The 55,628-nt window shown below is 66.3% G+C and carries 54 protein-coding genes and 1 pseudogene (1 of these 55 running past the window's edge); 25 read left to right on the top strand and 30 right to left on the bottom strand.

Translation table 11 applies throughout. The annotated features are described in order from the left end of the window. Positions 1-146: 146 nt before the first annotated feature. The 3 genes from AC13C7_RS07985 to AC13C7_RS07995 all read right to left on the bottom strand — a co-directional run bounded on the left by AC13C7_RS07985 (position 147) and on the right by AC13C7_RS07995 (position 4,739). Positions 147-1,028 carry a dimethyl sulfoxide reductase anchor subunit family protein gene (locus AC13C7_RS07985; protein WP_482867152.1) on the bottom strand — a complete coding sequence of 294 codons (882 nt, stop codon included), beginning with the start codon at positions 1,026-1,028 and terminating at the stop codon, positions 147-149. Next, on the bottom strand, positions 1,028-1,834 hold the full coding sequence (locus AC13C7_RS07990; protein ID WP_482867153.1) for a 4Fe-4S dicluster domain-containing protein: 807 nt from the start codon (positions 1,832-1,834) through the stop codon (positions 1,028-1,030). Before AC13C7_RS07990 ends, AC13C7_RS07985 begins: the two co-directional genes overlap by 1 nt. A gap of 79 nt (positions 1,835-1,913) precedes the next feature. Continuing rightward, positions 1,914-4,739, bottom strand: coding sequence for a molybdopterin oxidoreductase family protein (locus AC13C7_RS07995; RefSeq protein ID WP_482867154.1), 2,826 nt, complete (start codon positions 4,737-4,739; stop codon positions 1,914-1,916). A gap of 174 nt (positions 4,740-4,913) precedes the next feature. On the opposite strand from AC13C7_RS07995, the gene AC13C7_RS08000 reads away from it, so the two are divergent. The 8 genes from AC13C7_RS08000 to AC13C7_RS08035 all read left to right on the top strand — a co-directional run bounded on the left by AC13C7_RS08000 (position 4,914) and on the right by AC13C7_RS08035 (position 12,870). Continuing rightward, positions 4,914-6,116, top strand: a complete 1,203-nt coding sequence (locus tag AC13C7_RS08000) for a CapA family protein (RefSeq protein ID WP_482867155.1) — start codon at positions 4,914-4,916, stop codon at positions 6,114-6,116. Between the two features lie 51 nt (positions 6,117-6,167). Next, complete coding sequence (locus AC13C7_RS08005) at positions 6,168-6,503, top strand: hypothetical protein (RefSeq protein WP_474887211.1); 336 nt, start codon at positions 6,168-6,170, stop codon at positions 6,501-6,503. Between the two features lie 106 nt (positions 6,504-6,609). Beyond that, positions 6,610-7,587, top strand: coding sequence for a deoxyribose-phosphate aldolase (deoC, locus tag AC13C7_RS08010; RefSeq protein WP_172320853.1), 978 nt, complete (start codon positions 6,610-6,612; stop codon positions 7,585-7,587). A gap of 5 nt (positions 7,588-7,592) precedes the next feature. Further along, positions 7,593-7,820 (top strand): hypothetical protein, encoded by a 228-nt coding sequence (locus tag AC13C7_RS08015; protein WP_172320802.1) that lies wholly within the window; start codon positions 7,593-7,595, stop codon positions 7,818-7,820. Positions 7,821-7,825: 5 nt separating this feature from the next. After that, positions 7,826-10,177 (top strand): aldehyde dehydrogenase family protein, encoded by a 2,352-nt coding sequence (locus AC13C7_RS08020; RefSeq protein ID WP_482867156.1) that lies wholly within the window; start codon positions 7,826-7,828, stop codon positions 10,175-10,177. Positions 10,178-10,448: 271 nt separating this feature from the next. Beyond that, complete coding sequence (locus AC13C7_RS08025) at positions 10,449-11,378, top strand: bifunctional riboflavin kinase/FAD synthetase (protein ID WP_482867157.1); 930 nt, start codon at positions 10,449-10,451, stop codon at positions 11,376-11,378. Next, on the top strand, positions 11,375-11,821 hold the full coding sequence (locus AC13C7_RS08030) for a YcgN family cysteine cluster protein (RefSeq protein ID WP_474887205.1): 447 nt from the start codon (positions 11,375-11,377) through the stop codon (positions 11,819-11,821). Before AC13C7_RS08025 ends, AC13C7_RS08030 begins: the two co-directional genes overlap by 4 nt. Then, positions 11,818-12,870, top strand: coding sequence for a threonine aldolase family protein (locus AC13C7_RS08035; RefSeq protein ID WP_482867158.1), 1,053 nt, complete (start codon positions 11,818-11,820; stop codon positions 12,868-12,870). The genes AC13C7_RS08030 and AC13C7_RS08035 overlap by 4 nt, the downstream gene beginning before the upstream one ends. 25 nt (positions 12,871-12,895) lie before the next feature. On the opposite strand, the gene AC13C7_RS08040 is transcribed toward AC13C7_RS08035, so the two are convergent. Both AC13C7_RS08040 and AC13C7_RS08045 read right to left on the bottom strand, forming a co-directional pair. Then, complete coding sequence (locus tag AC13C7_RS08040; protein WP_482867159.1) at positions 12,896-13,669, bottom strand: alpha/beta fold hydrolase; 774 nt, start codon at positions 13,667-13,669, stop codon at positions 12,896-12,898. After that, positions 13,666-14,265 carry a DsbA family protein gene (locus AC13C7_RS08045; protein WP_482867160.1) on the bottom strand — a complete coding sequence of 200 codons (600 nt, stop codon included), beginning with the start codon at positions 14,263-14,265 and terminating at the stop codon, positions 13,666-13,668. The genes AC13C7_RS08040 and AC13C7_RS08045 overlap by 4 nt, the downstream gene beginning before the upstream one ends. 89 nt (positions 14,266-14,354) lie before the next feature. Between AC13C7_RS08045 and AC13C7_RS08050 the strand changes: the two genes are divergently transcribed. Then, entirely contained in the window at positions 14,355-15,368 is a 1,014-nt protein-coding gene (locus tag AC13C7_RS08050) for a ribose-phosphate pyrophosphokinase (protein WP_172320809.1), read from the top strand. Positions 15,369-15,379: 11 nt separating this feature from the next. Here AC13C7_RS08050 and AC13C7_RS08055 read toward each other — a convergent pair whose 3' ends face one another. The 8 genes from AC13C7_RS08055 to AC13C7_RS08090 all read right to left on the bottom strand — a co-directional run bounded on the left by AC13C7_RS08055 (position 15,380) and on the right by AC13C7_RS08090 (position 23,107). Further along, on the bottom strand, positions 15,380-16,624 hold the full coding sequence (locus AC13C7_RS08055) for a cation:proton antiporter (protein ID WP_172320810.1): 1,245 nt from the start codon (positions 16,622-16,624) through the stop codon (positions 15,380-15,382). Positions 16,625-16,766: 142 nt separating this feature from the next. Beyond that, positions 16,767-17,117 carry an H-type lectin domain-containing protein gene (locus tag AC13C7_RS08060; protein WP_172320811.1) on the bottom strand — a complete coding sequence of 117 codons (351 nt, stop codon included), beginning with the start codon at positions 17,115-17,117 and terminating at the stop codon, positions 16,767-16,769. A gap of 148 nt (positions 17,118-17,265) precedes the next feature. Then, complete coding sequence (locus tag AC13C7_RS08065; RefSeq protein WP_172320812.1) at positions 17,266-17,661, bottom strand: F0F1 ATP synthase subunit epsilon; 396 nt, start codon at positions 17,659-17,661, stop codon at positions 17,266-17,268. Positions 17,662-17,671: 10 nt separating this feature from the next. After that, on the bottom strand, positions 17,672-19,096 hold the full coding sequence (gene atpD / locus AC13C7_RS08070) for a F0F1 ATP synthase subunit beta (protein ID WP_172320813.1): 1,425 nt from the start codon (positions 19,094-19,096) through the stop codon (positions 17,672-17,674). Positions 19,097-19,115: 19 nt separating this feature from the next. After that, the gene (locus AC13C7_RS08075; RefSeq protein WP_474887196.1) at positions 19,116-19,988 is read right to left on the bottom strand and encodes a F0F1 ATP synthase subunit gamma; all 873 of its coding nucleotides are present in this window, start codon (positions 19,986-19,988) and stop codon (positions 19,116-19,118) included. Positions 19,989-20,000: 12 nt separating this feature from the next. Beyond that, the gene (gene atpA, locus AC13C7_RS08080; protein ID WP_172320815.1) at positions 20,001-21,539 is read right to left on the bottom strand and encodes a F0F1 ATP synthase subunit alpha; all 1,539 of its coding nucleotides are present in this window, start codon (positions 21,537-21,539) and stop codon (positions 20,001-20,003) included. Next, complete coding sequence (locus AC13C7_RS08085; protein WP_172320816.1) at positions 21,540-22,106, bottom strand: F0F1 ATP synthase subunit delta; 567 nt, start codon at positions 22,104-22,106, stop codon at positions 21,540-21,542. A 251-nt stretch (positions 22,107-22,357) separates the two neighbouring features. Next, positions 22,358-23,107 carry a class I SAM-dependent methyltransferase gene (locus AC13C7_RS08090; protein WP_172320817.1) on the bottom strand — a complete coding sequence of 250 codons (750 nt, stop codon included), beginning with the start codon at positions 23,105-23,107 and terminating at the stop codon, positions 22,358-22,360. A gap of 64 nt (positions 23,108-23,171) precedes the next feature. On the opposite strand from AC13C7_RS08090, the gene gloB reads away from it, so the two are divergent. From gloB to AC13C7_RS08105, 3 genes are all read left to right on the top strand, one after another. Further along, positions 23,172-23,939 carry a hydroxyacylglutathione hydrolase gene (gene gloB / locus AC13C7_RS08095; RefSeq protein ID WP_482867161.1) on the top strand — a complete coding sequence of 256 codons (768 nt, stop codon included), beginning with the start codon at positions 23,172-23,174 and terminating at the stop codon, positions 23,937-23,939. A gap of 198 nt (positions 23,940-24,137) precedes the next feature. Next, complete coding sequence (gene clpA, locus AC13C7_RS08100) at positions 24,138-26,468, top strand: ATP-dependent Clp protease ATP-binding subunit ClpA (protein WP_482867162.1); 2,331 nt, start codon at positions 24,138-24,140, stop codon at positions 26,466-26,468. Next, positions 26,465-27,430, top strand: a complete 966-nt coding sequence (locus tag AC13C7_RS08105) for a M23 family metallopeptidase (RefSeq protein WP_482867163.1) — start codon at positions 26,465-26,467, stop codon at positions 27,428-27,430. The genes clpA and AC13C7_RS08105 overlap by 4 nt, the downstream gene beginning before the upstream one ends. On the opposite strand, the gene AC13C7_RS08110 is transcribed toward AC13C7_RS08105, so the two are convergent. The 3 genes from AC13C7_RS08110 to AC13C7_RS08120 form a co-directional block, all read right to left on the bottom strand. Next, complete coding sequence (locus AC13C7_RS08110) at positions 27,427-30,168, bottom strand: peptidoglycan -binding protein (RefSeq protein WP_482867164.1); 2,742 nt, start codon at positions 30,166-30,168, stop codon at positions 27,427-27,429. The two genes, AC13C7_RS08105 and AC13C7_RS08110, sit on opposite strands and share 4 nt — an antisense overlap. 3 nt (positions 30,169-30,171) lie before the next feature. Then, positions 30,172-31,320: a biopolymer transporter ExbB gene (locus tag AC13C7_RS08115; protein WP_482867165.1), complete on the bottom strand. Its 1,149-nt coding sequence runs from the start codon at positions 31,318-31,320 to the stop codon at positions 30,172-30,174. Between the two features lie 130 nt (positions 31,321-31,450). Continuing rightward, positions 31,451-31,984: a gamma-glutamylcyclotransferase gene (locus tag AC13C7_RS08120; protein ID WP_482867166.1), complete on the bottom strand. Its 534-nt coding sequence runs from the start codon at positions 31,982-31,984 to the stop codon at positions 31,451-31,453. 83 nt (positions 31,985-32,067) lie between these two features. Between AC13C7_RS08120 and AC13C7_RS08125 the strand changes: the two genes are divergently transcribed. Next, positions 32,068-33,063 (top strand): DUF2125 domain-containing protein, encoded by a 996-nt coding sequence (locus AC13C7_RS08125; protein WP_482867167.1) that lies wholly within the window; start codon positions 32,068-32,070, stop codon positions 33,061-33,063. Positions 33,064-33,073: 10 nt separating this feature from the next. Here the strand turns inward: AC13C7_RS08125 and AC13C7_RS08130 are convergent, their stop codons facing one another. The 4 genes from AC13C7_RS08130 to AC13C7_RS08145 form a co-directional block, all read right to left on the bottom strand. Further along, positions 33,074-33,958, bottom strand: a complete 885-nt coding sequence (locus AC13C7_RS08130; protein ID WP_482867168.1) for an extensin-like domain-containing protein — start codon at positions 33,956-33,958, stop codon at positions 33,074-33,076. After that, positions 33,955-34,890: a prephenate/arogenate dehydrogenase family protein gene (locus AC13C7_RS08135; RefSeq protein ID WP_172320826.1), complete on the bottom strand. Its 936-nt coding sequence runs from the start codon at positions 34,888-34,890 to the stop codon at positions 33,955-33,957. Before AC13C7_RS08135 ends, AC13C7_RS08130 begins: the two co-directional genes overlap by 4 nt. Continuing rightward, positions 34,887-35,969 (bottom strand): histidinol-phosphate transaminase, encoded by a 1,083-nt coding sequence (gene hisC / locus AC13C7_RS08140; protein ID WP_172320827.1) that lies wholly within the window; start codon positions 35,967-35,969, stop codon positions 34,887-34,889. The genes AC13C7_RS08135 and hisC overlap by 4 nt, the downstream gene beginning before the upstream one ends. Positions 35,970-36,132: 163 nt before the next feature. Then, complete coding sequence (locus AC13C7_RS08145; RefSeq protein WP_482867169.1) at positions 36,133-38,322, bottom strand: primosomal protein N'; 2,190 nt, start codon at positions 38,320-38,322, stop codon at positions 36,133-36,135. A gap of 98 nt (positions 38,323-38,420) precedes the next feature. Here AC13C7_RS08145 and fsa point away from each other — a divergent pair, with 98 nt between their 5' ends. The 4 genes from fsa to AC13C7_RS08165 are packed head-to-tail and all read left to right on the top strand — an operon-like array spanning position 38,421 to position 41,509. Then, positions 38,421-39,074, top strand: a complete 654-nt coding sequence (gene fsa, locus AC13C7_RS08150) for a fructose-6-phosphate aldolase (protein WP_446119451.1) — start codon at positions 38,421-38,423, stop codon at positions 39,072-39,074. Between the two features lie 51 nt (positions 39,075-39,125). Further along, entirely contained in the window at positions 39,126-39,839 is a 714-nt protein-coding gene (locus AC13C7_RS08155; protein WP_482867170.1) for a DUF484 family protein, read from the top strand. 5 nt (positions 39,840-39,844) lie between these two features. Continuing rightward, positions 39,845-40,768, top strand: coding sequence for a tyrosine recombinase XerC (locus AC13C7_RS08160; RefSeq protein ID WP_482867171.1), 924 nt, complete (start codon positions 39,845-39,847; stop codon positions 40,766-40,768). A gap of 39 nt (positions 40,769-40,807) precedes the next feature. Continuing rightward, positions 40,808-41,509 carry a CDP-alcohol phosphatidyltransferase family protein gene (locus AC13C7_RS08165; protein ID WP_482867172.1) on the top strand — a complete coding sequence of 234 codons (702 nt, stop codon included), beginning with the start codon at positions 40,808-40,810 and terminating at the stop codon, positions 41,507-41,509. A gap of 414 nt (positions 41,510-41,923) precedes the next feature. On the opposite strand, the gene AC13C7_RS08170 is transcribed toward AC13C7_RS08165, so the two are convergent. The 4 genes from AC13C7_RS08170 to AC13C7_RS08185 all read right to left on the bottom strand — a co-directional run bounded on the left by AC13C7_RS08170 (position 41,924) and on the right by AC13C7_RS08185 (position 44,265). After that, a complete protein-coding gene (locus AC13C7_RS08170) occupies positions 41,924-42,148 on the bottom strand; it encodes a Flp family type IVb pilin (protein ID WP_172320832.1) in 225 nt (74 codons plus the stop codon). Continuing rightward, positions 42,145-42,306 (bottom strand): hypothetical protein, encoded by a 162-nt coding sequence (locus tag AC13C7_RS08175; protein WP_172320833.1) that lies wholly within the window; start codon positions 42,304-42,306, stop codon positions 42,145-42,147. Before AC13C7_RS08175 ends, AC13C7_RS08170 begins: the two co-directional genes overlap by 4 nt. Positions 42,307-42,443: 137 nt before the next feature. Beyond that, on the bottom strand, positions 42,444-43,244 hold the full coding sequence (locus AC13C7_RS08180) for an inositol monophosphatase family protein (RefSeq protein ID WP_172320834.1): 801 nt from the start codon (positions 43,242-43,244) through the stop codon (positions 42,444-42,446). A gap of 115 nt (positions 43,245-43,359) precedes the next feature. Further along, entirely contained in the window at positions 43,360-44,265 is a 906-nt protein-coding gene (locus AC13C7_RS08185) for a LysR family transcriptional regulator (protein WP_172320835.1), read from the bottom strand. Positions 44,266-44,359: 94 nt separating this feature from the next. Here AC13C7_RS08185 and metF point away from each other — a divergent pair, with 94 nt between their 5' ends. From metF to AC13C7_RS08210, 5 genes are all read left to right on the top strand, one after another. Then, positions 44,360-45,232 (top strand): methylenetetrahydrofolate reductase [NAD(P)H], encoded by an 873-nt coding sequence (gene metF / locus AC13C7_RS08190; protein WP_482867173.1) that lies wholly within the window; start codon positions 44,360-44,362, stop codon positions 45,230-45,232. 91 nt (positions 45,233-45,323) lie between these two features. Further along, on the top strand, positions 45,324-45,812 hold the full coding sequence (locus AC13C7_RS08195) for a PaaI family thioesterase (protein ID WP_482867174.1): 489 nt from the start codon (positions 45,324-45,326) through the stop codon (positions 45,810-45,812). Positions 45,813-45,889: 77 nt separating this feature from the next. Continuing rightward, positions 45,890-47,083, top strand: coding sequence for an aspartate aminotransferase family protein (locus AC13C7_RS08200; protein WP_172320838.1), 1,194 nt, complete (start codon positions 45,890-45,892; stop codon positions 47,081-47,083). Between the two features lie 96 nt (positions 47,084-47,179). Beyond that, positions 47,180-48,085: an ornithine carbamoyltransferase gene (gene argF / locus AC13C7_RS08205; protein WP_172320839.1), complete on the top strand. Its 906-nt coding sequence runs from the start codon at positions 47,180-47,182 to the stop codon at positions 48,083-48,085. Positions 48,086-48,352: 267 nt separating this feature from the next. Beyond that, positions 48,353-48,943: a GcrA family cell cycle regulator gene (locus AC13C7_RS08210; protein ID WP_172320840.1), complete on the top strand. Its 591-nt coding sequence runs from the start codon at positions 48,353-48,355 to the stop codon at positions 48,941-48,943. Between the two features lie 76 nt (positions 48,944-49,019). Here AC13C7_RS08210 and AC13C7_RS08215 read toward each other — a convergent pair whose 3' ends face one another. Then, entirely contained in the window at positions 49,020-49,505 is a 486-nt protein-coding gene (locus AC13C7_RS08215; RefSeq protein WP_214647496.1) for a transglycosylase SLT domain-containing protein, read from the bottom strand. After that, positions 49,502-51,472 (bottom strand): AsmA family protein, encoded by a 1,971-nt coding sequence (locus AC13C7_RS08220; protein ID WP_482867175.1) that lies wholly within the window; start codon positions 51,470-51,472, stop codon positions 49,502-49,504. Before AC13C7_RS08220 ends, AC13C7_RS08215 begins: the two co-directional genes overlap by 4 nt. Positions 51,473-51,643: 171 nt before the next feature. Between AC13C7_RS08220 and AC13C7_RS08225 the strand changes: the two genes are divergently transcribed. Continuing rightward, positions 51,644-52,429, top strand: coding sequence for an SDR family NAD(P)-dependent oxidoreductase (locus AC13C7_RS08225; protein ID WP_482867176.1), 786 nt, complete (start codon positions 51,644-51,646; stop codon positions 52,427-52,429). A gap of 19 nt (positions 52,430-52,448) precedes the next feature. On the opposite strand, the pseudogene AC13C7_RS08230 reads toward AC13C7_RS08225, so the two are convergent. Together AC13C7_RS08230 and AC13C7_RS08235 are read right to left on the bottom strand one after the other, a co-directional pair. Further along, positions 52,449-52,715, bottom strand: a pseudogene (locus tag AC13C7_RS08230) (transposase); the annotation flags it as partial. A 118-nt stretch (positions 52,716-52,833) separates the two neighbouring features. Next, complete coding sequence (locus AC13C7_RS08235; RefSeq protein WP_482867177.1) at positions 52,834-53,181, bottom strand: RidA family protein; 348 nt, start codon at positions 53,179-53,181, stop codon at positions 52,834-52,836. Here AC13C7_RS08235 and AC13C7_RS08240 point away from each other — a divergent pair. Both AC13C7_RS08240 and AC13C7_RS08245 read left to right on the top strand, forming a co-directional pair. Next, positions 53,180-53,800 (top strand): 2OG-Fe(II) oxygenase family protein, encoded by a 621-nt coding sequence (locus AC13C7_RS08240; RefSeq protein ID WP_446120335.1) that lies wholly within the window; start codon positions 53,180-53,182, stop codon positions 53,798-53,800. The genes AC13C7_RS08235 and AC13C7_RS08240 overlap by 2 nt on opposite strands. Before the next feature lie 132 nt (positions 53,801-53,932). Beyond that, positions 53,933-54,718 (top strand): TIGR00266 family protein, encoded by a 786-nt coding sequence (locus tag AC13C7_RS08245; protein ID WP_172320127.1) that lies wholly within the window; start codon positions 53,933-53,935, stop codon positions 54,716-54,718. 250 nt (positions 54,719-54,968) lie between these two features. Here AC13C7_RS08245 and rplP read toward each other — a convergent pair whose 3' ends face one another. Continuing rightward, entirely contained in the window at positions 54,969-55,382 is a 414-nt protein-coding gene (gene rplP / locus AC13C7_RS08250; RefSeq protein ID WP_172320128.1) for a 50S ribosomal protein L16, read from the bottom strand. 12 nt (positions 55,383-55,394) lie between these two features. Further along, a protein-coding gene (gene rpsC, locus AC13C7_RS08255; protein ID WP_172320129.1) for a 30S ribosomal protein S3 crosses the window boundary here: on the bottom strand, positions 55,395-55,628 show its 3' portion. It continues 486 nt past the right edge of the window; the window shows 234 of its 720 coding nt (coding positions 487-720); its start codon lies off the right edge, out of view; it ends in the stop codon at positions 55,395-55,397.

Raw genomic sequence — 55,628 nt, forward strand, 5'->3', positions numbered from 1 at the left:
GCAGGACAAACCAATGCGGGCGGGGCTCAAGCCCGGAGACGATGTCTTTGAAAGCTCAAAGCATCTGGATATTTACGAGCTCCCGCCCGCAACCATCATCGCATAATCCAAACGGACTGGATATTTTCGGAACAAAGAAGGCGGGATCAGGCGGCGCGTTTGCCGTAATAGAGGCCCACGACATGCTCGGCCTGCGCGAAGAACAGCCAACGCGCGGCGAGGATGCCGATGATATGAGAGGGCACGGCGATGAGGCTCGGCCAAACCCCGGGTATGGGCAGGAGCAGCAGCACGCCCGGAATGCCGTAGCCCAAGACAAGCGCGATCAGGCGGAGCTTGGCGGCATGGCCGCGGCCGACCGTGTAGACCATTTCCTTGAGCAGGTAGTTGCTGCCGGTATGGGGCGGCTCGAAGGCGGTGACGCGGCCGCGATTGCCGAGCCCCGTGGCACTGGCCAGCGTCGTGCCGGAACGGGCAAGGGCCCGGTCGCCGACCTGCCAATGCGCGACCTGGAGGGCGGCGGCGAGGACAATCAGGAGACCGGCGAGGCTGGTATGGCCCATCAGCGCCGCGCCACCGCCGAACGACAGCGTGATCAGGTGCAGGGGCGTCAGCCAGGTGTTCCAGCGCGGCACGGTCTTGAGCTGCGCGTAGATCATCGAGGTGCAATAGACCGCGAAAACGCTCAGGCCCGCGCCGAGCCAGCCGATGGGGGCCAGGATCGCCCCGAAGAACACGGCGGCGAAGGCGTGGATGCCCATGACCGCAAGGGCCGCGACCGACACCCAGGCCTCGCGGCTGAGCCAGCTTGTGCGCCATTGGGTAAAGGCCTTGAGCGCGCGCTGCGGATTGCCGAGGTGGAAGGCCGAGGCCATCAGGCCGCCGACGGCCATGGCATAGGCCGCGAGGTAGAAAAAGAAGGCTGTCCAACCGGTTACGGGCGGCAGGCCGAGGCCCAGGAAGACCAGCATTCCGAAGCCGAGGCCGGAGAAGACGGTGAAGATGATGACGGAGGGGGCCGGGTGCATCAGAGTTTCCCGCTTTTCTGCCGCGCATCGGGATCCGGGAACCGGGGTCCGCTTCCCGGGATGTGCTCCAGCGCCTTGTCGAGCCAGCCGAGGAAGCCCGAGGGGGTATCGGCGACGGGCTCAAGGTAGGGGGCGAGGATGTCGAACTCCTGCGCCTCGTCCTGTTTCGGGCGGGGGGGGAGGTATTTGTTGACAGGTTTGGTGCCCTGTTCGGGCATCAGGTCCATGCCACCGCGCTCGGCCACGAGGCGGCTCACGTCGCTCTCGGGGTCGCCCAGATCGCCGAAATGACGGGCCTTGGCGGGGCAGGTCCGCACGCAGGCGGGCACCCGGTCTTCCTCGGGTAAGCTGTTGTTATATATACGATCTACGCACAAGGTGCATTTCTTCATCACGCCTTCCAGCGCGTCCATTTCGCGTGCGCCATAGGGGCAGGCCCAGGCGCAGAGGCCGCAGCCGATGCAGTCGCTCTCATTGACCAGCACGATGCCGTCCTCGACGCGCTTGTAACTGGCCCCGGTGGGGCAGACGGTGACGCAGGGCGCATCCTCGCAATGCAGGCAGGATTTGGGGAAATGGACCAGCTGCGCGGGGGCATTTTCCTGTGTGATTTCATAGGAATGGATGCGGTTGAGGAAGGTGCCGGAGGGGTCGGCGCCATAGGCATCCGTATCCGATAGCGGCGCGCCGTAATTCTCGGTGTTCCAGCCCTTGCAGGAGATCACGCAGGCGTGGCAGCCGACGCAGGTATCGAGGTCGATGACGAGGCCGAGTTTCTTCTCGGTGGATGTGGGCAACTGGGTCATTTTACCTGTGCACCCCCTGTACACCCCCCGATGCGCCCCCCGTACAGACGCGGGCGCGGCGCGCTCATCGAAATCTTCCTCATTTCCCCACCTTCCAGGCCAGATCCTTCGGCCCCTTGCCCACCGGCGATGTGATCGGCGGATAGGCCGGTTGGGCCTCGGCGGGCGCCGGCACCTTCTCGATCTTCACGCGCAGGTCGAACCAGGCGGCCTGCCCCGTCACCGGGTCGGAATTGGCATAGCGCAGCCCGTCGCCGCGTGGCGGCAGAAGCTCGTGGATGATGTGGTTGAGCAGGAACCCCCTGGTGGCCTCGGGCGCGTCTTCGTCCAGCGCCCAGGCGCCCTTGCGCTTGCCGATGGCGTTCCAGGTCCAGACGGTGTTCGCGTTCAGCGCGGCCATGTGCATGACGGGCACCGTGATCTCGCCATGCACCGAGGTCACGCGGACCCAGTCGCCATCGGACAGGCGATGTTCCTCGAAAAGACCTGTCGGCACGTAGAGCGGATTGCGCCCGTGGATCTGGCGCAGCCAGGCGTTCTGCGTGCCCCAGGAATGATACATTGCCATCGGGCGCTGCGTCAGCGCGTGGATCGGGTATTCGACCGGGTCGGCATGGCCATCCTCCAGCGGCGGATACCAGATCGGCAGCGGGTCCATGGTGCGCTTGATGCGACCGCGCAGATGTTCGGGCGGCTGGCGGTCGCCGTGGCCCTCGGCGGCAAGCTGGAAGCGGCGCATCGGCTCCACGTAGAGGTTGAAGAGATAGGGCTGCGGCGCGTCAAAGAGGCCCATGCCCACGGCCCAGTCCTGGTAGGCGGTATTCCACGGCTTGTAGAACTGCGCCTCCTCGGGGATGTGACTGACGAAGAAGCCGCCATTCTCGATGTAGCGGTCGAGCTGGTCGAGGTTGACCTCACCCCGGCCCGTCTTGTCGCCCTCTGGCCCCCGGAACCCCGCCAGCGGGCCGATGCCTGGGCGGCGTTCGTGGTTGGTGATGTAATCGGCGTAATCGGCCCATTTCTGGCTTCCGTCTTCGTTGATGAAATTGGGCAGGCCCAGCCGCGCGCCAAGCTCACACAGCGCCGATTGAAAGCCGCGCACGTCGCGGTCGGGCTCCACCACCGGCCAGCGGATCGCATCCGCCGCCGCGTCGGCCTCGCAGATCGGGCGGTCGAGCAGGCTGATGCAATCGTGACGTTCCAGGTAGGTCGTGTCGGGCAGGATCAGGTCGGCATAGGCCACCATCTCGGAGCTATAGGCGTCGGAGTAGATGATATGCGGGATGACGTAGTCGCCGCTGTCGTCCCTGTCGGTCAGCATCTGCATCACGCCGCCGGTATTCATCGACGAATTCCACGCCATGTTGGCCATGTACATGAACAGCGTGTCAATCTTGTAGGGATCGCCCGCATGGGCGTTCGAGATCACCATGTGCATCAACCCATGCGCCGACATCGGGTTTTCCCAGGTGAAAGCCTTGTCGATGCGGGCGGGGCTGCCATCGGGTTTCAGGGCCAGATCGTCCGGGCCGTGGACAAAGCCCAGATGCGGGCCGTTGAGGGCCTGGCCGGGATTGGTGCCGACATGGGGCTTCGGATGCGCCTCGGGCGGTTTCGGATAGGGCGGCTTGAAACGGAAGCCGCCGGGCACCTCGACCGTGCCGAGGATGATCTGGAGGACATGCAGGGCGCGGGCCGTCTGGAAGCCGTTGGAATGGGCCGAGATGCCGCGCATGGCGTGGAAGCTGACCGGGCGGCCCACCATGGTCTTGTGGGTCTCGCCGCGGAAATCGGTCCAGGGCCGGTCGATCTCGAACGCCTCGTCAAAGGCGGCGCGGGCAAGTTCCGCCGCGATATGGCGGATGCGTTTGGCCGAGATGCCGACACGGTCCGCCACCTGCTCGGGCGCGTAATCGTCGCTGAGGTAGCGCTCGACCATGTGGTGGAAGACGGGCCGATGGCTGATGCCCGCCTTGCGGTAGCTGCCCGCGAGGTCGGGTTTGACGCCTTTCCGGTCATAGGGCGTGCGCTTGCCGGTGGCGCGGTCCAGCACCAGCATCTTGCCGTCCTGATCGCGCATCAGCAGGCCGTAGTCCGGCGATTTCGGATCGCCATTGACCAGCACCGGCGCATTGGTGAAGCGGGCGAGGTAATCGAGGTCGATGCGCCCCGCCTTCATCAGGCAATGAATGAGCGACAGGATGAAGAGGCCGTCGGTGCCCGGCGTGATCCCCACCCATTCATCGGCGATGGCGTTATAGCCCGAGCGCACCGGGTTGACCCCGATGATCTTGGCGCCCCGCTCCTTGAGCTTTGCCAGCCCCAGCTTGATCGGGTTGCTGTCGTGATCCTCCGCGACGCCAAAGAGCATGAAGAGCTTCGAGCGCTCCCAATCGGGCTGGCCGAACTCCCAGAAGGCGCCGCCCATGGTGTAGATGCCGGCAGCGGCCATGTTGACGGAACAGAACCCGCCATGCGCGGCGTAGTTCGGCGTGCCGAAGCCCTGCGCCCAGAAGGAGGTGAAGCTTTGCGATTGGTCGCGCCCGGTGAAGAAGGCGAGTTTCTCCGGCGCGGTTTCGCGGATCGGCTTGAGCCAGCCGACGGCGATTTCCATCGCCTCGTCCCAGGAGATTTCCTCGAACTCACCCGATCCGCGCGGGCCGGTGCGCTTCAGGGGTGCGCGCAGGCGCGAGGGCGCGTTGTGCTGCATGATCCCTGCCGAGCCCTTGGCGCAGAGCACGCCCTTGTTGACCGGGTGGTCGCGGTTGCCTTCGATATAGGCCACCTTTCCGCCCTTCATATGGACGTTGATGCCGCAGCGGCAGGCGCACATGTAGCAGGTCGTCTTGCGCACCTCGTCCGAGACCTTGGGCGAGAGGTCGACCGAAGGTTGCGTTGGGGGCATGGATGGCTCCTGCTCGGGGGATGCGGTTGCGCGGATCGTGGCAAAGGTTGCAAGCCCGTCTCCGAAAAGCAAGCACACTCACCCTGCAAATTTGCACAATCAGGTATCATCGCTTGACCGGGGCGGCTAAGGCCAGTTTCCTGCAAGGGATGAGACCAGAGGAAGGCCCTGCCCATGCACCCTGCCCCGTTCAGAGTGTGGCTGAGTGCCGCTTGCCTGGCGCTCGCGGGGTGCGTGCCGGTATCGGAGGCGACGGCGCCGCGGGCCTGCATCGGGGCCGATGGCACGGCGTCGGCCAGCCGGGCCGTGTTCCAGCCCGGCGCGGTCACGGTCGCCGCCGTGGGCGATGTGCTGATGCATGTGCTGTTGCAACAGGACGCGCGCGAACAGCCGCGCGGCTATGCGGCGCAATTCGCCCATGTCGCGCCATATCTGCGGCTGGCCGATATCGCGGTGGCCAATCTGGAAGGCCCTGCCGCGCGCAATGTCGGCCCCGGCGGGCGGGCGGCCAGCGATCCAGGCACGATCTTCGACGGGACCGTCTATTCCGGCTATCCCGCCTTCAACTATCACCCCTCGCTGATCCCGGCGCTCAGCAGCGCGGGGTTCGACCTGCTGCAAACCGCCAACAACCACGCGATGGATCGCGGGCCGCTTGGGGTGGATCGCACGCTTGAGGCCATCGCCGCCGCCGGTCTGCCCGCCACAGGCACCCGACCCCGGAGCGACCCGGACGGGCCCTGGCATGGCGTGGTCTCGGCGGGTGGCCACCGGATCGCTTTCCTGGCCTGTTCAGTCTCGGCCAACGGCATGGCCGATCCGAACCGCCAGCTGTTGCGCTGCTATCGCGACGAGGCGTCAGTGCTGGCGCAAATCCGCGCGCTTGGCGCCGATCCCGCGATCTCCGCCGTGATCTTCCTGCCGCATTGGGGCGCGGAATATGTCGAGACGCCCGATGCCAACCAGCGCCGTCTTGGCCGCGCCGCGCTGGAGGCCGGGGCCGCCGCCGTGATCGGCACGCACCCCCATGTGCTGCAACCGATTGAACCCTACCGGACCTCGGACGGGCGCGACGGGTTCATCGCCTATTCGCTCGGCAATTTCATCTCGTCGCAATGGCGGCTGAACCAACGCTCCTCGGCGATCCTGTTCTTCGACCTCGTGCCGGGGGCCGGGGGGATGCAGGCGCGCCCGCCCGCGTGGCTGCCCACCCGCGTGACGCGCTATACGTCGGGCGTCGTGGTGCAACCGGCCGAACAGGCGGTGGACGGGCAGGAAAGCACCGCCCATGTCGCCCGCGTCCTGGGCCGCGAGGGGATGCTGAGCCTTGCCGATATCGCGCGGTTGCAGGGCCGCGCGATTTGCACCTCGCCCTGACCTTCATGCTATGGTGGGGTCAGGCGTATGTCAGGTGAAGGGAGTCGCATCATGAAACCCGTCGTTCTTCTGGTCGGCAAATTGCGCAACGTGATCGGGGATGTTCCGAAACACATGGAGGATCTGCCTGTCCGCTGGCTGGGGGCGCATGACCATGCCGAGGTGATGCGCCAGTTGGAGGGGGAACCCGCCATCGCCTGCGTCATCATCGGCGGCAGCCTGGAGGACGGCGTGCGCGGCGACCTTGTGGGCCTGATCGCCAGCCAGCGGCCCGACCTGTGCATCTTCGTCAAGGATCGCGCCTCGGGGCCTGACGCGATGGTGGAGTTTGTGCGTCGCGTCGTGGAAATGCACCTGATCGAGAGCTCTTGGCCGCCCGAGACCTGACGCGAGGGGTGGCCTTGCGCCGCCCTTTCGCCCATGTCAGGCTGATCCACCTCACCAACAGGCCCGGACCACCATGACCAGACCCCCGCTCACATCCGATCGCGCCATGACCGCCCGCGCGGATTTCGCGCCGCTGATCACGGACGCCCGCAACCCCGGCACCGCGCTGGACCTCGATTGGGTCGCCTCGGTGCAGGCCAATACCTCGGCCATCGAACGCCGTGCCGCGACCCTGCCGGGACGGCGCAGCGTGAAGAAGGACTACCAGGCCGCATGGCTGGCGCGCGCGATTTCCTGCATCGACCTGACCACTCTGGCGGGCGATGACACGCCCGGACGGGTGCGGCGGCTTTGTGCGAAAGCGCGCCAACCCGCGCGGGCCGAGATTCTGGACGCCATCGGCCTGCCCGACCTGACCGTCGGCGCGGTCTGCGTCTATCACGACATGATCGCGCCTGCCGTCGAGGCGCTGGAGGGCTCGGGCATTCCCGTCGCCGCCGTCTCCACCGGGTTTCCGGCGGGCCTGTCGCCCTTCCACCTGCGGGTGCGCGAGATCGAGGAGAGCGTCAAGGCGGGTGCCGCCGAGATCGACATCGTGATTTCGCGCCGCCACGTGCTTACGGGCGATTGGCAGGCGCTCTATGACGAGATGAAGACCTTCCGCGCGGCCTGCGGCGAGGCGCACGTCAAGGCGATCCTGGCGACGGGCGAGCTTGGCACGCTGCGCAATGTCGCACGCGCCAGCCTCGTCTGCATGATGGCCGGGGCCGATTTCATCAAGACCTCGACCGGCAAGGAAAGCGTCAACGCCACCCTGCCCGTCAGCCTCGTGATGATCCGCGCCATCCGCGCCTACGAGGCCGCGACGGGGTTCCGGGTGGGCTACAAGCCCGCGGGCGGCATCTCCAAGGCCAAGGATGCGGTGACATATCTGGCGCTGATGAAGGAGGAGTTGGGCGATCCGTGGCTTCGGCCCGACCTTTTCCGCTTCGGCGCGTCCTCGCTGCTTGGCGATATCGAGCGGCAATTGGAACACCACCTGACCGGGAGTTACTCGGCGGGTTGGCGGCATGCGATGGGGTGAGTGAGATGATCACTTCGATTGCCCATCGCCTGATTGAGAACAATCCCAAGAAGGCAGCACGCTTACAGCGCGCGGGCGTATTTTATGATGAGATACGAGAAATGTGTGCGCTGGTAAGAAAGTCACACCGGGATGCAAATCCACAGATCACTGACGATGACATAAATGGGCTCCGGATGCTGGACGAGATGATCCAAGATGATGTCGTCGCACTCTTGAGTGACGGAGACTGAAACAGATGACCATCCCCGAGATTTTCGAGACCATGGACTACGGCCCCGCCCCCGAGAGCGACGCCGAGGCCCGCGCGTGGATCGCCAGGCATGAAGGCCGCTTCGGTCCCTTCATCGGCGGCAGCTTCGCCAAGCCGGGCGAGACATTCGCCACCCGGAACCCCGCCACGGGCGAGACGCTGGCGCAGGTCACGCAAGGCACCACCGAGGATGTGGATGCTGCCGTGAAAGCCGCCCGCAAGGCCTTCCCCGCCTGGTCCAAGCTGAGCGGCCACCAGCGCGCCCGCCATCTCTATGCGCTGGCACGGCTGTTGCAGAAGCATTCGCGCCTTTTCGCCGTGCTGGAGAGCATGGATAACGGCAAGCCGATCCGCGAGAGCCGGGATATCGACGTGCCCCTGGCGCAGCGGCATTTCTACTATCACGCCGGTCTGGCGCAGTTGCGCGATGCCGAGGTGCCCGACCACTCCCCGCATGGTGTCTGCGGCCAGATCGTGCCGTGGAATTTCCCTCTGCTGATGCTGTCCTGGAAGATCGCGCCGGCGCTGGCGGCGGGCAATACCGTGGTTCTGAAGCCCGCCGAATACACCTCGCTCACCGCGCTTCTCTTCGCCGATATCTGCGTCGAGGCGGGGCTGCCCAAGGGCGTCGTCAATATCGTCACCGGCGACGGGGCGACGGGGGCGGCGCTGGTCGATCACCCGGATGTCAACAAGATCGCCTTCACAGGCTCCACCGATGTGGGGCGCAAGCTGCGCGAGGCGACGGCGGGGACCGGCAAGGCGCTGACCTTGGAGCTTGGCGGCAAGTCGCCCTATATCGTGTTCGATGACGCCGATATCGACAGCGCGATCGAGGGGCTGGTCGATGCGATCTGGTTCAACCAGGGTCAGGTCTGCTGCGCGGGCTCGCGCCTTCTTGTGCAGGAGGGGATCGCCGAGGATTTCCACACGCGGCTCAAGGCCCGGATGGCGAAACTGCGCGCGGGCGATCCGCTGGACAAGAGCATCGACATCGGGGCCATTGTCGATCCGGTGCAACTGGACCGGATCAAGGCGCTGGTCGGCGGCAATGAGGACGGTGAGACCCATCACGCCCCCATCGACCTGCCCGCCAAGGGCTGTTTCTACCCGCCGACGTTGATCACAGGACTTTCCTCAGCCTCGCACCTGATGCAGGAGGAGATCTTCGGACCTGTCCTCGTCTCCACCACCTTCCGCACGCCGGGCGAGGCGGTCGAGATCGCCAACAACACGCGCTACGGCCTGGCCGCGACGCTCTGGACCGAGAATGTGAACCTGGCACTGGACGTGGCGCCCAAGCTGGTCTCGGGCGTGGTCTGGGTCAATGCGACCAACCTTTTCGACGCGGCGGCGGGCTTTGGCGGCGTGCGCGAAAGCGGGTTCGGGCGCGAAGGCGGATGGGAGGGGCTGGCGGCCTATCTCAAGCCCGATATCGCGACGAAAGCGGTGAAACCGGCCAAGCCCGCCGATCCCGCGCAAGAGGAATTTACCGGCATCGACCGCACCGCCAAGATGTATGTCGGTGGCAGCCAAGCCCGGCCCGACAGCGGCTATTCGCGGCCCGTGACCTCGCCCAAGGGCAAGATCCTGGGCCATGTCGGCATTGCCAACCGCAAGGATCTGCGCAACGCGGTCGAGGCCGCGAACAAGGCCGCCGGGTGGGGCAGGACCACCGGGCATCTGCGCGCACAGATCCTCTATTTCATGGCCGAGAACCTGTCGGCCCGCGGGGGTGAGTTTGCCTCCCGGATCAGCGATCTGACCGGCGTGACGGCCAAGACGGCGATGGCGGAGGTCGAGATGAGCCTCGACCGTCTCTTTACCTATGCCGCCTGGGCCGACAAGTTCGACGGGGCCGCCAAGACGGTGCCCATTCGCGGCGTGGCGCTGGCGATGAACGAACCGGTCGGCACCATCGGCGTCTTCTGCCCGGACGAGGCGCCACTGCTCGGGCCGATCTCGCTCATGGCGCCCGCCATTGCGATGGGCAACCGGGCGATCCTGCTGGCCAGTGAAAGCGCGCCGCTGGCCCTGACCGACCTCTACCAGGTGCTGGACACCTCGGACCTGCCCGGCGGAGTCGTCAACATCCTGACCGGACCGCATGGCGAGTTGGCCGCGCAGATGGCCGGTCACATGGATATCGACGCGGTCTGGAGTTTTTCCGCAGCCGACATTTCCAGGACCATCGAAAGGGGCGCCGCGGGCAACCTCAAGCGGACCTGGGTCAATCACGGGCGCAACCCCGACTGGACCACCCCGGCGGGCGAGGGCAAACGCTTCCTTCAGGCCGCGACCGAGGTCAAGACGATCTGGGTGCCCTACGGCGAATAACGGGCATCGCGCGGCTGAAGAGTCGCGCGATGGGCCCGCCCCTGCCCCCGCGACGGACCAGCCATGTCGGTCCAGTCCTGCGGGGTCGCAGCGACCGTCCGAATCAAATGTGCGGGCCGTCCGTGGTGGGGCGGGGCGCGTGGCTCGGGGCGATGCCAGGCCAGCCGGTGTTCAATCACCCCCGCTGCCGGATCGCAACCAGACTGCTATTTTCAGCAACATGATGAGGCGTCGGTTGCCCTCGATCCGGCACCCCGCTAATCCGGGGCGCATGAGAATCCTGCGCGATTACCAATATGCCTTGCCCGAAGATCGCGGCGCCGCGGTTGCCATCGGCAATTTCGACGGCGTGCACCTGGGCCATCAGCATGTGATCGACCAGGCGCGCCACCGGGACATGCCGCTTGGACTGCTGACCTTCGAGCCGCATCCACGCCAGTTCTTCGCGCCAGACAGCCCACCCTTCCGGCTAATGAATGCCGAGGCACGGGCGAACCGGTTGCAGAAACTGGGCGTCGATATCCTCTATGAGCTGCCCTTCAACGCGGCGCTGGCCGGGCTGACGGCGGAAGCGTTCGCGCGCGAGGTTCTGGCCGAGGGGCTTGGCGTGAAGCGGGTCATCGTCGGGGCCGATTTCTGTTTCGGCAAGGGCCGGGCCGGCACTGTCGGGATGCTGAGCGCGTTCGGGCAGGACATGGGGTTCGACGTCGATGTCGTGCCGATCAAGCATGGCGATCTGGGGGCGATTTCCTCGACCAATATCCGGCTCGCGCTGAGCGAGGGGCGACCGCGCGACGCGGCCTCGATGCTTGGCCACTGGCACCGTATCGAGGGACCGGTGGTCCATGGCGAGAAGCGCGGGCGCACCCTGGGCTACCCGACCGCCAATATGGGCCTTGAGGGGCTGCACCTGCCGAAACTGGGCGTCTATGCCGTCATCGTCGATGTCCGCGACGGGGCGCATCCCGGCACCTATCATGGCGTCGCCAGCCTCGGCGTACGGCCCATGTTCGGGGGCGAGGTGCCGAACCTTGAAACCTTCCTCTTCGATTTTTCGGGCGACCTTTACGGCTGTGACCTGTCGGTGGCGCTGATCGACTACCTGAGACCGGAGATGAAATTCGATGGGCTCGACGCGCTGATCACGCAGATGGATGCCGATAGCGACACGGCCCGCGCGATCCTGAAGGCGCTGCCATGAGGCGGGAGTTCTGGCGTCACGTGCCGATGGCGAAGATGACGGAAGAGGAGTGGGAGGCGCTCTGCGATGGCTGCGGCAAGTGCTGCCTCAACAAGCTGGAGGACGAGGACAGCCGGGAGGTCGCCCTGACCTGCATCGCCTGCCGCCTGCTGGACGATAGCACCGCGCGCTGCGGCCAATACGAGATCCGCAAGACGCTGGTGCCCGATTGCATCCAGCTGACCCCCTCGACAATGGGCGACGTGGCCTATTTCATGCCGGAAACCTGCGCCTACCGGCTGCTGCATGAGGGCAAGCCCCTGCCCCGCTGGCATCCGCTGATCACGGGCGATCCGGAAAGCGTGCATCGCGCCGGGGTCTCGGTCAGGGGGCGCACGGTGCCCGAGTTCGAGGTGCCGGAGGAAGACTGGGAAGACTACATTATCGAGGAACCGGGAACATGATGTTTGCATCCGACAATATGGGGCCCGCCGCGCCCGAGATCATCGACGCGATCGCGCGCGCCAATGAGGGCCACCACATGCCCTATGGCAACGACCCGGTCACACCGGAGGTTGTGGAGGCTGTCCGGGTCCTCTTCGAGGCGCCCGAGGCGGCGGTGCATCTTGTGGCGACCGGCACGGCGGCCAATGCGCTGGCGCTGGCGACGCTGGCCAATCCCTGGGACGGCATCTTCATGCACCGCGTCGCCCATGCCGAGGAGGATGAGTGCGGCGCGCCCGAGTTCTATACCGGCGGCGCCAAGATGGTGCTGGTGGACGGCGAGAAGGGCAAGATGACGCCGGAGGGTCTGAAGGCGGCCATTGCCAGAACCGGCGACAAGGGCGTGCATGGTGTGCAACGCGGGCCGGTCACGATCACCAATATCACCGAAGTCGGCTCGCTCTACACGCTGGACGAGATCCGCGCGCTGACGGACGTGGCGAAATCCTACGGGCTGAAGACGCATCTCGACGGCGCGCGCATGGCCAATGCCTGCGCGGCACTCGGCTGCACCCCGGCGGAAATGACCTGGAAGGCGGGCATCGACGCGGTCAGCTTCGGCGGCACCAAGAACGGCTGCCTGGGGGTTGAGGCGGTGATCTTCTTCGATCCCGCGCAGGCCAGGGAAACGGAACTGCGGCGCAAGCGGGGCGGGCATCTCTTCTCCAAGCACCGGTTCCTGTCGGCGCAGATGCAGGCCTATGTCGCGGACGGGTTGTGGCTGCGGCTGGCGGAACAGGCGAATGCGCGCTGCGCGGAGCTGGCCGAGGGCATCACCGCCCTGCCCGGCGCGCGGATCGAGGCGGAGCCGCAGGGCAACATGATCTTCGCGCATCTCCCGCGCGGTGCGCATAAACGGGCGATGGAGGCCGGGGCGAAATATTATCTCTTTCCATTCGATGTCTCGCTGGACGGGCCCGAGGATGAGCTGATCCGCTGCCGGTTCGTCTGCGACTGGTCCTGCACGCCGCAATCGGTTCAGGATCTGTTGGGGCATTTCCGCGGGTGAAGCGGCTGGCGGGATGAACCCCGCCCTACGACGATTGCAGATGGGCCGCGATGGCGGCGGCGACCGGTTCGGGATGGGTGATCGGGGCCATGTGACCGGCACCCGGAATGCTGCTGCGGGTCGTATCGGGGATGGCGACCTGCATCCGGTCGAGGATATCGGTGATGACGGGTTGGCAGTTTTCGCCCGAGACCAGCAACGTCGGGGCGGTCACTTGCCCCAATCGCGGGACCAGCCCGGCGCTGTCCCCGAACAGCGCGGGCCTCGACGCGGCGATCAGGTCAATCCGGTCAACCATGTAAGCGCGCTGCGCTTCCGGCTGGGCATCAAAATCACCGCCGGTGCCCCATTGGTCCAGGAAGCCGCGCGTGGCGGCGGCGTTGTTGCCCTGCGCCACGGCCTCTTCGAGCGCCAGTTGTATGTCCAGTTGCGTCTCGAAACTCGGGGCTCCCCTGGCGGCGGCAAAAAGCACCGGCTCGATCAGGGTCAGGCTGCGGACGCGATCCGGCATTTCGATGGCCAGCCGCAGCGCCAGGGTCGCGCCGAAACTGTGGCCGATAGCGTCGAGCGGACCCGCGGGCAGATGCGGCAGGACGGCGCCGAAGCACTGATCATGCAGGTCGCGCGCAGGGTCGAGGTCGGGGCCGTCGCCATGGCCGACGATATCGGGCGCGGTCAGGTGCAGCCCCCCCGGCAGACGCGCCGCCACGCCCTTCCACGCGGAGCCCTGCGCCAGCGAGCAATGCAGCATCAACACCTCGCGCGGGCCGTCGCCCCAGTGCCGGACGCCGTCGCTCACAGCTTGCCGGACAGGTGCAGGTCGAGATCGTCCAGCCGGTCCTGGCCCCAGAAGCGCTCGGAGCCATCGACGATGTAGAAGGGCACGCCGAAGACACCGGCGCTGACAGCGTCTTCAAGGTTGCGGGCGTATTCCTCGGCGGCGCTGAGCATACCCTTGTCTGCCAGATCGGGATCGAAGCCATTTGCCTCCAACGCGGCGCGGATCACCCCGGCCTCGGCGATGTCCTTTTCCTCGGCCCAGACCGCGCGGCCAAGGGCTGCGACCAGCCCCGCAAGATCGCCTCCGCCCGCTTTCTGCGCCGAGATCAGCGCATAGCAGGCCGGGGCCGGGTTGGTCGGCCAGAACATCGGTTTTTGGTTGAGCGGCAGCCCCGTCCTGGCCGATTGGCGGCGCAGTTCCTGCAAGCGGTAGGCCTGGCGCGACGGGTGGCGATCCTTGGGGGGCGTGCCGCCGGTGCGCGAAAACAGCCCCATCACATCGAGCGGCTTGTAGGTGATCTGCGCGCCATGCGTCTCCGCGATTTCCGCGGCACGGGTGCCGGCGAGGTAAGAATAGGGCGACAGCGGGCTGAGATAGATGTCGATATGGGCCAATTTGACCTCCCGTTTGGACTTTCCCGGACCGTAGCCGGATGCTATCGGGTGTCAACGTTTCACCCCGCTGCCACGAGGGACCGCGCCCCATGCCCGCCACAGACCCCAAGCTTATCTCCGGCAATGCCAACCGCCCGCTGGCCGAGGCCATTGCCCGCCGAATGACGCTGCACCGGGGCATGTCCGTGGGGCTGGTCGACGCGCGGGTCGAGCGCTTCAACGATCAGGAAGTCTTCGTCGAGGTGTTCGAGAATGTGCGCGGCGAGGATATGTTCATCATCCAGAGCACCTCGAACCCCGCCAATGACAACCTGATGGAACTGCTGATCATGGCCGACGCGCTGCGCCGGTCCTCGGCGGCGCGCATCACCGCCGTGATCCCCTATTTCGGCTATGCGCGGCAGGACCGCCGCACCAAGGCGCGCACGCCGATCTCGGCCAAGCTGGTCTCGAACATGATCGTGCGCGCGGGCATCGAACGGGTGCTGACGCTGGACCTGCACGCGACCCAGATCCAGGGCTTTTTCGACATTCCGGTCGATAACCTCTATGCCTCGCCGGTTTTCGCGCTGGATATCCTGCACCATTTCCACGGCCAGATGGACGAGATCATGGTGATCTCGCCCGATGTCGGCGGCGTCGCGCGCGCGCGCGAATTGGCCAAGCGGATCAATGCACCGCTTTCCATCGTGGACAAGCGCCGCGAGAAGGCGGGCGAAGTGGCCGAGATGACCGTGATCGGCGATGTGAAGGGCAAGAAATGTATCATCGTCGATGACATCTGCGACACTGCCGGCACGCTGTGCAAGGCCGCCGAGGTGCTGATGGAACAGGGTGCCGCCGAGGTTCACGCCTATATCACCCACGGCGTCCTTTCCGGCCCCGCGCAGAAACGGATCACGGAATCGGTCATGAAATCGCTCGTGATCACCGATTCGATCGAGGCCACGGCGGCCACCCGCGCCACGCCCAATATCCGCATCGTGCCGACCGCGCCGATGTTCGCGCAGGCGATCCTGAACACCTGGAACGGCACCTCGGTGTCGTCGCTCTTCCAGGACGAGACCCTGGCCCCGATCTACGAGGGCATGTATTCGCGCTGAAGGCGCCTGCGCTACTCCTCGCGGATCCGGTCCATCGCCCATCCGACGGAGAACCCGTGCAGGATGGTGGACAGCAGGATCACCAGCCCGACCAGCGACCAGAGTTGCGCCTCGTTCACGAATTCCAGGTGGCTGGCCGCGTAGCAGAGGTAGTAGATCGAGCCGATCCCGCGCACGCCGTAGATCGACACGACGGCCCGGCTGCTTGTATCCAGCGGCGTGCCGATCAGCGAGACCCACCCGGCCAGCGGTCGGATCACCACCAGAAACAGCAGCGTCAACCCGACATGCGCCCAGGTCAGATCGGCGAAGAGCATCGGCAGCACGGTGCCAAGCCCGACAAGCAGGATCGCGGTCAGCGCGTGTTCGATGGACTCGGAGAAATCGTGCAGCCGGCGGTGATACTCGTGGCCCTCTTCGACCCGGCGCAGGGTCAGCCCCATCACGGCGACCGCGATGAAGCCGTAGCCTTCGACCAGTTCGGTCGAGCCGTAGCACAGCAGAACGCCCGCCAGGGCAATAACGCCGGTGCCGGTTTCGGCCAGGATAAAGCGCCGGGGCACGTGGAACAGGACCAGGGCAAGCCCCCTTGCCCCGACCCACCCCATCGCCGCGCCAACCACGATCCGGTAGAGCACATCGCGCAGCAGCCAGTCCACCGCCCATGCCGACGGGTTCAGCCCCTCGGCGGCGACGATGAGGCCGAGATAGACGAAGGGAAAGGCCAGCCCGTCATTCAGGGCCGCCTCTGTCGTCAGGGTGAATCGGACCGGATGTTCCTCGCCCTCCTGCGGCGGGCCAACCTGCACATCGGCGGCCAGCACCGGATCGGTGGGGGCCAGCACCGCGCCGAGCAGGATGGCGCCCCCCACGGTCAGCCCCTCCAACCCGATCCCCAGCAGCATCACCGACAGGATCGTGAGCGGCATCGCCACCCCCAACATGCGCGCCGTCGGCCCCCATTTTGCCAGCGGCCTGAGGCTGTCCAGCCGCATCCCCGCGCCGAACAGCGCCATGATCACCGCCAATTCGCTGACCAGTTCCCAAATCAGCGGGGACTCGCGCGGATCGGGTGGCAGCGGCATCCCCGGCACCAGCATCGCCGCGCCCGCCCCGAAGAGGATCATCAGGGGGGCCGAGGCCGGTTCGCGGTCGGATACCATCCGTGGCAGCCAGCGCGCCAGGATCACCACGATGCCGATGACCGCCAGCGCGACGTGATAGGGGTTGAGACCGAAGAACGGGTCGTCATGCATGGGCGAATGTCACCTTGATTGCGGCGCGAATGAACGCCCTAGCTTATGGGTGAACGTCCCGATGCGCCTATAGGGTCCATTGCGCCTTGTCCGAATTACTCAGGCGGCAGCGCGGAATGGGAGTGGCTGGACATACCCCGCCTCAATAAAGATCCCAGTCATCCTCGTGCAGCAATTCGCCAATCGCCATCCAGTCGGCGCGGACGCGGGCGATCTTGCTGTCTTCCCAGGTGCGGAACACAAGCTCGAACCCGTCGCGGCGCACGTTCTGCGCGCGCAGGTCCACCCGGTGATTGGTGCTGATATCCATGTCCCACATCGAGAGCGAGACATGCACCATGGGCGGCGCGCGATACTTGTCGGAAAACCGTACCGGATGCCACGCCTCGCGCGGGCCGGTGCCGGTCCACATGTCGCCGCCGGTGTCAAAATCCTCGAACATCACTTCGCTGCCCTGCGCGATGCCGATCAGGTTGTTTCTCAGACGTTTCATTCACACTTCGCTTCTGCTCGGCCCGTAACCTGTCAAAGGAATGCGGCGGCAATAGGGAAAGTTCCCGCCACGGACCAGACAGAAAAACGCCCCGCCGGGCAAGCCAGCGGGGCGTCTTGGGGGTTTGGGCAGGACCGGCAAGCCGGGCTTACTCCATGTCTTCCATAAGCTGGACCAGGTCGGCGACGAATTTCTCCGCTCCGTCCTTGTGCTCGGCCTCGGCCTTGCTGGCGGCCTCTCGCGCCTCCTCCAGAACCGGGGTCAGGTCGTCCTTGGTCACTTCATCGCCCGCATGGGCGCGCTCGGCGATGACCGAGACGCTGTCCTCGGTGATCTCGACGAAACCGGCGGTGACGACATAGCTCTTGTCGCCGCCCGAGGCCTGGACCCGGACGATGCCGGGGCGCAGGGTCGAGATGACGGGGCTGTGGCCCGGCATCGCGGTCATGTCGCCATCGGTGCCCGGTAGCTGCACGGCACTGGCCTCAAACGAGGCCAGGCGGCGTTCCGGGGACACGAGGTCGAACTGGATGGTATCGGCCATCGGATACTCCTTAGGCGGCTTCTGCGGCCAGGCGCTCGGCTTTCGCGATCACTTCGTCGATGCCGCCGACCATGTAGAAGGCCGCTTCGGGGAAGTGGTCATACTCGCCGGCAACCACGGCCTTGAACGAGGCGATGGTTTCCTCCAGCGGCACCTGCACGCCGTCCGAGCCGGTGAAGACCTTGGCGACGTCGAAGGGCTGGCTCAGGAAGCGTTCGATCTTGCGGGCACGCGACACGGCCAGCTTGTCGTCTTCGCTGAGCTCGTCCATGCCGAGAATGGCGATGATGTCCTGCAAGCTCTTGTAGCGCTGAAGCACCTGCTGCACGTCGGTCGCGACCTTGTAATGCTCCTCGCCGATGATCAGCGGATCGAGCAGGCGCGAGGTCGAGCCGAGCGGGTCCACCGCCGGGTAGATGCCCTTTTCCGAGATCGCACGGTCCAGAACGGTCGTCGCGTCGAGGTGGGCGAAGGACGTGGCCGGGGCCGGGTCGGTGAGGTCGTCCGCAGGCACGTAGACGGCCTGGACCGAGGTGATCGAGCCCGAGCGGGTCGAGGAGATGCGTTCCTGCATCGCGCCCATGTCGGTGGCCAGCGTCGGCTGGTAGCCCACGGCGGAGGGGATACGGCCCAGAAGCGCCGACACCTCGGACCCGGCCTGGGTGAAGCGGAAGATGTTGTCGACGAAGAACAGCACGTCCGAACCGGTATCGTCGCGGAACTGCTCGGCCAGGGTCAGGCCGGAAAGGGCCACGCGCATACGCGCCCCCGGCGGCTCGTTCATCTGGCCGTAGACCAGCGCGATCTTGGATTCGGAGAGGTTGTCGGGAACGATCACGCCGGATTCGATCATCTCGTGATAGAGGTCGTTGCCCTCACGGGTCCGTTCCCCCACACCGGCGAACACGGACACGCCCGAGTGCACCTTGGCGATGTTGTTGATCAATTCCATGATCAGAACCGTCTTGCCAACGCCGGCACCGCCGAAGAGGCCGATCTTGCCGCCCTTGGTATAGGGGGCCAGCAGGTCGATGACCTTGATGCCGGTGGTCAGGATCTCGGTCTCGGTCGACTGTTCCTCGAAGGAGGGCGCATCGCCGTGGATCGGGCGGCTCTCGGTGGCATCGACCGGGCCCTTTTCGTCGACCGGCGCGCCAACGACGTTGAGGATGCGGCCAAGCGTTGCGTTGCCGACGGGCACCGAAATGGGCGCGTCCTGGTCGATGACCTCCGCGCCGCGCACCAGACCTTCGGTCGAGTCCATCGCGATGGTGCGCACGGTGTTCTCGCCCAGATGCTGCGCGACCTCAAGGACCAGATCCTTGCCGTCATTCTGGGTGATCAGGGCGTTCAGGATCTCCGGCAGGTGATCCTCGAAATGCACGTCAACGACGGCGCCGATGACCTGCGTGATTTTGCCGACTGCGTTTGCCATGTCGTTTCGTCTCCGGTTCTTAGAGCGCTTCAGCGCCCGAGATAATTTCGATCAGCTCGTTGGTGATGACGGCCTGACGGGTGCGGTTGAACTGGATCGTCAGATCCTCGATCATCTCGCCCGCGTTGCGCGTGGCATTGTCCATCGCCGACATCCGCGCGCCCTGTTCGGACGCGCCGTTTTCCAGAAGCGCAGCGAAGATCTGGGTGGCCACACCGCGCGGCAGCAGGTCTTCCAGGATCGCCTCTTCCGAGGGTTCGTAATCGTAAAGCGTGCTGGTCCCGTCGGCATCATCCTCGAACACGGCGGGGATGATCTGCGTCGCGGTCGGGATCTGCGTGATCACGGATTCGAACCGGTTGAAGAAGATCGTGGCAACGTCGAATTCCCCGGCATCGAAACGCTTGAGGATATCGCCCGCGATCTCGGCGGCATTGGCATAGCCGATGCGCTTGACCTCGGACAGGTCGACATGGGCCACCATCAGGTCGCCATAGTCGCGGCGCAGCTGTTCGCGCCCCTTCTTGCCCACGGTCAGCAGTTTCACGGTCTTGCCCGCGCCCTGCAGTTCCGCGATCTGGCCCCGCACCTTGCGCACGATGGTCGAGTTGAAACCGCCGCAGAGGCCGCGTTCCGAGGTCATCACCACCAGAAGGTGCGTGTCCTCGGACCCCGTCCCCGTCAGCAGACGCGGCGCGGAATCGGAACCGCCGACCGACGCGGCGAGCCCGCCCATGACGGCCAGCATCCGTTCGGCATAGGGACGGCTGGCCTCTGCCGCTTCCTGCGCCCGGCGCAGTTTCGCGGCAGCGACCATTTGCATCGCCTTGGTGATCTTGCGGGTCGATTTGACCGACGAGATCCTGTTTTTCAGATCCTTGAGGTTTGGCATTGCCTGGCCCCCTTATGCGAAGTCAGAGGCGTATTCGTCGAGCGCGGCCTTGATCTTGTCCTCAAGCTCACCTTTGACCTTGCGGTCATTGTTGGTGATGTCGTCCAGCAGGTCCTGGTGCTTGCCGCGCAGATGCGACAGCAGCCCGGCCTCGAAGCGGCCCACCTCCTTGACGTCGACCTTGTCGAGATAGCCGTTGGTGCCCGCGAAGATGACGCAGACGATCTCGGCGTTGTTGAGCGGCGAGTATTGTGGCTGCTTCATCAGCTCGGTCAGACGCGCACCGCGCGACAGCAGGCGCTGCGTGGCGGCGTCGAGGTCCGAGCCGAACTGCGCGAAGGCCGCCATTTCACGATACTGGGCAAGGCTCAGCTTGACCGGGCCGGCGACCGAGGACATCGCCTTGGTCTGCGCCGAGGAGCCGACGCGGGAGACCGACAGACCGGTGTTCACGGCGGGGCGGATGCCCTGGAAGAACAGGTCGGTTTCCAGGAAGATCTGGCCGTCGGTGATCGAGATCACGTTGGTCGGGATAAAGGCCGAGACGTCGCCGCCCTGGGTTTCGATGATTGGCAGCGCGGTCAGCGACCCGGCACCGTGATCCTCGTTCAGCTTGGCGGACCGTTCCAGCAAGCGCGAGTGCAGGTAGAACACGTCGCCCGGATAGGCTTCGCGGCCCGGCGGACGGCGCAGCAGCAGCGACATCTGGCGATAGGACACGGCCTGCTTGGAGAGGTCATCGTAGATGATCAGCGCGTGGCGGCCATTGTCGCGGAAGAACTCGGCCATCGAGGTGGCCGCATAGGGGGCCAGGAACTGCATCGGCGCGGGGTCGGATGCGGTGGCGGCCACGACGATGGAATATTCCATCGCGCCGCTTTCCTCCAGCTTCTTGACCAGCTGCGCCACGGTCGAGCGCTTCTGCCCGATGGCGACATAGACGCAGTAGAGCTTCTTCGACTCGTCGTCGCCCGCCGCTTCGTTATAGCTTTTCTGGTTCAGGATCGTGTCCAGCGCCACGGCGGTCTTGCCGGTCTGGCGGTCGCCAATGATCAACTCGCGCTGGCCACGGCCGATCGGGATCATCGCGTCGATGGCCTTGAGGCCGGTCGCCATCGGCTCATGCACCGATTTACGCGGGATGATGCCGGGGGCCTTCACGTCTGCGACGCGGGTTTCCGAGGCGTTGATCGGACCCTTGCCGTCGATCGGGTTGCCGAGGCCGTCCACGACCCGGCCCAGAAGCTCGTCGCCCGCCGGCACCGACACGATGGAGTTGGTGCGCTTGACGGTGTCGCCTTCCTTGATGTCCCGGTCCGAGCCGAAGATCACGACACCAACGTTGTCGCTTTCCAGGTTCAGGGCCATGCCCATGATGCCGCCCGGAAACTCGACCATCTCGCCGGCCTGGCAGTTGTCGAGGCCATAGACGCGGGCAATACCGTCGCCAACGCTCAGCACTCGGCCAACTTCTGCAACTTCCGCGTCCTGACCGAAGCTTTTGATCTGCTCTTTCAGGATCGCAGAGATCTCGGCTGCTTGGATACTCATTTATCCGACCTCTTTCATGGTGTTCTGGAGAGAGTTGAGCTTGGAGCGGATCGAGGTGTCGATCATCTTCGAGCCCACTTTGACAACAAGACCGCCGATGATCGCCTCATCCACGGTCGCATTCAGTTTCACGTCCTTGCCAATCGCGGAGGCCAGCGACTTCGTCAGCTTCTCGGATTGGGTCTTGGTCAATGCCTTGGCCGAGACCACGTCGGCGACAACCTCGCCCTTGTGATCGGCAATCAGGCCGCGCAGCGTACGGGCCAGCGCGGGCACCACGAAGAGGCGGCGCTTGGAGGCCATCAGTTTCAGCGTGTTGGCCAGGATGTCGCCCAGGCCCATCGCCTTGGCGACGGCACCGATACCGGCCTGCATCTGGTCGCGGCTGTAGATCGGGGAATTCAGCAGGTCGCGCAGGTCGCCGCTCTCGGCCATCGCGGCCTCCAGCGTGTCCAGGTCGCCTTCCAGCGCGGGCAGGGCGTTTTCCTCCTGCGCAAGTTCAAACACGGCGGTGGCATAGCGCTTGGCAATGCCGGAGGAGATCGAAGCTGGTTCGGACACGTCCACCCTTCCGTTCTAGTGGCCGGGATCACGTCCATGACATGCCCGGCGGTTCGTTGGATCAGAGCGGAACTGTCCCCCCGCCCATGGAAATCGCGCAGGATGTAGCAGAGGTGCCTTGGACCTGCAACATAAAGGGGCATCCGGATGGTCGCGCGTTTCCGCCCTGTTTTTATAGGGATCGGGGCGCGTGCGCCAGACTGCGACCGTTTGAAGCTTGCGCGAGACCGCCGATTTCCTGTGGATAACTGCCCGAGTCACCGGCTGTCGCGGCGGGCGGGCTGCGGCGCCCCGTCGAGGATGCGCAGGGGCCTTCGCACCCGTTCGGCCAGTCCGGGGCGGGTCGGCGCATAGCTGCGCTTGCTCGCCTCCAGCATGATCACACCGCCCGCCGTGCTGTCCGACATCTTGCGGCCCATGCGTTCGATCATCTCGGCGCTGCGCAGCCAGAACCGGCCTTCGCGGGGCGGCGCGAAGAGGGCCGCGCGGTTGCGCTGCGGCTCGAACCCATGGCTGCGCAGCTGCGCTTCCAGCTGGCCCAGGGAATAGGGCCGCCCGAAGCCGAAGGGCGTCGCGTCGCGCCGCGCCCAGAGCCCGCTGCGGTTGGGCACGATGAAGAGCGCGCGACCACCCGGCGCAAGCACCCGGTAGCATTCCTCCAGCACCGCGTCGGGATGCTGCGAGGTCTCCAGCCCGTGCAGGCAGATGAGCTTGTCCGCCATGCCCGCAGGCAGGGGCCACTTGGTTTCGCGGCACAGGACCGAGACATTGTCGCCCCCCGGCGGCCAGGGCATCACGCCTTGCGCCCCCGGCATCAGCGCCAGGACCCGCGCCGCATTGTCCAAGTAGGGCCGCATCAGCGGCGCAGCAAAACCGAAGCCCACCACCGCCTCGCCCCGCGCGTCGGGCCAGAACGAGACCACCTGATCGCGCACCGATTTCTGCGCGGCACGGCCAAGCCGGGTCCGGTAATAGAACTGGCGCAGGTCCAGAACGTCGAGATGCATTGCAACCCTTCCAGCTTTGGGCGACCCTTTGCACCCAAGCTAAGCACAGCCGGAGGATTAATCCATGCCCCTTGAGATCGTGACCGTGCCCTGCCTGTCGGACAATTACGCCTACCTGGCCCATGACCCTGACACCGGTGCCACCGCCGTTGTCGATGTGCCCGAGGCAGGCCCGATCAGGGCGGAGCTGGACCGGCGCGGCTGGCAGCTTACCGACATCCTGATCACGCATCACCACTGGGACCATGTCGATGGCGTGGCCGAGCTGGGGCAGGCAACGGGGGCCGCGACCTGGGGCAATGCGGCGGATGCCGGGCGTCTGCCGCCCCTCACCCATGCGGTCGAGCCCGGCGGCGAAGTCACGATCGGGTCCGAGACCGGCGAAGTGCTGGATGTCCCGGGCCACACGATCGGCCATGTCGCGTTTCATTTCCCCGCCTCCAGGGCCGTTTTCACCGCCGACAGCCTGATGGCGCTTGGCTGCGGGCGGCTCTTTGAGGGGACGCCGGAGCAGATGTACAAGAGCCTTGGCCACCTTGCCGCCCTGCGCCCGGAAACACAGGTTTATTCCGGCCATGAATACACCGCCGCCAACGCGAAATTCGCGCTGACTATTGAACCGGAGAACGCGGCGCTTATCTCTCGTAGCGAAGCAATTGCTGCCGCGCGCGAGGCGGGGCAGCCCACCGTTCCCTCCAGCCTGCGCGACGAACTGGACACCAATCCGTTCCTGCGCAGCCACGTTTCCGAGATCAAGTCGCGGCTCGGGATGCAGGCCGCTTCTGAACCCGAGGTCTTTGCCGAAATTAGGGCGCGGAAAGACAATTTCTGACGCCGTTGCCGCAAAACCTCGCACCTGCTGCAAATTTCCTTCACCCTGGAAGGCATGACGCGGCGATAATGAAGAATTGATAAGAAATGGCTTGAACTGCGGCGAAGAAAACCGAACCTTAACAGTATCAGGCCACAGTCGGACCGGGCCCCGAGTGCCCCTCTCAGCCGATCCGGCTCAATGAAAGGAGCACTGGCAGTGCCGTCGTTTTCGAACACTCTTGAGCAAGCCATCCACGCGGCCCTGGCCCAGGCCAACGCGCGCCGCCATGAATTGGCCACCCTGGAACACCTCCTGCTTGCTTTGCTTGAGGAACCCGACGCCCTGAAGGTCATCCAGGCCTGCGGCGTCGATGTGGAGCTTTTGCGCACCACGCTTGTGACCTTCATCGACGACGACCTGTCGACGCTGGAAACCGATATCGAAGGCTCCGAGGCGGTGCCGACCGCCGCCTTCCAGCGCGTGATCCAGCGCGCCGCGATCCATGTGCAAAGCTCGGGCCGGACCGAGGTGACGGGCGCCAACGTGTTGGTCGCGATCTTCGCCGAACGCGAATCCAACGCGGCCTTCTTCCTGCAGGAACAGGACATGACCCGCTATGACGCGGTGAATTTCATCGCCCATGGCGTCGCCAAGGATCCCAGTTTCGGGGAATCCCGGCCCGTGACCGGCGCGCCCGAGATGGATGATGACGCGGTGCGCGGGGAAGCCACGCCCGAGGCCGAGGCCAAGGAAAGCGCGCTGGGAAAATACTGCGTCGACCTGAACACCAAGGCGATGAAGGGCGATGTCGATCCGCTGATCGGGCGTCACCATGAGGTTGAGCGCTGCATCCAGGTGCTCTGCCGCCGCCGCAAGAACAACCCGCTTCTGGTGGGCGACCCCGGTGTCGGCAAGACCGCCATCGCCGAAGGGCTCGCCAAGAAGATCGTCGAGGGCCAGACGCCCGAGGTTCTGCAAGGGGCGACCATCTTCTCGCTCGACATGGGCGCGCTTCTGGCCGGCACCCGCTATCGCGGCGATTTCGAGGAACGGCTCAAGGCCGTGGTCAGTGAGCTTGAGGATCACCCCGACGCGGTCCTCTTCATCGACGAGATTCACACCGTGATCGGCGCGGGCGCGACCTCCGGCGGCGCGATGGATGCCTCCAACCTGCTGAAACCCGCGTTGCAGGGCGGCAAGCTGCGCTGCATGGGCTCGACCACCTACAAGGAATTCCGCCAGCATTTCGAAAAGGACCGCGCGCTTTCCCGTCGGTTCCAGAAGATCGACGTGAACGAGCCGACGGTCGATGACAGCGTCAAGATCCTCAAGGGCCTCAAGCCCTATTTCGAGGAGCATCACGACGTCAAATACACCGCCGACGCGATCAAGTCGGCGGTGGAGCTCTCTGCGCGCTACATCAACGACCGCAAGCTGCCCGACAAGGCCATCGACGTGATCGACGAGGCCGGCGCCGCACAGCACCTGGTCGCCGAAAGCAAGCGCCGCAAGACCATCGGCACCAAGGAGATCGAGGCCGTCGTCGCCAAGATCGCCCGCATCCCGCCGAAAAACGTCTCCAAGGACGATGCGGTTGTGCTGAAGGATCTGGAGGTCTCGCTGAAACGCGTCGTCTTCGGGCAGGACAAGGCCATCACGGCGCTCTCCAGCGCGATCAAGCTGGCCCGCGCGGGCCTGCGCGAACCGGAAAAGCCGATCGGCAACTACCTCTTTGCGGGCCCCACCGGTGTTGGCAAGACCGAGGTGGCCAAGCAGCTGGCCGATACGCTCGGCGTGGAACTCCTGCGCTTGGACATGTCGGAATACATGGAGAAACACGCGGTCTCGCGCCTGATTGGCGCGCCGCCGGGCTATGTCGGCTTCGACCAGGGCGGGCAGTTGACCGATGGCGTCGACCAGCATCCGCATTGCGTGCTGCTGCTGGACGAGATCGAGAAGGCGCATCCGGACGTGTTCAACATCCTGCTTCAGGTGATGGATCACGGCACGCTGACCGACCATAACGGGCGCTCGGTCGATTTCCGCAACGTGGTCTTGATCATGACCTCGAACGCGGGTGCCACGGAACTTGCGAAATCGGCTGTCGGCTTTGGCCGCGACCGCCGCGAGGGCGAGGATACCGCCGCCATCGAACGCACCTTCACGCCCGAGTTCCGCAACCGTCTGGACGCGGTGATCTCCTTCGGCGCGCTGCCGAAAGAGGTGATCTTGCAGGTGGTCGAGAAATTCGTGCTGCAGCTTGAGGCGCAGTTGATGGATCGCAACGTCACCATCGAACTGACCAAGCCCGCCGCCGAATGGCTGGCCGAGAAGGGCTATGACGACAAGATGGGCGCCCGCCCGCTTGGCCGCGTCATCCAGGAGCATATCAAGAAGCCGCTGGCCGAGGAGCTTCTGTTCGGCAAGCTGGCCAAGGGCGGCAATGTCCAGGTCGGCATCAAGGATGGCGAGATCGACCTGCGGATCGAGGAACCGGGCGCGCGCCGCCTGTCCTCCAAGAAGCCCCCGCTTCTGACGGCGGAATGATCCGGCAGATCGCGATATGGGCGGCCCTTTCGGGGGCCGCCTTTTTCATGACGCCCGCACGGGCCGACGCACCGTCCCTGCGCTTTCCCCTTGATTGCGACCTGGGCGAAGACTGCTTCATCCAGCAATACATGGACCGTGATCCGGGGCCGGGGGCGCGGGATCATACCTGCGGACCGCTCAGCTATGACGGCCATACCGGCACCGATATCCGCGTCACGGACCTCTCCGACCTCGCCCGCGATATTCCGGTCTTCGCCGCCGCGCCGGGCATCGTCATCGGCCTGCGCAACAGCACCGCCGATGACGGGCGCGACGGGATGGTGGCGGGGCAGGAATGCGGCAATGGTGTGCTGCTCGATCATGGGCAGGGCTGGCAGACGCAATATTGCCACATGCGGCGCGGCTCGGTCAGCGTCACCGAGGGGCAGCGCGTGGCCGAGGGTGCGCCACTCGGGCTGATGGGCTATTCCGGCAATACCGAGTTTCCGCATCTGCATATATCCGTGCGCCGGGATGGGGAGCATGTCGATCCGTTCTCCATCGACGGCAGCTGCGGCGCGGCGGGCGAGAGCCTTTGGCAGGCGCCCCTGCCCTATCAGCCCGGCGGGTTTCTGACAGCCGGGTTCGCCACCGACATCCCCGCATTCGACAGCATCCGCGCGGGCACGGCGGGGCTGGATCGGATCGCCCCCGACGCCCCCGCCCTCGTCATCTGGGCCTATCTTTTCGGCGCGCGCGCGGGCGATGAGCTGCGGCTGCTGATCCGGCTGCCGGATGGTGAGACCCTGCATGACGTGACCGTGCCCCTCGAGCGGACCCAGGCGCAGCTTTTCCGCGCCACCGGCCTGCGCGCACGGGGCGACGCCTGGACCGAAGGCGGCTATTCGGGTGAGGTCAGGCTGATCCGCGACGGCACCGAGATCGACCGCATCACCGCCGAGACCCGGATCGCGCGTTAGCGTTCAGTGAGCTTCAGCTCGATGCGCCGGTTCTGCGCCCGCGCCTCATCCGTGTCGGCGGGGTTGATCGGACGGTATTCGCCGAACCCCGTCGCGGCCAGGCGGTGCGGCTCAATGCCCAGATCCTCGATCATGAACAGCACGACCGACAGGGCGCGCGCCTGGCTCAATTCCCAGTTATTGGCATATTCTGCGCCGGGGCGGATCTGCACATCGTCGGTATGGCCATCGACCCGGATGATCCAGTCGATCGTGTCGGGGATTTCATCGGCCACATCCAGCAGAAGATCCGCGACATTGGCGATCTGGCTCCGGCCTTCGGCGGCAAGCTCGGCCGAGCCGGACTCGAACAGAACCTCGGAGGAGAAGACGAACCGGTCGCCCTCGATCCGCACCCCCTCGCGCCCCTCCAGCAATTCGCGCAACCGCCCGAAGAACTCGGACCGGTAGCGCTCCAGCTCCTGCGCCTCGGCGGCCAGCCGGTCGGCCTCGGCCTGGGTCAGCGCCGCCGCTTCGGCTTCGGCCACCGCGCGGGCCGAGGCTTCGGCGGCAAGTTGGGCCAGCGCCGCGTTCAGATCGGCCCCCAGGTTCTCCACCTGGACCGCCGCCGCCGCGTCGCGTTCCCGCGCGTCATCCAGCAGCGCCCGCAATTGCCCCAGCTGGGTGCGAAGGGCCGCGACCTGTTCATTCAGCGCCGCGATCTGGCGCTGGCTTTCCGCCGAGGCCGCCTCGGCATTGGCTTCCAGTTCCAGGTTGGCCTGCGCCAGAAGCGCCGCGCGCTGTTCCGCCTCGCTCAATGCCGTGACCTCGGCCTCGGCCAGCATCTGCGCGGTCAGCGCGGCGGCCAGTTGCGCCTCGAGGTCCGACAGGGTCGCAGCCGCCTGCGCGCTGGACGCATCCCGCGCCTCCTGCGAGGCCGCCAGCTGCCGCTCCAACTCGCCGATCCGCGCCGCGGCCTCGGCTTGCGAGCGGTCGAGGTCCAGCAGCGCCCGCGCCAGTTCCGCTTCGAGATTGCTGAGCGATGTCCGGCTTGCGGCGAGGCCCTCCAGCGCTGCACTGGCCTGCGCCTGCGCCGTTCCAAGCTGCTCCTGAAGGTCCGAGACCAGCGCGTCGTCCCGCGTCGCGGCAGCAAGCGCTGCGGCAAGCTCCGCCTCCAGCGCGCTCAGCGCCGTTTCGCGGGCCGCAAGTTCTTCGGCATTGGCGGCGGCATCGGCCTCGGCGTCCGCAAGTCTGGTCTCCAACTCCGCGATGCGCGTCCGGCTGGTCGCCGATTGCGTGGCCAGTTGCGCCAGCGCCAGCGCAAGCTCCTCCTCCAGCACGGAGAGATCCCCGGCCCGCTCCGCTGCCTCCGACGACGCGGTTTCCAAGGCGGCCTGCGTTTCGGACAGGGCTTCGGCATCGCGGGCGCGGGCGGCGAGGGCCCGGGCCAGTTGTTCCTCCAGGTCCGACAGGTCGCCTTCCCGCTCGGCGACCTCTTCGGTCGCGGTCTCAAGCGCGGCTTGGGTTTCCGCCAGCGTGCGGTCGGCACGGGCGCGCGCGGCAAGCGCCAGCGCAAGCTCCGCCTCCAGCGCCGAGATGTCACCGGCCTGAGTCGTGGCCACCTCGGTCGCGGTCTCAAGCGCCTCTTGCGTTTCGGCCAGCGCCTCGGCGTCGCGGGCGCGGGCGGCCAGCGCCAGGGCAAGCTGCGCCTCCAGGTCCGAAACCCGTGCCGCGGCGCCAGCTTCCAGGTCCGCGATGGCCTGATCGCGGGCGGCGGTGGCGGCGACGGCGGCGGCCAGCCGCGCGGCCAGGTTCTCGCGCGCCTGATCGGCGGCGGCCAGCAGGGTCAATGTCTCCTCGGCCTCGCGGCGGCGCTCCTCCAGCGCCAGCGACATTGCGGTCAGTTCCGCGTCGGCATCCTCAAGCCGGGCGCGCAGGGCCTCGGCGGCGGCGGCCTCGACCAGGCGGGCGGATTCCTCCTCGGTCAGTTGCGTTTGCGTGTCGTTGAGGCGTGCCCGCAGCGCCGCGGCGGCGGCGGCTTCGGCAAGGCGCGCGGTCTCCTCGGCGTCAAGGTCGCTTTCCAGCGCCGTGACCTGTGCCTCCAGATCGGCGGTGGTCCCGCGCTCATCCTCCAGCATGGCCAGGGTCTCGGCCAGGGTCGCGGCCTGGCTTTCGGCCTCGGTTTGCAGATCGGCGATCAGCGCCTCCAGCGCCTCGCGTTCGGCGGCCGCCCGCCGCGCCGCCTCCGCCGCCTCGTCGATCTCGGCGCGCGCCGCAGCGAGAGCGAGATCCAGCGCCTCGGCCTGGCTGATGCGCTCCTCGATCTCGGCGCGGGCGGCGTCGCGATCCTCGGTCAGCTCCGTGTTCTGGGCCAGGAGCGTGGCGACCTGCGCCTCGAAATCGGCGATGCGGGCGGTCTGCGCCTGCGCCTGCGCCGTCAGGTTGGCAATCAGCAAGGATTGCGCGGCGATCTCCTCCTCGGCCGCTGTCAGGTTGGCCCCGAGGGTCGCGGCGCGGCGTTCCAGTTGCGAGTTGCGCACCTGCTCCAGCCCCAATGCCTGCGACAGCGCGTTCAGCCGCGCATTCAGCGCATTCAGTTCGGTGTCCTGGTCGTTGATCGTCTCGGAGAGGACAAACTGCACCACCATGAAGATGGTCAGCACGAAGATCATCACCATCAGCATGGCGGTGATGGCATCGACGAAACCGGGCCAGATCGAGCCTGCGAAGCGATTGCCTGCGCGGCGGTGAAAGGCCATGGCTCAGCCCTCGCCTTCGCCCGGTTCAATACGCGGGCGGCGTGGACGGCGTTGCCCCGATGCGGAACGGTTGAGGTCGCGCAGCGCCTCGGTCAGCGCCCCGATATCGTCGCGCAGGGCGCCCACCTCTTCGGTGCGCGAGGCCCCGATTTCCTCGAAGATCTTCAACAGTTGCACGTCGATGGAGCGCAGCCGCATCCGGCTTTCGGCGTCGATCCCGGCTTCGCCGCTGGTGGCCTGAAGCACCTCGGCCAGCCGCTCCTGTGACGCGGCCATGCGTTCGGTCGCCGCCACCTGTCCGGGGCCGAGCCGTTCGGCCAGGTCATGTAGCACCACGGTGATGTCATTCATCCGCTGTTCGGTTTCGGCATGGCGCGTTTCGGATCGGGCAAAGAGGCTCTGCAACGTGTCGATCTGGTCGACCATGTGATCCAGCACGGTGGAAATCGCGCCCCGATCCACGCCGCCGCCATCGCCCTCGCCGCTGGAAAAGCTGACCCGCGTGATGGTGGACAGCCACTCCTCCATCTCGCGGTAAAATCGGTTCTGCCCGTGGCCCGCGAAAAGCTCCAACAGGCCAACGACCAGCGATCCGGCAAGGCCAAGCAGCGACGAGGCGAAGGCCGTGCCCATGCCGCCAAGCTGTTCCTCCAGCCCGCCCATGAGGCGCCCGAACACCTCCATCCCGCTTTCCTCCGCCGAGGGTTGCAGGGACCGGATGGTCTCCACCACCGCCGGAACGGTGATGGCCAGCCCGTAGAACGTGCCCAGAAGACCCAGGAAAATCAGCAGGTTGGTGATATAGCGCGTGATGTCGCGGCTTTCCTCCATCCGCGCGCCGACGGAATCGAGGATCGAACGCGACGAGGCCGAGGTCAGTTGCAGCTTTGTGCCGCGTGCGCGCAGGATGCCCTCCAGCGGGGCCAGAAGGCGCGGCGGGCGGTCCTGGTGCTTGGTGCTGCCCGAGGCGATTTCCTCGATCCACGAGATCGAGGAAAAGAGCTGCGCCACCTGCCAGTAGCAGGCCAGGACGCCGACCAGGAACACGACCGCGATGGTGCCGTTGAGAAACGTATTGGCCAGGAAGACGGGCGCGACCGAGGGGAAGACGAAGAACGTGCCAAGCCCGACCAGCCCGCAGATCATCAGCATGATGACAATCTGGCGGATCGGTTGCGTGAATCTTGGCGCGTCTGGTCTGCTCGTCACCGGGGGTTCTGCCCAAATCGGTTGTTTCGTGCCACCCTACAGGGGTTGGTCGGCTCTGCCAACTGCAATGGAATCAGGCCGGTTTCAACCCACGAACCCGTGACACCAGCCAATCCAGATCGGCATCGGCCAGGTCAAGCTCGGCCAGATGGCTGGCGGTATTGTAGAGGTATTCGTCATTCGGACCGCGCCCGCCCGTGGCCCGCGCGATGATCTTCGCCTGATCCTCCAGCGCCATGCCGGCGACATATTGCACATGCGCGCGGTCGATCACGTAGGTGACGGCCATGGCCTGCGCCCCGTCGCGGAAGAAGATCGGCAATTCACGCTCCAGATAGGCCGAGGAGATCAGCTCGCGGTCCCGCAGATAGGCGATGGTGGCGTCGCGTCGCGCGGCGGCCACGCGGAACGCCACGCCGTCGCAATGTTCGCCCGGCGCCTCATCCAGCGCCAGCACAAGGCCCGGCGCCTCCTCGGTGCCACGGTGATGGATGGACGACATGCAGAACGAGCGATGCCAGCCGGGCAGCCGCGCGATGCGGCGCTCCTCGACCTCGAAGCCGGGGTTCCAGATCAACGAGCCATAGCCGAACACCCACAGATCCATTCACACAGCCTTCCTCTGGTTTCCTGTCGCAGCCCCCCGTATATGCACGTCACGCGCGGCGGATGAAACAGGGGAATCGCGGCATGAAACTGGTTGCCTGGATCGTCGGTCTGGCTGCGCTTTTGTGGTCCGGGGTCTGGCTTGCGGGCGCGATCACGACCGAGCGCCTGTCGCGCGGCTGGTTCGAGCAGCGGCAGGAGGCCGGATGGGTCGCGATGCAGGACGAGATCGAGACCACCGGCTTTCCGCTTGCGTTCGAAACCGCCTTTCGTGGCGTCAACCTCGCCGATCCCTTCACCGAATGGGCCTGGCAGGCCGAGGAGTTCTACCTGGTCCAGCCGGCCTGGCAGCCGCAGTCCCTGCGCGCGATCTGGCCCCGGACGCAGGTGCTGGCCACGCCCCTCGAACAGCTCACCATCACCTCGGATCGGATGGAGGCGTTGCTGCATGTCCGCCCGACCGCCGATTTCGCTCTGGTCCAGGCCGAGGCCGATCTTGCCGCGTTCCGCATCGACAGCGACCTGGGCTGGACCAGCGCCGTCGACAGCGCCCGTTTCGAGATGCGCGACGCGGGCGAGGCGCGTTATGACATCCGGTTCGACGCCACCGGCGTTTCCCCGGCAGGCGGCGTGTTGCGCCGTTTGGATCCGCGCGGCCAGCTGCCCGAGGTCATAGAGCGGGTCCATGCGTCCGGCGAAGTCGGTTTCGACCGCCCGTGGGACATCACCGCGCTGGAGGTTTCGCGGCCGCAATTCACCCGCATCGACCTGGAGGAGCTGCGCGCGGATTGGGGCGCGCTGTCGCTGCGCATGTCCGGCACGCTGGAGATCGACGGGGCGGGCGTGCCCACTGGCGATGTCGCGGTCAGGGCCGAAAACTGGCGGCAGATCATCGCGCTTGGCGTCAATGCGGGGCTGGTGCCGCCCGCGATGCAGGGCACGCTGGAAACCGGCCTTTCGGTCATCGCCAACCTGTCGGGCCGCGCGCAGGATGTCGATGTGACGCTCAGCTTTGCGGATGGGCGGGCCTATCTGGGGCCGATCCCGCTTGGCCCGTCGCCGTATTTCTACCTCTATTGACGGCAGGCGGTTAGCGGCAATAGTCCCCGTTGCGATAGGACGCCACATCAAGGTGGAAATGGTCCTGATGGTAGCGGTCGGCATTGGGGCCCAGAACCGTGCCGAAGGGCCCGCAGGCCGCGCGGTGCAGGTTGCGCAGGATGCGCCCCTCGGCCCCGCTGCCCCAATCCGACAGCACGGTGAGTTCGCTGCCATCGGCCAGACCGATACCGGCAATGTCGATGGCGCTGCCGGTGGCATGTTCCGACAGCCGCGCGCCGGGGACGTTGTTGCGGGTGCGGCACGAATAGGAGGCGATGACACGCAGCGACGCAACACCCCCGCCGCGCCGCCCGACCTCGGGCACCACCGCGCCCGCAAGCCAGTCCTGCAATGCCAGCGCCGCGTCGCAACTCAGTGTCGGGCGCTGCGACAGGGCGATTCCGTTGATGGCGCTGATGCGCACCGGCTCGTCGATGCCGCATCCGTTCAGGCGGCCGGGTATGCGCTCCAGCCGTTCGCCCTCGATGCCGCGCACACCGCAGAGACGGCCATTGCGGGTGTCGGGATCCTCGCGCCGGTTATTGCCCCGCAGGAACGCCAGCAGCCCGCCGCCGCCCCGGCCATTGCCCTGCTCCTGCGCCGGTTCGGCGGGTGCGGATGGCGCAGCCGCCCCGGCCGAGGCCGCCGGTGCCGCGACCACGCGCGTTGCGGGACGTTGCAGGGGCCGCAGCGACTGGCCCGGTGCGAATTCACTGGCCAGCACGATCCGCACCTCGGGCGCGGGCAAACCAGGCGCCGCAACCACCGCCTCCGCCCCCGGACGCGGCAGGGGACGCAGCGATTGGCCCGGTGCCTCGGCCAGAACCGGCAGGGCCAGCCCGGCCAACAGCATTGTCAATCCCGCCCGTTTCATTCCGCCGCTTCCCCCTTGCGCCGCGCCCCGCGCCCGAAATCGGGGGCGTCCGTGTCCTGCCCCGCCTCGATGATGCCGCGCCGGATCGCGCGGGTGCGGGTGAAATAGTCGAAAAGATGATCGCCATCGCCCTGCCGGATCGCGCGCTGCAGGGCGAAAAGCTCCTCGGTGAAGCGGCCCAGGATCTCCAGGGTCGCCTCCTTGTTCGACAGGAACACGTCGCGCCACATGGTCGGGTCGCTGGCGGCGATCCGGGTGAAATCGCGGAAACCGGCGGCGGAATACCTGATCACCTCGCTATCGGTCACGCGGCGCAGATCGTCGGCCACGCCCACCATCGTATAGGCGATGAGATGCGGCGCGTGGCTGGTCACGGCCAGCACCAGATCATGGTGATCGGCGTCCATCTCCTCGACCAATGCGCCGAACGCTTCCCAAAGCGCGCGCAGCTTCAGGGTGGCCTCCTTGTCGGTCCCCTCGGGCGGGGTCAGGATCAGGTAACGGTTCTCGAACAGTTCCGCGAAGCCCGATCGCGGCCCGGAATGCTCGGTGCCGGCCAGCGGGTGGCCCGGAACAAAGGCGACATGATCCGGCAGGAGCGGCCCGACCGTGGCGATCACGTCCTTCTTGACGGATCCCACATCCGTTACCGTCGCGCCCCTTGCCAGATGCGGCGCGATCTGTGCCGTCACAGCCCCCATCGCGCCCACCGGCACGCAGAGCACGACGAGATCGGCCCCCTCCACCGCCTCCGCCGCCGTCTCCACGATCCGGTCGCACAACCCGATTTCCTGCGCGATCGTTCGCGTCTCGGCCGAGCGCGCGGTCCCCACGATCTCACCGGCCAGCCCGCCCCGCCGCATCGCCAGCGCCATCGAGCCCGCAATCAGCCCAAGCCCGATCAGCGCCACCCGCTCATAGATCACCGTCATGTCGCCTCTCCGAACCGGGCCATGACCTCCAGCAGCCGGGTCACATCCTCTTCCCGACCCACCGTAATCCGAATGGCCCCCGGCAGGCCATAGGCCGCGACCAGCCGCACGATGATGCCATGCGCCTTCAGATGCGCATCCGCCGCCGCCGCGCGTTCGGCGCTGCCCACATGGACGGTGATGAAATTGGCGTGACTCGGGTCCGAGGGGTATCCCATCGCCGTCAGCCCCTCGGCCAGCCGCGCCCGCTGCACCCGGTTCACCTCGCGGCACATCTGCATATAGGCGGGATCACGCATCGCCGCCTCGGCCCCCGCCAGCGCCAGCGTCGACAGGTTGAACGGCCCCCGCACCCGGTTCAGCACGTCGATCACCGCGCGCGGGCCATAGCCCCACCCGACGCGAAGGCCCCCAAGCCCGTAGATCTTGGAGAATGTCCGCGTCATCACAACGTTTTCGCGCGCCTCGACCAGGCCCGCGCCGCCATCGTCGCCCTCGACATAGTCGATATAGGCCGCGTCGATCACCAGCAGGCAATTTGCGGGCAACCCCTCGGCCAGCCGCGCCATCTCCTGCGCGCCGATCATCGTGCCGGTCGGGTTGCCGGGATTGGTCACGAAGACCAGCCGCGTGCGGCCCGTCACGCCCGCCAGGATCGCATCGACATCGACCACGCGGGCCTTTTCCTTGACCACGACCGGCGTGGCCCCCGCCGCCAAAGCCGAGATGCGATACATCAGGAACCCATGCTCGGTATGGAGCACCTCATCCCCCGGTCCGGCATAGGCCTGGCAGAGAAAGGTGATCACCTCGTCGCTGCCGACGCCGCAGATGATCCGCTCGGCCTGCAACCCCAAGCCCTCGGCAATCGCCTGCCGCAGCCCCCCGTGATCCGTCGCCGGATAAAGATGCATCCGCGCCGCTTCCGCCGCGACCGCCTCGACGGCGCGCGGGCTCGGACCGAAGGGGTTCTCGTTGGAACTGAGCTTGAGCACATCGGACCGGCCCGCGATCTTCGACGCGCCGCCCTGGTAGAGCGCAATCTCCATGATACCGGGCTGCGGGGTTATGACTGTCATCGGGGCGGACCTTCTCTCGCTTCGCAGGCCTTCTAGCCGCAGCCGCGGGCCTTGAAAACCACCCCCGGCCCGCAGGCCCCCTTTCATTTTGCCGAAAATACCTCGGGGGGCTTGGGGGGCTGGCCCCCCAATCGGTCGACGCGCGCAAGCGCGGCGAAATCGCTCAATAGAAACTCTGCGGGTCGATATCGACCGACAGGCGCAGGGCACCCGGCAGTTTCAGCCCCCCGACCCAGTCCCGCAACGCGCCCTGGATCGGCGCGCCGCGCGGGGCCTTGACCAGAAGGCGCACCCGGTGCCGCCCCCGGATGCGCGCTATCGGCGCGGGCGCTGGCCCGTAGACCGTGCCGCCGATGGCCGTGATCGGCGCGTCGCTGCGGGCCAGGTGATTGGCCAGGTCAAAGGCCTGGGCTGCATCGGGCGAGGACACCACGATCCCTGCCAGGCGGCCAAAGGGCGGCATCCCCGTCGCGCGCCTCTCATCGGCCTCGGCGCGCCAGAACCCCTCCTCGTCGCCCGAGAGGATGGCGCGGATCACCGGATGCTCGGGCTGGAAGCTCTGCAACAGCGCCACCCCCGGCACCTCGGCCCGCCCCGCGCGCCCCGCGACCTGGCGCATCAGTTGAAACGTGCGTTCCGCCGCGCGCAGGTCCGAGCCTTGCAGCCCCAGATCGGCATCGATCACGCCAACCAGCGTCAGGCGCGGGAAGTTATGCCCCTTGGCGACCAGCTGCGTGCCGATGATGATATCCGTCTCCCCCTCGGCGATCTCGGCGATCCGCGCCTTGAGCGCGCGCGCCGAGCCGAAGAGGTCCGAGGACAGCACCGCCATGCGCGCCTCGGGAAAGAGCGCCTCGACCTCCTCGGCCAGCCGCTCCACGCCGGGGCCGACGGCGGCCATCTTGCCCGCGACCCCGCAGGACGGGCAGGCCTCGGGCATCGGCTTGGTCTCGCCGCATTGGTGGCACATCAGCCGCTTCTGGAACCGGTGTTCCACCATGCGCGCATCGCAGTGATCGCAGCCGACCTGTTCGCCACAGGCCCGGCACAGCGTCACCGGCGCATATCCGCGACGGTTGAGGAACAACAGCGACTGCTCGCCCCGCGCCAGCCGCGCCCGCACGGCGGCTTGCAACGTGGGCGAGACCCACCGGTTGCCCGGCAGATCCTCGGCCCGCATGTCGATTGCGCGCATCTCGGGCATGACCGCCGCGCCGAAGCGGTCGGCCAGGTCGACGCGGGCATATTTGCCCGACTCCGCGTTCCACCAGCTTTCGAGCGACGGCGTAGCCGAGGCCAGCACCACCTGCGCATCGTTGAGCGAGGCCCGAAGCACGGCCATGTCCCGCGCCGAATAAAGCGCGCCATCCTCCTGCTTGTAGCTGGTGTCATGTTCCTCATCGACCACGATCAGCCCGAGGTCGCGGAACGGCAGGTAGAGCGCCGAGCGCGCGCCCACGACCAGTTGCGCCGCCCCCTGCCCCACCATGCGCCAGCAGCGGCGGCGTTCAGTCATGGTCACACCGGAATGCCATTCGGCGGGCTCCGCACCGAAGCGTGCCTTGACGCGCGTCAGGAATTCCGAGGTCAGGGCGATCTCGGGCAGCAGCACCAGCGCCTGCCGTCCCTGCCGCAGACATTCCGCGACCGCCTCCAGGTAGACTTCCGTCTTGCCCGACCCGGTGACGCCCTTCAGCAGCGTGGTGCCATAAGTGCCGTCCCCGATCCCCGCCACCAGGGGTGCCACCGCCGCCGCCTGGCTTTCCGTCAGCGGCTTGCCGGGCCGGTCGGGGTCAAGCGGCAGATAGGGCGCATCCCGCGGCGTATCCACCTCCTCGACCGCGCCCTGCGCCACCAGCCCCTTGATGACCGAGGCGGATGTGCCCGCCATCTCGGCCAGTTCCTTCTGTGTGAAGGCCAGCCCGCCATATTCCTCCAGCACCGCCAGCACGCGGGTGCGGGCGTCGGTCATCCGGTCGGGCGCCTCCATCCCCAGACGGTAGAGTTTTTTCATCGAGGGCGGATCGGCCAGTCCCGGCGCGCGGGTGGCCAGCCGCAGCATGGCGCTCATCGGCGTCAGCGTGTAAGCCCCGGCGCGGGTCAGGAACGCGCGCATCTCGGCGCGCATCGGGGCCACGTCCAGCACCTTGAGCACGGTCCGCACCTTCGCCGGATCCCAATCGCCCCGCCCCGGCCCCCAGATGACGCCGATCACCTTGCGCGGCCCGAGGGGCACCACCACGAAGGCGCCCATCCAGCAGCCGCCCTCGGGCGCCTTGTAATCCAGCACCCGATCCAGCGGCTCGGCCGTCAGCACGCCAACCAGCGTGCCTTCTTCGAAGTAGTCGGGCATTGTCATGTTAGCGCAAACACAATCAGGGTTCCCGCCACCCTATTCCTGCGCTATGACATGCGCAAACCGCTTCACTGATCCCAAGGGGGGAATGCGACATGAAATTCTTCGTAGATACCGCAGATGTCGATGCAATCGCCGAGCTCAATGACCTTGGTATGGTCGATGGCGTCACCACCAACCCGTCGCTGATCCTGAAATCGGGCCGCGACATTGTCGAGGTCACCAAGGAGATCTGCGACATGGTCGATGGCCCGGTTTCCGCCGAGGTCGTCGCGCTGGAGGCCGACGCGATGCTGACCGAGGGCCGCAAGCTGGCCGAGATCGCCGACAATATCTGCATCAAGCTGCCCTTGACGCTGGACGGGCTCAAGGCCTGCAAGATCCTGACCGGCGAGGGCTACAAGACCAATGTGACGCTGTGCTTCTCGGCCAACCAGGCGCTTCTGGCGGCCAAGGCGGGGGCCACCTATATCTCGCCCTTCATCGGGCGGCTCGACGATCTCAATGTCGATGGCATGGACCTGATCGCGGAGATCCGCCAGATCTATGACAATTACGGGTTCGAGACGCAGATCCTCGCCGCCTCCATCCGCTCGGCCAACCACATGAAGGAGGCCGCGCTGATCGGCGCCGATGTCGCCACCGCGCCGCCGGGCGTGATCAAGGCGATGGCCAATCACGTGCTGACCGACAAGGGGCTGGACGCCTTTTTGAAGGATTGGGAAAAAACAGGGCAGAAAATCGTCTGAGCATGGTATAGGCTCTGCCCAAAGCAAAAGACGAGCATGAGGGCAGAGGATATGGGCGAGAGGGCAGAGCCGTTGCAGGACTGGCGTGAGCGGGTCTTGAGCGACCCGGATCTGATTCTGGACGACCGCGACGTGATGCGCGCGCTGATCACCGCGAATGACCGCCAGATGGGCGGCAATATCGTGGATATGCGCGGCATCGCCATGGAACGGCTGGAAAACCGGCTGGACCGGCTGGAGGACACGCATCGCTCTGTGATCGCGGCGGCCTATGAGAACCTCGCCGGCACCAACCAGGTGCACCGCGCCATCCTGAAACTGCTGGAACAGCGCGATTTCGAGGCGTTCCTGAAGGTTCTGGGCACGGATGTCGCCGCCATCCTGCGCGTCGACCGTATCCGGCTGGTGCTGGAAAGCGCCGAGGCCAGTGCCGATGCCGCCCCCAAGGTGCAGAAGCTGGAGGATGTGCTGACCGTGGTCAGCCCCGGTTTCGTCGATCATTACCTGACCGGCGGGCGCAACATCCCCGACCGCGCCGTCACCCTGCGCCAGGTCGGCGACGGCTCCGACCGCATCTATGGCGAGGCCGCCGACTGGATTGCCTCCGAGGCGCTGCTCAAGCTCGACCTGGGCCAGGGCCGCCTGCCCGCGCTGCTGGTCATGGGGTCCGAGGATCCGCACCAGTTCCGCCCGTCGCAGGGCACCGATCTGCTCAGCTTCTTCACCGGCGTGTTCGAGCGCTCCATGAAGCGGTTCCTGGGCTAAGTCCAGTGAGCCTCGCGATCAGCCCCGCCGCCCGAGACCTCATGGCCGCCTGGCTGGCCGATGTGGGGGCGCTGCGCGGTGGGTCCGAGGCCACCGTCACGGCCTATGCGCGCGATGCGACCGGGTTTCTGGCCTTCCAGACCGGGCATCAGGGCGCGCAGCTCGGGCTTGCCCCGCTGCAATCGCTCGGCCCCCGCGACATGCGTGCCTGGATGGCGTTTGAGCGCGGGCGCGGCGTGTCGGCAAGATCGCTCGCCCGGCAGCTCTCCTCGGTCAAATCCTTCTACCGCTGGTGGGCCGAACGCGACGGCTTCGACGCCACCGCGATCCTCTCCACCCGGTCGCCCAAGTTCCAGCGCAAGCTGCCCCGCCCCCTGTCGGTTCCGGCAGCGCGTGAGTTGCTGGAAACGGTCGAGGCGCAGGACACGCGCGACTGGGTCTCGGCCCGTGACGTGGCCGTCGTGACCCTACTCTACGGCTGCGGGATGCGCATCTCCGAGGCGCTTGGCCTGAGTGCCGGGATCCTGCCGCTCACCGACACGCTGCGCATTCGCGGCAAGGGCGGCAAGGAGCGGGAAGTGCCGGTGCTGCCGATGGCGCGCGCCGCCGTCGCCCGCTACGCCAGCCTCTGCCCGCATGACCTGGCCCCCGGCACGGCGCTCTTTCGCGGTGTCCGGGGCGGCCCCCTCAACCAGCGCCTGATCGCCCGCGTGGTCGAGGCCGCGCGGATGCAGCTTGGCCTGCCCGCCACGGCCACGCCGCACGCGATGCGGCACAGTTTCGCCACCCATCTGCTGGATGCGGGCGGCGATCTGCGCGCGATCCAGGAGCTTTTGGGCCACGCCTCGCTTTCGACCACCCAGGCCTATACCGGCGTCGATACCGCGCGCCTGATGGAGGTCTATGCCAATGCCCATCCCAAGGCGTGACGGGTTGCGAAAACCGGCACGATCCGGCATGTGACGCGGATGGATATTCGACTGAAAGCCCTAGCCGTCCACCTCTTCACCGCCACCGGCGCGGTGTTTGCCATGCTCGCCATGCTGGCCGCGGTCGAGGAGAAATGGCCGCTGATGTTCGGCTGGCTGGTGGTGGCCTTCATCGTCGACGGCATCGACGGGCCGCTGGCGCGCAGATACGACGTCAAGACCAACGCGCCCGAGTTCGACGGCACGTTGATGGACCTGATCATCGACTATCTCACCTATGTCTTCATCCCGGCCTATGCGTTGTTCAAATCCGACCTGCTTCCGGGCTGGACGGGGTGGCTGGCGATCATCGTCATCACCTTCGCCAGCGTGGTCTATTTCGCCGACACGCGGATGAAGACCAGGGACAACTCCTTCTCCGGCTTTCCGGGATGCTGGAACATGGCGGTGCTGGTCCTCTTCGCGATCAGCCCGAATTTCTACGTCATCCTGGCGCTGGTGATCCTGTTCTCGGTGGGGATGTTCCTGCCGTTCAAGTTCATCCATCCGGTGCGCACCGAACGCTGGCGCGCGCTGTCGCTGCCTGTCGCCATTGCCTGGACGGGATTCGCGGGATGGGCCGCTCTGGTCGAGTTCCACCCGCAATCCTGGGCGCTCTGGGGGCTGATCGTGACCTCCATCTACCTGGCATTCGCCGGTATCGTGCAGCAGATCATCCCCGCAAGTAACGGAAACAGTTAGGGAAATACACTTAGGTCTATTTTTTACGCGAAAAGGCTTGTGTTCGCGCGTTAACGGTGTATATTTAACACCAACAGAACAGTTCATGACCTCCCTGCCCCCCGCGACCCCTGCCTCTCTCTCCCCTCCCTGACCTTGCCCTGCCGGCCCTCCCTCCGGCAGGGTTTTTTCTTGTCTGCACATTGGTTGCGCCGGACAGAAAACACCGCCTTTCCCGATTTTTTCGTGTTTTTCCTAAACCAACCTCTTGCGCCTCGATTTCATTAGTGTATAAATAACACCATAAGATGGCGAAGACACGAGAGACCGAAGCGACATTTGAATTTTTTGATGACGAAAACCTTTATCGGCGGATGGAAGTGTCGGACCCGTGAGACCGGCAGGACCATCCGCCATTAAGGTTTTTCCGGCGTCTCAGTCCTCGGCCTGTGCTTCGCGAAACGCGTCCCATTCCTCGAAACTGGTCCTGATCTCGATCCCCGACAGGTTCGAGCGGATATCCCCCGCCAGCCCCTCAACGCCGTCGCGGACCTGCGCCATCACCGCCAGGCCCAAGCCGACCGTGGCCGCCGTCAGCACCACCCAATCGACGGTGACCGCGCCGCGTTCATCGGCCAGAAACGCGCGATGCCGGTTCATTCCACGCAGGCCGCATCCGTGGCGGCGCAATCCGGCAGGTGCTGCGGTTCGCGGTCCAGCATCAAGATGACGGCAATGATCGCCACCCCGGCCCCGGTGATGCCGATGGTCAGCGCAACCCAGTCCCGCGAGACCGCCTTGCGGACCCCGACGGCCATTGCCCTTGCTTTGCCTCTTGGCATGGTCTGTCCCCTGCCCTTGGCCCCCAACGGACAGAGCTACCGGGCCAACCGGGCCGATTTTAGGAAAACCTGGGGAAAACCGTGCCGAAACGGAGGCGATTGCGTGGCCCCGGTCAGGCCGTCTCGCGGCTGCGGATCAGCTTGGCGAAAGGATCGAAGATCGCCTCGGCCCCGGCAACGATATGACCGTCCTCCAGCAGCGACTGCCCCTCGCGGATCGGCTGCACCAGCGCCCCCGCTTCGCGCGCGATGACGACACCGGCGGCGATGTCCCAAGGCTGAAGCCCGCGCTCCCAATAGCCGTCATAGCGCCCCGCCGCGACGTAAGCCAGGTCCAGCGACGCCGCCCCCCACCGCCGCACACCAGCGCATTCCGGCATCAATCGCGCCAGATCCTGCAAGCAGGCGGGCAGATACCGGCCACCCGCGAAGGGCACGCCGGTGGCAAAGACGCTTTCGATCATCTTGCTCCGGCCCGACACGCGCAACCGCTGCGAATCGTTCAGCCAGGCGCCCGACCCCTTCTCGGCATAGAACATCTCGTCCTTGGCGGCGTCGAAGACCACGCCCGCGACGACCTCGCCCTTGTGCTCCAGCGCCACCGAAACGGCCCAATGCGGCATCCCGTGCAGGAAATTCGTGGTGCCGTCCAGCGGATCGACGATCCAGCGCCGCGTCGGGTCGGTGCCCGCCACTTCGGCGCTTTCCTCGGCCAGCCAGCCGTAATTGGGCCGCGCGCCCATCAGCTCCTCGCGCAGGATCGCCTCGGCGGCCATGTCGGCCTTGGACACGAAATCGCCCGGCCCCTTCGAGGAAACCTGGAGGTTCTCCACCTCGCGGAAATCCTTGACCAGGCTGCGGCCCGCCTTGCGCGCGGCCTTGATCATGATGTTGAGGTTTGCGCTGCCCTGCATGGTCGTCCCCTATTCGGTCAAGCCCGTGCGTATAGACCCCGCGCCGGGGACTGCCAAGGGCCTGAACGGGGGTTTTTTCAGGCTCACATCAGTGAGGGGTGCGGGCGTCCTGCCCTCAGGCGCGTTGCAGCTTGACCGGCTCGCTGCGCGCCAGCCGCAGGACATGGGCCATGAAGGGCTTGGTGGTGTCATCGCTCCGCGTGGCCCCGAACAGCCGCCGGGTCAGGCCGGTTTCGGTAAGGGGCCGGGTGATGAAACTGGCATTGCTGCGCGTCTCGCGCACGACCCAGTCGGGCAGCACCGCCACCCCGCGATTGGAGGCGACAAGCAGCAAGATCACGGCGGAAAGCTCCACCTGCCGCACGGCGCGCGGCTCCACCCCGGCGGGGTGCAGAAGTTGGCTGAACACGTCCAGGCGGCCCCGCTCCACCGGGTAGGTGATCAGCATCTCATCGGCGAAATCCTGCGCCTTGACGTAAGGTTTGGCCGCCAGCGGATGCTCGGCGGCAGCCACGAAAACCGGCTCGTAATCAAAAAGCGGCGTGAAATCGACGCCCGGCAGAGGCTCGGGGTCCGACGAGATCACCAGGTCCACCTCCTCGCGCATCAGCGCGGGCAGCGCCTCGAATTGCAGGCCGGGGCGAATATCGACATCGACATCGGGCCAGGCCACACGGAATTTCTCCAGCACCGGCAGCAGCCAGTCGAAACAGGCATGGCATTCGATGGCGATATGCAGCCGCCCCGATTTGCCCGAACGCAGCGCGCGAAACTCCTCCTCCATCGCAGCCAGTTGCGGCAGCACCTGATCGGCCAGCCGCAGCAGGCGCATGCCCGCGCTTGACAGCTTCATCGGCTTCGACCGCCGCACGAACAGCTCCATCCCCGCCTGTTCCTCCAAGCCCTTGATCTGGTGGGACAGCGCGCTTTGCGTGATGTGCAGCCGCTCGGCGGCGCGGGCCAACCCGCCCTCCTGGTGGATGGCCTTGATGGTGCGCAGGTGGCGGAACTCGATGTGCATTAGCCGGGCTCATATAGATGATGAGAGTTATGAATTTGCTTCACGCGCACCTCTATGGGACATCTTGGGCAACTGATCAAGGATGCCCCTCGCCATGACCCTACCCACCCCGCGCGTTTCCTTCGAGTTCTTCCCGCCGCAATCGCTGGAGGCTTCGTTCCGCCTTTGGGACACACTGTCCACGCTGGCCCCGCTCGGCCCCGAGTTCGTTTCGGTCACCTATGGCGCGGGCGGCACCACGCGCGACCTGACGCATGACGCGGTCAAGACGATCCACGGCCATACCGGCGTGCCGGTGGCCGCGCACCTGACCTGCGTCGATGCCTCGCGCGCCGAGACGCTGGAGATCGCCGACAGCTACGCCGCCGCTGGTGTCACGCAGATCGTCGCCCTGCGCGGCGACCCGCCCAAGGGCGCTGCGGGCTTCGCGGCGCATCCCGACGGCTTCGCCTCCTCGGTGGACCTGGTGGCGGCGCTGGCCGAAACCGGACTATTCGACATCCGCGTCGGCGCCTATCCCGACCCGCACCCCGAGGCCGCCGACATGGCCGCCTGTGTCGATTTCCTCAAGGCCAAGATCGACGCCGGTGCAACCTCCGCCATCACGCAATTCTTCTTCGAGGCCGAAACCTTCTTCCGCTTCCGCGATGCCTGTGCGGCTGCGGGCATCACCGCCCCGATCATCCCCGGTATCCTGCCGATCACCAACTGGACCAAGGTGCGCCGCTTCGCCACGACCTGCGGCGCGCATATCCCCGACTGGCTGGAGGACGCCTTCAGCGTCGCGATCCGCGACGGGCGCGAGGAATTGCTCTCGACCGCGCTCTGCACCGAGCTGTGTTCGGACCTGATCGAGGGCGGCGTCGCGGACCTGCATTTCTACACCCTCAACAGCCCCGACCTGACCCGGACGATCTGCGCCGCCCTCGGCGTGACGCCGCAGGTGGCGCTGTCGCAGGTCGCCTGAAGGGACGTTGCGTCACGACAGGCGCACGGGCTTGCGCCGGACCGGGGCGGGCGGCACCCTGCCCGCAACGTCACCGATGAAAGACCGCCCCATGACAGCCCCCTATTTCGCCGCCAACCCTGCCGAGTTGCCCGACCGCGAGGCCCTGACGTCCATGTCGGGCCTCGCCTTCATTCGGGGCATCCTCGACGGCACCGTCCCCGGCCCGCCGATTGCCCAAACGCTGAACTACCGGCTGGACAGCGTCGCGGACGGGCGCGTGACCTTTCGTGGCAGCCCGCTCTTCGACCATTGCAACCCGATGGGCACGGTGCATGGCGGCTGGTATGGCACGCTGCTGGACAGCTGCATGGCCTGCGCGGTGATGACCAAGGTGCCGCGGGGCTCGGTCTACACGACGCTGGAATACAAGGTGAATATCATCCGGCCCATTCCCCTGGGGCTGGAGATCCTGGCGGAAGGCATCGCCAGCCATGCGGGCCGCTCCACCGGGGTGGCCGAGGGCACGATCCGGGGGGTGGAGGATGGCAAGCTCTACGCTACCGGCTCCACCACCTGCATCATCATGAAGATGACCTGAGCGCCCCACCGATTTCATTGACTTCAACCTTCCGTTGGGGCAAGCGGGACGCTTCAATCCCTCCATGGAGACACACCATGATCACGCCGGTCCTGCCAAGCTATTCCCGCGCCCCCCTGTCCTTCGTCAAAGGCGAAGGCGCATGGATGGTCGAGGCCGATGGCCGACGTTTCCTGGATTTCGGGGCGGGCATCGCGGTGACGGCGCTTGGCCATGCCCATCCCGCCCTGGTCAAGGCGCTGACCGATCAGGCGGGCGCGCTCTGGCATACCTCGAACCTCTATAACGTCCCGCAACAGCAGGCGCTGGCCGAACGCCTGGTCGAGCACACCTTCGCCGACACCGTCTTCATGTGCAATTCCGGCACCGAGGCGGGCGAGCTTGCCGTCAAGATGGCGCGCAAATACTGGTATGAGAAGGGCCAGCCAGAACGCAACGTGATCGTGACCTTCGAGGGCGCGTTCCATGGCCGGTCCCTGGGCATGATCTCGGCGGCGGGCGGAGAGAAGCTGACCAAGGGCTTCGGCCCCCTCCTGCCCGGTTTCCGCCACCTGCCCTTCGGCGATATCGACGCGCTGGAGGAGGCGGCGAAAACCGCCGACCTGGCCGCGATCATGGTCGAGCCGGTGCAGGGCGAAGGCGGCATCCGCCCGCTCTCCGACAGCGCCCTCAAGCGGATGCGCGAGATCTGCGACGAGACCGGCGCGCTGCTCATTTTTGACGAGATCCAGTGCGGCATGGGCCGGACCGGCAAGCTCTTCGCGCATGAATGGGCGGGCATCTCGCCGGATATCATGATGGTCGCCAAGGGCATCGGCGGCGGCTTCCCGCTCGGCGCGCTGCTGGCGACGGAAGAGGCCGCGCTCGGCATGACGCCCGGCACGCATGGTTCCACCTATGGCGGCAACCCGCTTGGCTGTGCCGTGGGCTGTGCCGTCGTCGACGAGGTCACCCGTGACGGCTTCCTCGACGATGTGAACCGCCGCGCCGGGCTGCTGCGCCAGAAGCTGGAAGGGCTGGTCGCCGGCCATCCCGACATCTTCACCGGCATTCGCGGCCAGGGCTTCATGTTGGGCCTGATCTGCAAGGCACCCAATCTCGACGTGGTCAAGGCAGGATACGATGCCGAGATCCTGACCGTTCCAGGCGGCGACAACGTGGTGCGGCTCTTGCCCTCGCTCACGATCACCGAGGAGGAGATCGCGGAAGGCATCGACCGCCTCGACCGCGCCGCCACCGCATTGGAACGTACCCTGCAAGGGGCAGACTGACCTCCTCCTTCTTTGTTCCCTAAATATCCTCGGGGGGAGCGCGAGGGGGGCAGACAGCCCCTCTCGCTCCCGCCACCAGCCAAGGGCCCCGGACGCATGACGCATTTCCTCGACATCCACCAGACCTCACCCGCTGACCTGCGCCAGATGCTGGACGAGGCCGCCCGGATGAAGACCGCGCGCAAGGGGCTGCCCAAGGGCACGCCGGATGCGGAACAGCCCCTGGCGGGCCACATGGTCGCGCTGATCTTCGAGAAACCCTCGACCCGCACCCGCGTCAGTTTCGATGTCGGCGTGCGTCAGATGGGCGGGCAGACCATGGTGCTGTCGGGGGCCGACATGCAGCTTGGCCATGGCGAGACCATCGCCGACACCGCCCGCGTGATGTCGCGCTATGTCGACCTGATCATGATCCGCACCTTCGAGGAACAGACGCTGCTGGAAATGGCCGAACATGCCAGCGTCCCGGTGATCAACGGGCTGACCAACCGCACGCATCCCTGCCAGATCATGGCCGACATCCTCACCTTCGAGGAACATCGCGGCCCCATCAAGGGCAAGAAGGTGGTCTGGTCGGGCGATGGCAACAACGTCTTCGCCAGCTTCGCCCATGCCGCCCGGCAGTTCGAGTTCGACCTGGTCTTCACCGGCCCCGAGACGCTGGACCCGGAACCGGGCCTGCGCGCGGGCATTACCATCGAGCGCAACCCGCAAAAGGCCGTGGAAGGCGCGGATCTGGTCGTCACCGATACCTGGGTCTCCATGCACGACCCGCAATCGGCCCGCGAACGCCGCCACAACCAGCTGCGCGGCTACCAGGTGAACGAGGCGCTGATGAGCCGCGCCAAACCCGACGCGCTCTTCATGCACTGCCTGCCCGCGCATCGCGACGACGAGGCGACCAGCGCCGTCATGGACGGGCCGCATTCGGTGATCTTCGACGAGGCGGAAAACCGGCTCCATGCGCAGAAGGCCGTGATGCGGTGGTGCCTGGGGGTCTGAGGCGGCTTCGGTGCTTGCGCACCGACCCGGCGTCGCGCGGCGTCAGGCCCCCTTGCGGGAGCCCTCCTTCGCGCGAGGGGCGCATCGGATATAGGGCTGCGATTGGGTTCGGCGGTTGGAATCAGGTATTTTTGGCAAAATGAAAGAGCGGGCGGGGCACTCCTGGCACGGGGATTGGTGCAAACCCCGCCCTTGCCCCTTTCCATCCCCCGCCCGGACCCATATAACCAGAGGCTGCATTTGGGCTAAGGATCAGGAGGGACTGTCATGTCCTGGACCGACGAGCGGGTAGAGCTTCTGAAGAAGATGTGGGGCGAGGGGCAATCGGCCTCGCAGATCGCCAAGGAACTGGGCGGCGTGACCCGCAACGCGGTGATCGGCAAGGTCCATCGCCTCGGCCTGTCGAACCGCACCACGGGTGCGACCGCGAAACCGACCGGTCCCGCGGCGGCGGCCCCGGCGGCAAAGGAAGCGCCCGCCAAGCCCGCGCCCAAGCCCGAGCCCAAGACCGAACCGGCCCGCGCCGCGGAACCGGCGGCCGAACCTGCCGCCAAGCCAAGCAATGTCACGCCGCTGCGCAAGCCCATCGTGCCCGCGGGCCAGCCGCTGCCGCCGCAGCCCTCGGCCAACGAGATCAGCCCCGAGGCCCTGGCCAAGGTCAACGAGATCGAGAAACACGCCAAGCGCCTCAGCCTGATGGACCTGACCGAGCGGGTCTGCAAATGGCCCATCGGCGACCCCGCGACGGATGATTTCTATTTCTGCGGCCTGCCGGTGCAGCAGGGCAAACCCTATTGCGAGGCGCATGTCGGGGTGGCCTTCCAACCGATGAGCAGCCGCCGCGACCGGCGCCGCTGACCCCGGACACCAACCGGCGCGCGCGGGCCCGAGAGCCTTCCAAGGCTCTCGCGAGACCTTTCCAAAGGTCTCGCCCCTACCCCCGGCAATTGCGCGCGATTTCCCGGTCGTTCAGCCCGGTTTCCACCAGCATGCAGCGGTCGCGCGCCTCGTAGTAATAGCCGCGCGCATACCAGCCGATGGCCTCGGCCTCGTCGCCATCCGACAAAAGCCACGCGCCGCGCAGGTAGCGCACGGCGTAGCGCAGGTTGGTATCGGCATCGAGCAGCTCGGAGGCGGGCCCGCGATGGCCCATGGTGCGCGCCGTCTGCGGCAGGATCTGCATCAGCCCGTAATACGGCCCCGCCCGCGCATCGACCCGGTAATCGCTCTCGCGGTCGATGGAGCGGTGGATCAACGAGGCGGGCACATCATAGACATCGGCATAATAGTTGATCAGGCGGCGCAGTTCCGGCGTCTCGTTGGGGTAGAGCGGCGGCTCTCCCCGCGCGACCGCGTCCCGGCCCGAGCCCCCGCACCCGGCCAGCACCAGCAAGGCCGCGACTGTCACGATACGGATCAATTCCCGCTCCCCCCGCCGAACAGCCGCAGAAGCTGGGTCTCCGCCTCTTCGCGCAGCCGGTCCTCCAGCGCGTCCTCAAGATCCTCGACCGTCTCCACATCGGTGCCGAGCGCCTCGGACGCCGCCTCCTGCAAGGCACCTGTGGCCTGCTCCTCCAGCGCGTCGATCTGTTCTTGCAACTCCGCCTCGGCCAGCGCCTCAAGGTCGATGCTGAAACTCGGGTCGCTCCAGGCACCCGAGATGCGCAGCGGCACGCGGATACCGCTGGCCTCGCCCGCCAGCACCTCCGGAATGATCGTGTAATCCAAAACCCGCGCCCCGAACCCCACCGTGCCCGAGCCCGAGACCCGGCCAACCGCCGATTCCATCGCGAAATCCTCGTTGCTCAACACGCCATCCGCGACCGTGAAACTGGCTGCAAGGCTGTCATAGACGGTGCGCGATCCCTCGCCCTGGTAGGAGGTGTCGAGGTTGCGGATCATGCCCCAGATATCGAGCCCCAGGATCGCGCCCTGCCCGAAATCGAGACTGCCCGACCCCGAGACCGAATTCATCAGCGCCTGCATGCTGTTGCCGACCAGCAGCAGGTCGATCGTGCCGCTGCCGGTGCCTTCCAGCCGCTCATAGCCCGCAAACTGCGTCAGCAGCGGGGCCAGTTGCACCTCGTTCAGCCGCAGGTCGCTGCGCATCGACAGCCCGCCGCGCCCGTTGACGATGAATTGCCCGCCGATGGTCCCGCCATACCCCGCGACCTCGCGCAATTCCGTCACCAGGCGGCCCGCCTGCAGCGTTGCGCGTATATCGACCGCGTCCAGCGTGGCCATGCCAAGGTCCAGCCCCGCCAGAACCAGCGCCACATCGGCATCCGCCCCGAACAGCCCGCTGACGTCGATCGGGTCGCGCGACCAGCCGGTCGCCCCGGCGCCGCCCTCGGCCTCCGCGCCGCCCTCGGAAAGTCCGGTAAGGTCCAGCGCGCCGCCTTGCAGCCGCGCCCGGATCATCGGGCGATCATCGCCGGGCAGGATATCGACATCGCCGGTCAGCCGGTTGTCATCCAGCACGATGCTCGCCTCGCGCAGATGGGTGGAGCCCTCTGATGCCAGCGTCACCGCCGCGTTCATCGCGATCCGGTCGCGGCCAAGCCCGCGCGGCAATTCCAGCGCCGGTTGGCCCGCCAGCGCCATCACCGGATCAAGATCGGTCGCATCCAGCGCGATGGTGCCCTCGACGCCCAAGGGCACCAGCCCGACCCGGCCGTCAAACCCGGCCTCGCCGCCCGTCCAGCGTGCGGTCAGCACGACGGGGCGAAGATCGCCCTCCAGAAGCGGCCCGACCCCGTCGATCACGCCATCTATGCTGATCGCGGCGCCGTTCATCACCGCGCCGCCCTCCAGCGTCGCCCGCCCCTCAGCCGAGGGCAGGGTCAGCACCATATCGACATCGCTGATGCGCAATTCCGTTTCCGCCACGCTGTCGCGGTAGAACAGCGCGCCATTGGTGATCTCGGCGATATCGAGGCTGAAGTTTTCCAGCCCGCTGCCGCCGCTGCCGCCGTCGCCGTTCACGGCCTCCACCTCCTCGCCACCCGAGAAATCCCAGCTGACCGCGCCGTCTTCCCCGCGCACCAGCACGATCTGCGCATCGACCAGTTCAAAGCGCTGCACCTGCACGCGCCCGCCCCAAAGCGCGCTGGCCCCGATGCCGACATGCATCACCTCGGCCTGCAACAGCGGCCCGTCCTCGACCCAGGCGGGGTTGCCGATCACCACACCCTCGGCGCGCACGCCCAGTGTCGGCCAGATCGACGGGCGCACATCGCCCGAGATGGTCATGCTCCGGCCCGTGGCGCGCTCGAACTGGTCGCCCGCCAGCGCCGCGATCCGCTCTGCCGGGATCACGAACAGCGCCGCGATGGCCAGCACCGCCACCAGCACCAGGGCCCCGACTATCCGAAATATCCAGCGCATTGCCCACCTCCCGACTGCTGCCTGACGCCAATCCTAGCCCGAAAGCGCCTCGGGGAAACAGCCCTGAAAACGCGGGCACTTGCGGGCGGGCGGGCTTTCGCCCCCGCGCGCATTGACAGATGCCCCGCAAGCCCGCACTGCTGCAGGGCAGCCCGAACGACAGGAGCCCCCATGCCCGATACCGCCCTCATCACCGGTGCCTCCTCCGGCATCGGCCGCGAATTTGCCCGCCTTCATGCCGCGCGCGGCGGCGACGTGATCATCACCGCCCGGCGCGAGGCCGAATTGCAGGCCCTGAAGGAAGAGATCGAGGCCGCGCACGGCGTCACCGTCCACATCATCGCGCTGGACCTCGGCGCCGAGGGCGGGGCCAATGCGCTCTGGGATCGGGTCACGGAGTTGGGCATCCCGGTCGACATCCTGATCAACAATGCGGGCTTCGGCGGCCAGGGCGCATTCATCCAGCGCGATCTGGCCCAGGACCTCGCCATGATCGACCTCAACGTGAAGGCGCTGGTGACCCTCACCCACCACGCCGCGCGCGCGATGGCGGATCGGGGGCGGGGCAGGATCCTCCAGGTCAGCTCCACCGCCGCCTATATCCCCGGCCCGCTGCAAGCCACCTATTATGCCACCAAGGCCTTCGTCAGCAGCTTTTCCATGGCGCTGGATCAGGAGATGCGGGCGAAGGGCGTCACCTGCACCGCGCTGGAGCCCGGCTATGTCCAGACCGGCTTCGCAGATGCCGCCGACCTTGAAGGCACCGACCTTGTCGGCGCGGGCGAGAAGGGCGCGCAGCCCGCGGATGTGGCCCGGATCGGCTATGAGGCGATGCTGGCGGGCAAGCTGCGCGTCATCAATGACCCGATGCTGCGCCTGCAACTGCGCTGGCTGATCCCCTTCGCGCCGCACCGGATGGTGCTGAAGATGATCGAGAAGATGCAGACCAAGCGGTAGAGTATCCGTCTTGATCGAGCGGTTTTTTGGGCCCATCCCGGTCTTTTCTGATGAGAGTGTTGGCAAGTTCCAGAAGCTTTCGCATGAGGGCCGTGAGAGCGGCTTTTGGCGGTTTTCCTGCTTGTGTCATGCTTTGGTATTTCCGCCGCAAATCCGGGTTGTATCGGGCGGCGACGAGGGCGGCCATGTAGAGCGCATCGCGCAGGAACTTTCGGGCACCCTGTATGAAGGCCTTGCCGCGCCACTGGCCGGATTGTCGGGTCACGGGGGAGGGGCGCGACAAGGCTGGCGGTCTGTTTGCGGGTCATGGCGACGCGCAAGGCGCTGACCTGCCCCAGCCCGGGTTTTTGGCAGAGACTGTGATCGTTCGTGCCTCGTGGGGGTATCCGCCGATACATACTCCCTCAATCGCAAGGCGCATCCACGATAATCTCGACCTTCAGCACATCGCGCGCCAGCTTCGCCTCGCCACATGCCCGCGTCGGCACATGACCCAACGGCACCCACGCATTCCAGGCTTCGTTCAGCCCCGCAAAATCGCTCATATCCGCCAGCCAGATCGTCGCCCGCAGCATCTTCTCGCGGGACGATCCGTCCTGGATCAACAGCGCATCCAGCCGCCGCAGGCTTTCCTCGGTCTGTTCCTGGATGGTCTCAACCGCACTCACCCGGCCAGTGATATGGGCGACCCCGTTATCAACCGCCAATCCCCCCTCGCCTGCCCCCGCGACTTGCGCTAAACCCCTTTGCATGGCCCAGATCTCCTCCCTCTTCGTGACCCGCCTCTACCGCGCCGCCCTGTCGGAGCATGGCCCCGCCATCGACGGGGAGGAGCTTGAAGCCTCCTGCTATTCCATCGCCGAGGATGACGAGGCGGGACAGGAGTGGTGTGAGGAAAACGGCTATCCCGGCTACACCTCCTATGCCTCGCTGACCGACCTGCCCTGGCGCTTCCCAATCTTCGCCGACCTCGTCGCGGCGCTCGATGCCCATGCTGCGGGGTTCGCCGAGGATCTGGAGTTCGACCTGGAGGACCGCAAGCTGGTGCTGGAGGATATCTGGATCAACATCCTGCCCGAGGGCGGCATGCATTCGAGCCACCTCCACCCCCATTCGGTGATTTCCGGCACCACCTATGTGGCGATGCCGGACGGGGCCAGCGCGCTGAAGCTTGAAGACCCGCGCTCGGCCCGGATGATGGCGGCCCCCGGTCGCCGGAAAGACGCGCGGGAGGAAATGCGTGGCTTCGTCTATGTCAAACCGGCGGTCGGCGACGTGCTGCTTTGGGAAAGCTGGCTGCGCCACGAAGTGCCTATGAACATGGCCGAGGATGAACGCATCTCGGTCAGTTTCAACTACCGGTGGGAGTGAGGCGCTGGGCAAGCGCCTTCGAAGGCGCTTGCGTCCGATTTCGAAATCGGACGCGCCCCGAAACCGCCTTGACCCGTTTCCCATCTGCCCCGATCCTCCCCGGACAAATCATTCAGGGAAGGATATTTCGACATGCGATGCCACGAGGTTGATTACGAGATTTTCGGCGACGACATGCAGATCGTCGAGGTGGAACTGGACCCCTCCGAGGTCGTCATCGCCGAGGCCGGCGCGATGAATTACATGGAAGACGGCATCGGGTTCGAGACCCGCATGGGCGATGGCGGCAAGCCTTCGGGCGGGTTCATGGACTCGCTCTTGAGCGCGGGCAAGCGGGTGCTGACCGGTGAATCCATCTTCATGACCCATTTCACCAATACCGGTCAGGGCAAGAAGCGGGTCGCCTTTGCCGCGCCCTACCCCGGCAAGATCATCCCGGTGGACATGGCCGAGATGGGCGGCGAGCTGATTTGCCAGAAGGATGCCTTTCTCTGCGCCGCTTTCGGCACCACGACCGATATCGCGTTCCAGAAGAAACTGGGCGCGGGGTTTTTCGGCGGCGAGGGCTTCATCCTGCAGCGCCTCAATGGCGACGGCATGGCCTTCATCCATGTCGGCGGCACCGTCATCCGGCGCGAATTGCGTGACGGAGAGGTGCTGCGCGTCGATACCGGCTGCCTTGCCGCGATGACCGGAAGCGTCGATTACAATATCGAGCGCTCCGGCAATCTCAAATCCATGATCTTCGGCGGCGAGGGGATATTCCTCGCCACCTTGCGCGGCCCCGGCACCGTGTTCCTGCAAAGCCTTCCATTCTCGCGCCTCGCCGACCGCGTGCTGCGCGCGGCGCGTCCGGGCGGGTCCAAGGGCGAAGGCTCGGTCCTTGGCGGCTTGGGAGATATGTTCGGGGACCGGTGAGGGGGGACCGCGCATCGACGCGCGGTGGAAAAAGCGCCGTCGACGGCGCTTGAGACCCGATTTCGAAATCGGGTGATCAAGACCGGTCGACCGGTCTTCCCCCGCGCCACACGCAAGCTATTGGAAAAGAGAAACCCCCGCCGATCTCTCAGCGGGGGTATCTCTTTTCTCACCGGGGTGTGTTCTCATAGCTTTTCCGAGGAAAAGCGACTGCCACACACTCGTCGTTTCCGCGTCGCGGAAACGACGGTTACCAGTCTTCTCTCACGATCGTGCGGGTCTTCACCGGCAGTTTCATCGCCGCCAGACGCAGGGCCTCGCGGGCGATGTCCTCGCCGACGCCGTCGATCTCGAACATCACGCGGCCAGGCTTGACCTTGCAGGCCCAGAAATCGACCGAACCCTTGCCCTTACCCATACGCACTTCGACAGGCTTGGAGGTCACGGGCGTGTCGGGGAAGATCCGGATCCAGACCCGGCCCTGACGCTTCATGTGACGCGTCATGGCCCGGCGGGCGGCTTCGATCTGACGCGCGGTGACCCGCTCGGGCTCAAGCGCCTTCAGGCCGAATGTGCCAAAGTTCAGGTCGGACCCGCCCTTGGCTTCGCCCCGGATGCGGCCCTTGTGCATCTTGCGGAATTTGGTGCGCTTTGGTTGCAGCATCTGTTTAACTCCTTACCGGTCGCGGCGGGGACGCCCGCCTTGCGGACGAGGGCCGCCACCTTCCTGGAGCTCCGCATGGCGACGGTCATGGGCCGACGGGTCGTGCTCCATGATCTCGCCTTTGAAGATCCAGACCTTGATGCCGATGATGCCATAGGGCGTCTCGGCTTCGGAATGGGCGTAGTCGATATCGGCGCGCAGCGTGTGCAGCGGCACCCGGCCCTCGCGATACCATTCGGTCCGTGC

Source organism: Alterinioella sp. B-7 (genome assembly GCF_056857775.1).

Excerpts from the sequence above, each read along its gene's own strand:
- AC13C7_RS07985 (WP_482867152.1), bottom strand. The coding sequence starts at position 1,028 with ATGCACCCGGCCCCCTCCGTCATCATCTTCACCGTCTTCTCCGGCCTC.
- AC13C7_RS07990 (WP_482867153.1), bottom strand. The coding sequence starts at position 1,834 with ATGACCCAGTTGCCCACATCCACCGAGAAGAAACTCGGCCTCGTCATC.
- AC13C7_RS07995 (WP_482867154.1), bottom strand. The coding sequence starts at position 4,739 with ATGCCCCCAACGCAACCTTCGGTCGACCTCTCGCCCAAGGTCTCGGAC.
- AC13C7_RS08000 (WP_482867155.1), top strand. The coding sequence starts at position 4,914 with ATGCACCCTGCCCCGTTCAGAGTGTGGCTGAGTGCCGCTTGCCTGGCG.
- AC13C7_RS08005 (WP_474887211.1), top strand. The coding sequence starts at position 6,168 with ATGAAACCCGTCGTTCTTCTGGTCGGCAAATTGCGCAACGTGATCGGG.
- deoC (WP_172320853.1), top strand. The coding sequence starts at position 6,610 with ATGACCGCCCGCGCGGATTTCGCGCCGCTGATCACGGACGCCCGCAAC.
- AC13C7_RS08015 (WP_172320802.1), top strand. The coding sequence starts at position 7,593 with ATGATCACTTCGATTGCCCATCGCCTGATTGAGAACAATCCCAAGAAG.
- AC13C7_RS08020 (WP_482867156.1), top strand. The coding sequence starts at position 7,826 with ATGACCATCCCCGAGATTTTCGAGACCATGGACTACGGCCCCGCCCCC.
- AC13C7_RS08025 (WP_482867157.1), top strand. The coding sequence starts at position 10,449 with ATGAGAATCCTGCGCGATTACCAATATGCCTTGCCCGAAGATCGCGGC.
- AC13C7_RS08030 (WP_474887205.1), top strand. The coding sequence starts at position 11,375 with ATGAGGCGGGAGTTCTGGCGTCACGTGCCGATGGCGAAGATGACGGAA.
- AC13C7_RS08035 (WP_482867158.1), top strand. The coding sequence starts at position 11,818 with ATGATGTTTGCATCCGACAATATGGGGCCCGCCGCGCCCGAGATCATC.
- AC13C7_RS08050 (WP_172320809.1), top strand. The coding sequence starts at position 14,355 with ATGCCCGCCACAGACCCCAAGCTTATCTCCGGCAATGCCAACCGCCCG.
- AC13C7_RS08055 (WP_172320810.1), bottom strand. The coding sequence starts at position 16,624 with ATGCATGACGACCCGTTCTTCGGTCTCAACCCCTATCACGTCGCGCTG.
- AC13C7_RS08060 (WP_172320811.1), bottom strand. The coding sequence starts at position 17,117 with ATGAAACGTCTGAGAAACAACCTGATCGGCATCGCGCAGGGCAGCGAA.
- AC13C7_RS08065 (WP_172320812.1), bottom strand. The coding sequence starts at position 17,661 with ATGGCCGATACCATCCAGTTCGACCTCGTGTCCCCGGAACGCCGCCTG.
- atpD (WP_172320813.1), bottom strand. The coding sequence starts at position 19,096 with ATGGCAAACGCAGTCGGCAAAATCACGCAGGTCATCGGCGCCGTCGTT.
- AC13C7_RS08075 (WP_474887196.1), bottom strand. The coding sequence starts at position 19,988 with ATGCCAAACCTCAAGGATCTGAAAAACAGGATCTCGTCGGTCAAATCG.
- atpA (WP_172320815.1), bottom strand. The coding sequence starts at position 21,539 with ATGAGTATCCAAGCAGCCGAGATCTCTGCGATCCTGAAAGAGCAGATC.
- AC13C7_RS08090 (WP_172320817.1), bottom strand. The coding sequence starts at position 23,107 with ATGCATCTCGACGTTCTGGACCTGCGCCAGTTCTATTACCGGACCCGG.
- gloB (WP_482867161.1), top strand. The coding sequence starts at position 23,172 with ATGCCCCTTGAGATCGTGACCGTGCCCTGCCTGTCGGACAATTACGCC.
- AC13C7_RS08105 (WP_482867163.1), top strand. The coding sequence starts at position 26,465 with ATGATCCGGCAGATCGCGATATGGGCGGCCCTTTCGGGGGCCGCCTTT.
- AC13C7_RS08110 (WP_482867164.1), bottom strand. The coding sequence starts at position 30,168 with ATGGCCTTTCACCGCCGCGCAGGCAATCGCTTCGCAGGCTCGATCTGG.
- AC13C7_RS08115 (WP_482867165.1), bottom strand. The coding sequence starts at position 31,320 with ATGCTGATGATCTGCGGGCTGGTCGGGCTTGGCACGTTCTTCGTCTTC.
- AC13C7_RS08120 (WP_482867166.1), bottom strand. The coding sequence starts at position 31,984 with ATGGATCTGTGGGTGTTCGGCTATGGCTCGTTGATCTGGAACCCCGGC.
- AC13C7_RS08125 (WP_482867167.1), top strand. The coding sequence starts at position 32,068 with ATGAAACTGGTTGCCTGGATCGTCGGTCTGGCTGCGCTTTTGTGGTCC.
- AC13C7_RS08130 (WP_482867168.1), bottom strand. The coding sequence starts at position 33,958 with ATGAAACGGGCGGGATTGACAATGCTGTTGGCCGGGCTGGCCCTGCCG.
- AC13C7_RS08135 (WP_172320826.1), bottom strand. The coding sequence starts at position 34,890 with ATGACGGTGATCTATGAGCGGGTGGCGCTGATCGGGCTTGGGCTGATT.
- hisC (WP_172320827.1), bottom strand. The coding sequence starts at position 35,969 with ATGACAGTCATAACCCCGCAGCCCGGTATCATGGAGATTGCGCTCTAC.
- AC13C7_RS08145 (WP_482867169.1), bottom strand. The coding sequence starts at position 38,322 with ATGCCCGACTACTTCGAAGAAGGCACGCTGGTTGGCGTGCTGACGGCC.
- fsa (WP_446119451.1), top strand. The coding sequence starts at position 38,421 with ATGAAATTCTTCGTAGATACCGCAGATGTCGATGCAATCGCCGAGCTC.
- AC13C7_RS08155 (WP_482867170.1), top strand. The coding sequence starts at position 39,126 with ATGGGCGAGAGGGCAGAGCCGTTGCAGGACTGGCGTGAGCGGGTCTTG.
- AC13C7_RS08165 (WP_482867172.1), top strand. The coding sequence starts at position 40,808 with ATGGATATTCGACTGAAAGCCCTAGCCGTCCACCTCTTCACCGCCACC.
- AC13C7_RS08170 (WP_172320832.1), bottom strand. The coding sequence starts at position 42,148 with ATGAACCGGCATCGCGCGTTTCTGGCCGATGAACGCGGCGCGGTCACC.
- AC13C7_RS08175 (WP_172320833.1), bottom strand. The coding sequence starts at position 42,306 with ATGGCCGTCGGGGTCCGCAAGGCGGTCTCGCGGGACTGGGTTGCGCTG.
- AC13C7_RS08180 (WP_172320834.1), bottom strand. The coding sequence starts at position 43,244 with ATGCAGGGCAGCGCAAACCTCAACATCATGATCAAGGCCGCGCGCAAG.
- AC13C7_RS08185 (WP_172320835.1), bottom strand. The coding sequence starts at position 44,265 with ATGCACATCGAGTTCCGCCACCTGCGCACCATCAAGGCCATCCACCAG.
- metF (WP_482867173.1), top strand. The coding sequence starts at position 44,360 with ATGACCCTACCCACCCCGCGCGTTTCCTTCGAGTTCTTCCCGCCGCAA.
- AC13C7_RS08195 (WP_482867174.1), top strand. The coding sequence starts at position 45,324 with ATGACAGCCCCCTATTTCGCCGCCAACCCTGCCGAGTTGCCCGACCGC.
- AC13C7_RS08200 (WP_172320838.1), top strand. The coding sequence starts at position 45,890 with ATGATCACGCCGGTCCTGCCAAGCTATTCCCGCGCCCCCCTGTCCTTC.
- argF (WP_172320839.1), top strand. The coding sequence starts at position 47,180 with ATGACGCATTTCCTCGACATCCACCAGACCTCACCCGCTGACCTGCGC.
- AC13C7_RS08210 (WP_172320840.1), top strand. The coding sequence starts at position 48,353 with ATGTCCTGGACCGACGAGCGGGTAGAGCTTCTGAAGAAGATGTGGGGC.
- AC13C7_RS08220 (WP_482867175.1), bottom strand. The coding sequence starts at position 51,472 with ATGCGCTGGATATTTCGGATAGTCGGGGCCCTGGTGCTGGTGGCGGTG.
- AC13C7_RS08225 (WP_482867176.1), top strand. The coding sequence starts at position 51,644 with ATGCCCGATACCGCCCTCATCACCGGTGCCTCCTCCGGCATCGGCCGC.
- AC13C7_RS08240 (WP_446120335.1), top strand. The coding sequence starts at position 53,180 with ATGGCCCAGATCTCCTCCCTCTTCGTGACCCGCCTCTACCGCGCCGCC.
- AC13C7_RS08235 (WP_482867177.1), bottom strand. The coding sequence starts at position 53,181 with ATGCAAAGGGGTTTAGCGCAAGTCGCGGGGGCAGGCGAGGGGGGATTG.
- AC13C7_RS08245 (WP_172320127.1), top strand. The coding sequence starts at position 53,933 with ATGCGATGCCACGAGGTTGATTACGAGATTTTCGGCGACGACATGCAG.
- rplP (WP_172320128.1), bottom strand. The coding sequence starts at position 55,382 with ATGCTGCAACCAAAGCGCACCAAATTCCGCAAGATGCACAAGGGCCGC.